This is a genomic window from Brevibacillus panacihumi (genome assembly GCF_003710985.1).
Taxonomy (GTDB): domain Bacteria; phylum Bacillota; class Bacilli; order Brevibacillales; family Brevibacillaceae; genus Brevibacillus; species Brevibacillus panacihumi.
This window is the reverse complement of the sequence record NZ_RHHT01000009.1, coordinates 1-57,671: the sequence shown is the minus strand read 5'-3', so window position 1 is coordinate 57,671 and position 57,671 is coordinate 1. Positions and strand designations below refer to the sequence as shown.

53 protein-coding genes (1 of these 53 running past the window's edge) are annotated in these 57,671 nt (G+C 49.8%); 51 read left to right on the top strand and 2 right to left on the bottom strand.

Features of this window, described 5'->3' with window-relative positions; genetic code table 11:
• The 47 genes from EDM58_RS06260 to EDM58_RS06025 form a co-directional block, all read left to right on the top strand.
• A protein-coding gene (locus tag EDM58_RS06260) for an L-threonylcarbamoyladenylate synthase (protein ID WP_122912583.1) crosses the window boundary here: on the top strand, nt 1–681 show its 3' portion. The gene continues 411 nt to the left of window position 1, outside the view; the window shows 681 of its 1,092 coding nt (coding positions 412–1,092); its start codon lies beyond the left edge, outside the window; it ends in the stop codon at nt 679–681.
• A gap of 55 nt (nt 682–736) precedes the next feature.
• The gene (locus EDM58_RS06255) at nt 737–1,297 is read left to right on the top strand and encodes a manganese efflux pump MntP (RefSeq protein WP_023555184.1); all 561 of its coding nucleotides are present in this window, start codon (nt 737–739) and stop codon (nt 1,295–1,297) included.
• Nucleotides 1,298–1,328: 31 nt separating this feature from the next.
• Nucleotides 1,329–1,784, top strand: coding sequence for a low molecular weight protein arginine phosphatase (locus EDM58_RS06250; protein ID WP_023555185.1), 456 nt, complete (start codon nt 1,329–1,331; stop codon nt 1,782–1,784).
• Nucleotides 1,785–1,932: 148 nt separating this feature from the next.
• Nucleotides 1,933–2,376, top strand: a complete 444-nt coding sequence (gene rpiB / locus EDM58_RS06245) for a ribose 5-phosphate isomerase B (protein WP_023555186.1) — start codon at nt 1,933–1,935, stop codon at nt 2,374–2,376.
• A gap of 12 nt (nt 2,377–2,388) precedes the next feature.
• The gene (locus EDM58_RS06240; protein WP_023555187.1) at nt 2,389–2,958 is read left to right on the top strand and encodes a TIGR01440 family protein; all 570 of its coding nucleotides are present in this window, start codon (nt 2,389–2,391) and stop codon (nt 2,956–2,958) included.
• Nucleotides 2,959–3,011: 53 nt separating this feature from the next.
• Nucleotides 3,012–4,262 carry a serine hydroxymethyltransferase gene (locus EDM58_RS06235; protein ID WP_023555188.1) on the top strand — a complete coding sequence of 417 codons (1,251 nt, stop codon included), beginning with the start codon at nt 3,012–3,014 and terminating at the stop codon, nt 4,260–4,262.
• A gap of 436 nt (nt 4,263–4,698) precedes the next feature.
• Nucleotides 4,699–5,328 (top strand): uracil phosphoribosyltransferase, encoded by a 630-nt coding sequence (gene upp / locus EDM58_RS06225; RefSeq protein ID WP_023555190.1) that lies wholly within the window; start codon nt 4,699–4,701, stop codon nt 5,326–5,328.
• A gap of 21 nt (nt 5,329–5,349) precedes the next feature.
• Nucleotides 5,350–6,501: a non-hydrolyzing UDP-N-acetylglucosamine 2-epimerase gene (wecB, locus tag EDM58_RS06220; protein ID WP_122912581.1), complete on the top strand. Its 1,152-nt coding sequence runs from the start codon at nt 5,350–5,352 to the stop codon at nt 6,499–6,501.
• Nucleotides 6,502–6,938: 437 nt separating this feature from the next.
• Entirely contained in the window at nt 6,939–10,085 is a 3,147-nt protein-coding gene (locus EDM58_RS06215) for a phosphodiester glycosidase family protein (RefSeq protein ID WP_122912580.1), read from the top strand.
• 302 nt (nt 10,086–10,387) lie between these two features.
• The gene (locus EDM58_RS06210; protein ID WP_122912579.1) at nt 10,388–11,581 is read left to right on the top strand and encodes an acetyl-CoA C-acetyltransferase; all 1,194 of its coding nucleotides are present in this window, start codon (nt 10,388–10,390) and stop codon (nt 11,579–11,581) included.
• A gap of 146 nt (nt 11,582–11,727) precedes the next feature.
• Nucleotides 11,728–11,925, top strand: a complete 198-nt coding sequence (locus EDM58_RS06205; RefSeq protein ID WP_122912578.1) for an AtpZ/AtpI family protein — start codon at nt 11,728–11,730, stop codon at nt 11,923–11,925.
• Nucleotides 11,926–11,927: 2 nt separating this feature from the next.
• The gene (locus EDM58_RS06200; protein WP_023555196.1) at nt 11,928–12,296 is read left to right on the top strand and encodes an ATP synthase subunit I; all 369 of its coding nucleotides are present in this window, start codon (nt 11,928–11,930) and stop codon (nt 12,294–12,296) included.
• Between the two features lie 111 nt (nt 12,297–12,407).
• Entirely contained in the window at nt 12,408–13,202 is a 795-nt protein-coding gene (atpB, locus tag EDM58_RS06195; RefSeq protein ID WP_023555197.1) for a F0F1 ATP synthase subunit A, read from the top strand.
• A gap of 44 nt (nt 13,203–13,246) precedes the next feature.
• A complete protein-coding gene (gene atpE / locus EDM58_RS06190) occupies nt 13,247–13,474 on the top strand; it encodes a F0F1 ATP synthase subunit C (RefSeq protein WP_023555198.1) in 228 nt (75 codons plus the stop codon).
• A gap of 122 nt (nt 13,475–13,596) precedes the next feature.
• On the top strand, nt 13,597–14,100 hold the full coding sequence (atpF, locus tag EDM58_RS06185; RefSeq protein WP_023555199.1) for a F0F1 ATP synthase subunit B: 504 nt from the start codon (nt 13,597–13,599) through the stop codon (nt 14,098–14,100).
• On the top strand, nt 14,097–14,624 hold the full coding sequence (locus EDM58_RS06180) for a F0F1 ATP synthase subunit delta (protein WP_122912577.1): 528 nt from the start codon (nt 14,097–14,099) through the stop codon (nt 14,622–14,624). The genes atpF and EDM58_RS06180 overlap by 4 nt, the downstream gene beginning before the upstream one ends.
• 47 nt (nt 14,625–14,671) lie before the next feature.
• A complete protein-coding gene (atpA, locus tag EDM58_RS06175) occupies nt 14,672–16,183 on the top strand; it encodes a F0F1 ATP synthase subunit alpha (protein WP_023555201.1) in 1,512 nt (503 codons plus the stop codon).
• Between the two features lie 74 nt (nt 16,184–16,257).
• Nucleotides 16,258–17,121, top strand: a complete 864-nt coding sequence (gene atpG, locus EDM58_RS06170) for an ATP synthase F1 subunit gamma (RefSeq protein WP_122912576.1) — start codon at nt 16,258–16,260, stop codon at nt 17,119–17,121.
• Nucleotides 17,122–17,169: 48 nt separating this feature from the next.
• Complete coding sequence (gene atpD, locus EDM58_RS06165; protein WP_023555203.1) at nt 17,170–18,579, top strand: F0F1 ATP synthase subunit beta; 1,410 nt, start codon at nt 17,170–17,172, stop codon at nt 18,577–18,579.
• Nucleotides 18,580–18,606: 27 nt separating this feature from the next.
• Complete coding sequence (locus EDM58_RS06160; protein ID WP_122912575.1) at nt 18,607–19,005, top strand: F0F1 ATP synthase subunit epsilon; 399 nt, start codon at nt 18,607–18,609, stop codon at nt 19,003–19,005.
• Nucleotides 19,006–19,214: 209 nt separating this feature from the next.
• Nucleotides 19,215–19,958 carry a DUF6042 family protein gene (locus tag EDM58_RS06155; protein WP_122912574.1) on the top strand — a complete coding sequence of 248 codons (744 nt, stop codon included), beginning with the start codon at nt 19,215–19,217 and terminating at the stop codon, nt 19,956–19,958.
• A 201-nt stretch (nt 19,959–20,159) separates the two neighbouring features.
• A complete protein-coding gene (locus EDM58_RS06150) occupies nt 20,160–20,528 on the top strand; it encodes an NADH-quinone oxidoreductase subunit A (protein WP_031306286.1) in 369 nt (122 codons plus the stop codon).
• Complete coding sequence (locus EDM58_RS06145; RefSeq protein ID WP_122912573.1) at nt 20,519–21,037, top strand: NuoB/complex I 20 kDa subunit family protein; 519 nt, start codon at nt 20,519–20,521, stop codon at nt 21,035–21,037. Before EDM58_RS06150 ends, EDM58_RS06145 begins: the two co-directional genes overlap by 10 nt.
• On the top strand, nt 21,034–22,209 hold the full coding sequence (locus EDM58_RS06140; protein WP_122912572.1) for an NADH-quinone oxidoreductase subunit C: 1,176 nt from the start codon (nt 21,034–21,036) through the stop codon (nt 22,207–22,209). The genes EDM58_RS06145 and EDM58_RS06140 overlap by 4 nt, the downstream gene beginning before the upstream one ends.
• Nucleotides 22,210–22,212: 3 nt before the next feature.
• Nucleotides 22,213–23,361, top strand: coding sequence for an NADH-quinone oxidoreductase subunit D (locus tag EDM58_RS06135; protein ID WP_023555209.1), 1,149 nt, complete (start codon nt 22,213–22,215; stop codon nt 23,359–23,361).
• On the top strand, nt 23,361–24,368 hold the full coding sequence (nuoH, locus tag EDM58_RS06130; protein WP_122912571.1) for an NADH-quinone oxidoreductase subunit NuoH: 1,008 nt from the start codon (nt 23,361–23,363) through the stop codon (nt 24,366–24,368). The genes EDM58_RS06135 and nuoH overlap by 1 nt, the downstream gene beginning before the upstream one ends.
• 95 nt (nt 24,369–24,463) lie before the next feature.
• Nucleotides 24,464–24,877 carry an NADH-quinone oxidoreductase subunit NuoI gene (nuoI, locus tag EDM58_RS06125; protein WP_023555211.1) on the top strand — a complete coding sequence of 138 codons (414 nt, stop codon included), beginning with the start codon at nt 24,464–24,466 and terminating at the stop codon, nt 24,875–24,877.
• Nucleotides 24,878–25,390 (top strand): NADH-quinone oxidoreductase subunit J, encoded by a 513-nt coding sequence (locus EDM58_RS06120; RefSeq protein ID WP_023555212.1) that lies wholly within the window; start codon nt 24,878–24,880, stop codon nt 25,388–25,390.
• Nucleotides 25,387–25,698 (top strand): NADH-quinone oxidoreductase subunit NuoK, encoded by a 312-nt coding sequence (gene nuoK, locus EDM58_RS06115; RefSeq protein ID WP_023555213.1) that lies wholly within the window; start codon nt 25,387–25,389, stop codon nt 25,696–25,698. The genes EDM58_RS06120 and nuoK overlap by 4 nt, the downstream gene beginning before the upstream one ends.
• 27 nt (nt 25,699–25,725) lie before the next feature.
• Nucleotides 25,726–27,648 (top strand): NADH-quinone oxidoreductase subunit L, encoded by a 1,923-nt coding sequence (gene nuoL / locus EDM58_RS06110; protein WP_122912570.1) that lies wholly within the window; start codon nt 25,726–25,728, stop codon nt 27,646–27,648.
• Nucleotides 27,632–29,173 carry a complex I subunit 4 family protein gene (locus EDM58_RS06105; RefSeq protein WP_122912569.1) on the top strand — a complete coding sequence of 514 codons (1,542 nt, stop codon included), beginning with the start codon at nt 27,632–27,634 and terminating at the stop codon, nt 29,171–29,173. Before nuoL ends, EDM58_RS06105 begins: the two co-directional genes overlap by 17 nt.
• A gap of 3 nt (nt 29,174–29,176) precedes the next feature.
• Nucleotides 29,177–30,703, top strand: coding sequence for an NADH-quinone oxidoreductase subunit NuoN (gene nuoN / locus EDM58_RS06100; protein WP_122912568.1), 1,527 nt, complete (start codon nt 29,177–29,179; stop codon nt 30,701–30,703).
• A gap of 88 nt (nt 30,704–30,791) precedes the next feature.
• The gene (locus EDM58_RS06095; protein WP_122912567.1) at nt 30,792–31,022 is read left to right on the top strand and encodes a DUF1146 family protein; all 231 of its coding nucleotides are present in this window, start codon (nt 30,792–30,794) and stop codon (nt 31,020–31,022) included.
• A gap of 97 nt (nt 31,023–31,119) precedes the next feature.
• The gene (locus EDM58_RS06090; protein WP_122912566.1) at nt 31,120–31,872 is read left to right on the top strand and encodes a YwmB family TATA-box binding protein; all 753 of its coding nucleotides are present in this window, start codon (nt 31,120–31,122) and stop codon (nt 31,870–31,872) included.
• A gap of 18 nt (nt 31,873–31,890) precedes the next feature.
• Nucleotides 31,891–33,216: a UDP-N-acetylglucosamine 1-carboxyvinyltransferase gene (gene murA / locus EDM58_RS06085; protein ID WP_122912565.1), complete on the top strand. Its 1,326-nt coding sequence runs from the start codon at nt 31,891–31,893 to the stop codon at nt 33,214–33,216.
• Between the two features lie 178 nt (nt 33,217–33,394).
• Nucleotides 33,395–34,405 carry a stage II sporulation protein D gene (spoIID, locus tag EDM58_RS06080; RefSeq protein ID WP_122912564.1) on the top strand — a complete coding sequence of 337 codons (1,011 nt, stop codon included), beginning with the start codon at nt 33,395–33,397 and terminating at the stop codon, nt 34,403–34,405.
• Nucleotides 34,406–34,498: 93 nt separating this feature from the next.
• Nucleotides 34,499–35,236, top strand: coding sequence for a M23 family metallopeptidase (locus tag EDM58_RS06075; RefSeq protein ID WP_122912563.1), 738 nt, complete (start codon nt 34,499–34,501; stop codon nt 35,234–35,236).
• Between the two features lie 172 nt (nt 35,237–35,408).
• Nucleotides 35,409–35,693, top strand: coding sequence for a sporulation transcriptional regulator SpoIIID (gene spoIIID, locus EDM58_RS06070; protein WP_023555222.1), 285 nt, complete (start codon nt 35,409–35,411; stop codon nt 35,691–35,693).
• An 81-nt stretch (nt 35,694–35,774) separates the two neighbouring features.
• A complete protein-coding gene (mreB, locus tag EDM58_RS06065) occupies nt 35,775–36,791 on the top strand; it encodes a rod shape-determining protein (protein ID WP_023555223.1) in 1,017 nt (338 codons plus the stop codon).
• A 6-nt stretch (nt 36,792–36,797) separates the two neighbouring features.
• Entirely contained in the window at nt 36,798–37,766 is a 969-nt protein-coding gene (locus EDM58_RS06060; RefSeq protein ID WP_122912562.1) for a flagellar hook-basal body protein, read from the top strand.
• A gap of 20 nt (nt 37,767–37,786) precedes the next feature.
• A complete protein-coding gene (locus tag EDM58_RS06055; protein ID WP_122912561.1) occupies nt 37,787–38,641 on the top strand; it encodes a flagellar hook-basal body protein in 855 nt (284 codons plus the stop codon).
• A gap of 28 nt (nt 38,642–38,669) precedes the next feature.
• Nucleotides 38,670–38,921, top strand: coding sequence for a DNA-directed RNA polymerase subunit beta (locus EDM58_RS06050; RefSeq protein ID WP_023555226.1), 252 nt, complete (start codon nt 38,670–38,672; stop codon nt 38,919–38,921).
• Between the two features lie 136 nt (nt 38,922–39,057).
• Nucleotides 39,058–39,582 carry a CDP-alcohol phosphatidyltransferase family protein gene (locus tag EDM58_RS06045; protein WP_035316410.1) on the top strand — a complete coding sequence of 175 codons (525 nt, stop codon included), beginning with the start codon at nt 39,058–39,060 and terminating at the stop codon, nt 39,580–39,582.
• Nucleotides 39,583–39,747: 165 nt separating this feature from the next.
• On the top strand, nt 39,748–40,209 hold the full coding sequence (gene fabZ / locus EDM58_RS06040) for a 3-hydroxyacyl-ACP dehydratase FabZ (protein WP_023555228.1): 462 nt from the start codon (nt 39,748–39,750) through the stop codon (nt 40,207–40,209).
• 91 nt (nt 40,210–40,300) lie between these two features.
• Nucleotides 40,301–41,038 carry a WecB/TagA/CpsF family glycosyltransferase gene (locus EDM58_RS06035; RefSeq protein WP_122912560.1) on the top strand — a complete coding sequence of 246 codons (738 nt, stop codon included), beginning with the start codon at nt 40,301–40,303 and terminating at the stop codon, nt 41,036–41,038.
• A gap of 25 nt (nt 41,039–41,063) precedes the next feature.
• Complete coding sequence (locus tag EDM58_RS06030; protein ID WP_122912559.1) at nt 41,064–42,161, top strand: glycosyltransferase family 4 protein; 1,098 nt, start codon at nt 41,064–41,066, stop codon at nt 42,159–42,161.
• A gap of 179 nt (nt 42,162–42,340) precedes the next feature.
• Complete coding sequence (locus EDM58_RS06025) at nt 42,341–47,440, top strand: Ig-like domain-containing protein (protein WP_122912558.1); 5,100 nt, start codon at nt 42,341–42,343, stop codon at nt 47,438–47,440.
• A gap of 38 nt (nt 47,441–47,478) precedes the next feature.
• Here EDM58_RS06025 and EDM58_RS06020 read toward each other — a convergent pair whose 3' ends face one another.
• Nucleotides 47,479–48,099, bottom strand: coding sequence for a hypothetical protein (locus EDM58_RS06020; protein ID WP_122912557.1), 621 nt, complete (start codon nt 48,097–48,099; stop codon nt 47,479–47,481).
• A gap of 72 nt (nt 48,100–48,171) precedes the next feature.
• On the bottom strand, nt 48,172–48,825 hold the full coding sequence (locus EDM58_RS06015; protein WP_122912556.1) for a YigZ family protein: 654 nt from the start codon (nt 48,823–48,825) through the stop codon (nt 48,172–48,174).
• Nucleotides 48,826–49,053: 228 nt separating this feature from the next.
• Here EDM58_RS06015 and EDM58_RS06010 point away from each other — a divergent pair, with 228 nt between their 5' ends.
• The 4 genes from EDM58_RS06010 to EDM58_RS25500 all read left to right on the top strand — a co-directional run bounded on the left by EDM58_RS06010 (nt 49,054) and on the right by EDM58_RS25500 (nt 57,427).
• Nucleotides 49,054–50,343 carry a TolC family protein gene (locus EDM58_RS06010; protein WP_246000552.1) on the top strand — a complete coding sequence of 430 codons (1,290 nt, stop codon included), beginning with the start codon at nt 49,054–49,056 and terminating at the stop codon, nt 50,341–50,343.
• Between the two features lie 347 nt (nt 50,344–50,690).
• The gene (locus EDM58_RS06005) at nt 50,691–53,933 is read left to right on the top strand and encodes an S-layer homology domain-containing protein (RefSeq protein WP_246000551.1); all 3,243 of its coding nucleotides are present in this window, start codon (nt 50,691–50,693) and stop codon (nt 53,931–53,933) included.
• Between the two features lie 193 nt (nt 53,934–54,126).
• The gene (locus EDM58_RS06000; RefSeq protein ID WP_122912553.1) at nt 54,127–56,688 is read left to right on the top strand and encodes a hypothetical protein; all 2,562 of its coding nucleotides are present in this window, start codon (nt 54,127–54,129) and stop codon (nt 56,686–56,688) included.
• A gap of 499 nt (nt 56,689–57,187) precedes the next feature.
• Complete coding sequence (locus EDM58_RS25500) at nt 57,188–57,427, top strand: hypothetical protein (protein WP_148039307.1); 240 nt, start codon at nt 57,188–57,190, stop codon at nt 57,425–57,427.
• Nucleotides 57,428–57,671 lie beyond the last annotated feature (244 nt).

The window sequence follows — 57,671 nt, the reverse complement described above, 5'->3', positions numbered from 1 at the left end:
CATCCGTTGGCGTTGGCGTTGATTAGAGAAGCCGGCGTACCGATTGCCGCTCCCAGCGCCAATCGTTCCGGCAGGCCCAGTCCGACTACGGCGGATCATGTGATGACAGATCTGAACGGACGGGTGGCAGGAGTGCTGGACGGAGGTCCGACTGGGGTCGGCGTCGAGTCGACGGTGATCGATGTTACGGTAGATCCCCCTGTCATCCTGCGGCCGGGTGGCGTAACAAAAGAGCAGTTGGAAGAAGTGATTGGTCCGGTGGAGCTGGATCCTTCCTTCCAGGTGGGAGCGGTAGAGACGCCCCGTGCGCCCGGTATGAAATATACGCATTATGCTCCCGAAGGAGAAATGTGGCTGGTCGAGGGTACCCCCGGCCATGTCCGAGTACGGCAGGCAGACATGCTGCGTTCCGCCAAAGAGAATGGACTGCGCACAGGTGTGCTTGTGACGGACGCCTCTGCCGCCTATTGGGAGCAAAACGCGGATGCCGACGTGGTCCTGTCTGTGGGCTCTGCTGATCATCTTGACCAGGTTGCCCAGCAATTGTACGCTGTCCTGCGAAAATTTGACGAAGAAAAGGTTCAGTACATCGTCTCCGAGACCTTTCCTCGCGTCGGCTTGGGGATGGCTGTGATGAACCGCCTTGAAAAGGCAGCAGGGGGCCGGATCTTGTCTGTGTAAGCGTCTAAACTCTTCCTTGTCCGCATAAGGTGAAAGGACAGGAGGGGGAGGCGCATTGGACCTGGCCTTGTATCAATGGGGACAATTCCTGACCTTGCTCATGATCGCCTTTGCGCTCGGTATGGATGCCTTTTCGCTGGGGATTGGCGTTGGCATGGTGGGAATTCGCTTGCGGGAAATTGTGCGAGTGAGTATTACAATTGGACTTTTTCACATTGCCATGCCCATATTCGGCATTGCCATTGGAGCGTACTTGTCCGAGCTGGTCGGAGATATTGCTGTCTTCTTTGGGGGAGGGGTGCTAATCCTCCTGGGCGTACATATGCTATGGAACGGGTTTGGCAATGGAGACCAGAAAAGCGTCTTGCGGACGACAGGTTTCGGCTTGCTGCTTTTCGCATTCAGCGTCAGTCTGGATGCCTTGACAGTAGGAGTTTCCTTTGGTCTGATGGAAGTGAACAAAATTCTTGCCATCTCGTTATTTGGACTGATGGGTACAGCCATGTCGTACTGTGGTCTGCTCCTCGGGCGGAGTGTGGGAGGTTGGCTTGGCGATTACAGTGAAATAATAGGTGGTCTTATTTTGATAGGTTTTGGGTTAAAATTTGTGATGTAATGGTATGTCGTGGGCAAAGGAGGAGCGAATCGTGAAAAAAATTCTGTTTGTCTGTACGGGAAATACTTGCCGCAGTCCGATGGCAGAGGCCTTGTTCCGTGCCAAGACACAAGGAGAAGGATTTGAGGTGCGCTCGGCAGGTGTAGCAGCCTACGATGGACAGCCTGCATCTACTCACGCTATTCAGGTCTTGCAGGAACGGGGAATCGATAGCGAGCACACATCCACCCGGCTGAATGGGGAGCTCCTGGCGTGGTCCGATTTGATCCTGACCATGACAGCGAGTCATAAGCAGGCGATACAAACCTATTTCCCCGAAGCGAGGGAGAAAGTGTACACGCTGCGAGAGTTCATCGGTGTGGAAGGCTACGCGGACATTGCTGATCCCTATGGCGGAAGCCTGGAGGATTATCGCCGATGCGCGGTCGAGATCGAGGAGCTGGTGGACATGCTTTCTGATACCATGAAACGTATTCGTGAATCATAAGAATGCCGAGGTTCTGGCTTGGTTCCAGAGCCTTGTTTGCTATGATAGTACGAACATTAAAAGAAAAAAACGGAAGAATGTTAGCTTTTTACTTGGAGAAAAATGATGTATAATAGTTTGCAATCATGATACAAGCGAGGGATGACGGATGAAGGTAGCGATTGCTGCTGATCATGGTGGATATAGACTGAAGGAAGAAATCAGAAAATGGTTGGCTACAACAGACATCGAGGTAGAAGACTTTGGCTGCACCTGTGAAGAGTCGGTGGATTATCCGGACTACGCCCTTCCGGTAGCAAAAAAGGTAGCCGCTGGGGAGTTTGACCGCGGGATTCTGATTTGCGGGACGGGAATCGGCATGTCGATTGCTGCCAACAAAGTCCCAGGAATTCGTTGTGCGTTGGTCCATGATACGTTTTCTGCCAAAGCGACCAGAGAGCATAACGATACCAATATGCTGGCGATGGGGGAGCGGGTGATTGGCCCGGGTCTGGCGTTGGATATCGTGAAGATTTGGCTGGAGACGGATTTTCAGGGCGGACGTCATGAGCGACGCGTTGAAAAAATTAAACAGATCGAAGCAAATCGGTGAGGAGTGAAGGCAGTGGATCTGGCAGCCATTGAAAGACAGGTTCGCGAGGTTGTGGAGGAAGTGGCTGCGCTGGCGGCATTGACTGCCGGGCAGATTCTGGTGATCGGCTGCAGCACCAGTGAGGTGGTTGGCAAGCATATCGGGAAGGCAGGCAGCCAGGAGGTGGCTGCCGCCCTGTATCGAGGGATTCACTCCGTCCAGGAACGGATCGGCTTCGAGGTCGCCTTTCAATGTTGTGAACATTTGAACAGGGCTTTGGTGACTAAGCGAAGCGTGATGGAGCGGCACGGCTGGACCGAGGTCTCTGTCATTCCAGTCCCGAGTGCAGGCGGCTCGATGGCTGCCCATGCCTTTACACAGCTCGAGGATGCGGTCGTTGTCGAGCACATACAGGCGCATGCCGGGATCGATATAGGCGATACCTTGATCGGCATGCATCTTAAGCACGTAGCTGTTCCGGTACGTCCTGCGTTGCGCCAGATCGGAGAAGCCCATCTGACGGCGGCGCGGACTCGTCCCAAGCTGATCGGCGGGGCGAGGGCTGTCTACGAACGCACCATCCCCAACCAAAGTTGTACCTGACCCAAAAAGGGACAAGCCATATAACAAGGAAGTATTGAGGAGGAGATTAACCGATGTTAGATCATCTACGCAAACAGGACCCGCAAATTTTGGAAGCCATTCAATTGGAGCTCGGGAGACAGCGTGACAAAATCGAGCTGATTGCGTCTGAAAACTTTGTCAGCGAGGCTGTCATGGAAGCCATGGGCACCGTACTGACCAACAAGTATGCAGAAGGTTACCCAGGCCGCCGCTATTACGGCGGATGCGAATACGTGGACATCGCGGAGAACATTGCCCGTGACCGTGTAAAAGAACTGTTTGGTGCAGAGCATGCCAACGTACAGCCGCACTCCGGCGCCCAAGCCAACATGGCCGTATACTTCACCATCTTGAAGCCGGGAGATACGGTTCTGGGGATGAATCTGTCCCACGGTGGTCACCTGACACACGGAAGCCCGGTTAACTTCTCCGGTTCGCTGTATAATTTCGTGGAGTACGGTGTAGATCAAAACGATCATCGTATCAACTACGAGGATGTCCGTGCAAAAGCATTGGAGCACAAGCCGAAATTGATCGTAGCTGGTGCGAGCGCCTATCCGCGCACCATTGATTTTGCCAAATTCCGTGAGATCGCTGATGAAGTCGGCGCCTATTTCATGGTAGACATGGCCCATATCGCTGGTCTGGTAGCGGCTGGTCTGCATCCTAACCCAGTGCCTTATGCGCATTTCGTCACTTCTACGACTCACAAAACTCTGCGCGGTCCTCGCGGCGGTCTGATCCTGTGCAAAGAAGAGTTCGCCAAAGCAATCGACAAGTCGGTATTCCCTGGTGTCCAAGGCGGTCCGTTGATGCATGTGATCGCGGCGAAGGCTGTGGCCTTCGGAGAAGCGCTGCAGCCTGACTTCAAGGATTATGCTGCACGCATCGTGAAAAACGCGGCAGCTTTTGCGGAAGCCTTGCAAGCGGAAGGACTGACACTCGTCTCCGGCGGTACCGACAACCATCTCGTACTGATAGATGTAAGCAAGATCGGTCTGACCGGAAAAGTGGCAGAGCATCTGCTGGATGAAGTCAACATCACCACCAATAAAAACACTATTCCTTACGATTCCGAAAGCCCGTTCGTGACCAGCGGCGTGCGCATGGGGACCCCTGCTGTAACCAGCCGCGGATTTGACGAGGAAGCAATGAAAGAAGTAGCTGCTATCATCGCGCTCACTCTGAAAAACCCGGAAGATGCGGCGAAACACGACGAAGCTCGCCAGCGCGTAGCAGCGTTGTGCCAACGCTTCCCGATGTATGCAGGACTGACTATTTAACCATAAAACGAAACGAAAGCTTAAGATGGCTGACCCTCGGTAGTTCAACTGCCGGGGGCCAGCTTTTTTGTATTTGTAAGACCTCTATGAGAAACCCACATCCAGACTCTGGAGGATAAAGGGAAGCTGGCCGAGGAAAAAGGGGAAAATCGAATGCATTTGGGATCTTCACCCAGGCGGAGCGGAAAAGGCGGAACACGCTTTTAGCGACCAACCTTGAACCACTTCTTCGAAGTGGCTGCTTTTGGTCGCGGTTCCGCCTTTGGAGTGCAGCCGACCCTGAGACGCCCCCAGCAAAGATCCCAACCCGCATGAAGCATTTTCCCCTTTTTCCTCCCCCTATGCCATATATCTGTAAGAAGATTACGCAAATTGACGTCAGCAAACTCGTTCGCTATTATGATAAAGATATTGATAGGAAAACGGAGGAACGTACATGAGCCGTGTATATGTGTTTGACCACCCGCTGATTCAGCATAAAGTGACGTATATTCGCGACAAAAACACCGGAACCAAAGAGTTTCGTGAATTGGTGGATGAGGTAGCGACTTTGATGGGATATGAAATTACCCGTGAAATGCCGCTGGAGGAAACAACGATCGAGACACCTGTAGCGACTTGCAAGTCCAACGTCATTGCTGGGAAAAAGGTAGGGCTGGTTCCGATCCTGCGTGCGGGTCTCGGCATGGTGGACGGTCTGTTGAAGCTGATCCCGGCAGCGAAAGTGGGTCATGTGGGGCTTTACCGAGATCCAGAAACCCTGCAGCCAGTTGAGTATTACGTCAAGCTGCCAACGGACGTAGCAGAACGCGAGCTGATCGTCATCGATCCGATGCTGGCGACAGGCGGGTCTGCCGTAGCGGCCATTGAGGCTCTGAAAAAACGCGGTGCGAAAAACTTGAAGCTGATGTGTCTGATTGCGGCTCCGGAAGGAATCAAAATGGTGCAGGATGAGCACCCGGACGTAGACATCTACGTTGCGGCAATTGACGAGCAATTGAATGATCACGGTTATATTGTTCCAGGTTTGGGGGATGCGGGAGACCGCCTGTACGGTACAAAGTAGCAGTAGGAGAGGAAAAATCCGATGAAGACATGTAAAGTAATGACGGTATTTGGCACGCGTCCGGAAGCGATTAAGATGGCTCCACTGGTTCATGAATTAAAAAAACATAGTGAACAGATCGAGTCGGTTGTTTGTGTGACCGCCCAACATCGTCAAATGCTGGACCAGGTCCTGGAGATTTTTGACATTACCCCTGATTATGATTTGAACATCATGAAAGACCGGCAGACGCTGATCGATGTGACGACACGTGCGCTGCAAAGCCTCGATGCGGTGATCAAGGAAGTAAAGCCGGACATCGTACTCGTTCACGGCGATACGTCGACGACGTTTGTCGCCAGTCTGGCTGCTTTTTACAATCAGGTAGCGATCGGCCATGTAGAGGCCGGTTTGCGCACATGGGACAAGTACTCGCCGTTCCCGGAAGAGATGAACCGCCAACTGACGGGTGTGATGGCTGACCTTCACTTCTCGCCAACAGATGGGTCAGCAGACAATCTGAGACGCGAAAACAAGCCGGAGGATGCCATCTACATCACGGGCAACACAGCGATTGATGCGCTGAAAACCACTGTGCGCGAGGATTACACGCACCCTGTCCTCGATCGTTTCGCCGATTATAAATTGGTGCTGATGACCGCTCACCGCAGGGAAAATCTCGGTGAACCCATGCGCCGGATCTTCCGTGCGGTTCGACGCATCGTGGACGAGCATCCGGAGATCGCAGTTGTGTATCCGGTGCATCTGAATCCTGCTGTGCAGGAGGTCGCACAGGAATTGTTAGGCGATCATGAACGAATCTCTCTGATTGATCCGTTGGATGCTTTTGATTTCCACAACTTCGCTCGCCGCGCGCACCTGATCCTTACCGATTCAGGCGGGGTACAGGAAGAAGCGCCTTCATTGGGAGTTCCTGTCCTGGTGCTGCGTGACACGACAGAGCGTCCCGAGGGGATTGCAGCAGGTACATTGAAGTTGGCCGGAACGGACGAAGAGCAAGTGTACCGATTGACGAAAGAACTGCTGACTGACCAACAGGCGTATGACGCGATGGCCCACGCGGCGAATCCATACGGCGATGGGGAAGCGTCTCGCCGAATCGTCGAGGCGATCCTTCATCACTACGGTCTGCGCGCGGAGCGGCCTGCTCCTTTTGTGCCAGGTCAATCATAAAATTGGACAATCTATTCCAAACCGTCTGGTTGACACATCGCCGGGCGGTTTTTTGCGTTCCAAAAAAACGGGAGGCTCAGCGGCCAACCTTGAACCACTTCTTCGAAGTGGCTGCTTTTGGCCGCGGTTCCGCCTTTGGAGTGGAGCCGGCCAGGCCGACCCCCATAGAAGATCCCAACCCGCCTGAAGCGTTTTCCCTTTTTCCTCCCCCACCACTGAAGCTTGTAGTCCACCATACAAAAGGACGCAGGGAAACGTTGCCATGTGATTCAAAAGATTTGTCATCATTTGTAAGGACAGAAAATAGAGATCTACCGAAACTATCAATCTAGCTCATGCGTCTAACTTATAGCTGTCTGCCATCTTATGAGAGCGTCAGCGTGAAGGAAATCGCTGAAAGATAACAACAGTTCGGGAAACGGAGAGGAGTCACCAACATGAGAGCGCGGAAAGTCGTAATGCTGCTCACGGCCAGCACGATGGCCTGGGGAGCTTTTGTTCCGTTTGCGCCATTGGCGGTTCAGGTCGCGCAGGCTAGGGCGGAAACGAATGCTTTGCAAATGGTATGGCAAACGCCGATCGGAGAAGGAACTACATTATTCAAATATACGAAGTCTTTTGATGGTCAACCAGCTACGATTATGGTCACGAAGGTAGACCTGAACAATCCCTACGTAGAGGTAAAACCCGTCTACGGGACAAAAGGGAAGCTGACGGATCGGCAGTCGATCACGCAGATGGCGAGAGAGACGGGAGCCGTGGCTGCGATCAATGCGGACTTTTTCAACATGAGCAAGCGGGGAGCTCCGTTTGGCATCGTGATGAAAGACCAGCAGGTTATCTCGTCGATGGGTTTGATCTCGTACTGGTACAGCCTGGGGATCACCTCAGACAAGACGGCGTTGGTCGAAAAATTCGGCTTCAACGGAAAGGTGACCGCGCCGAATGGAACGGCTTTTCCGCTCCAGGGCATCAATAAGGAAGAGTACAATCCAAGTGACGGACGAAAGAGCCACCAAAATCAATTGAATATGTATACACCTGCATTCGGCCAGTCGAGTCTTGGAGCCATTTCCGGCTACAAGGATGTCGTCGAAGTGCTTTTCATCGACAATGTCGCGACAGAAGTGCGCGTGAATCAACCGGGCTTTTACATACCTTACAACGGCTACGTCCTGTGGGGACACGGGACGGCGGCAGAATTTCTGAAGCAACATTTTCCGGTCGGTTCTACGGCAAAAGTCGATTATCAGACCACCCCACTCAACCACGAGTGGATGCAGGCGGTAGGCGGCAATATCCTTCTGGTGGATCAGGGAAAGGCGCTGACTTCCTTCCAGGCGGACAAGTCCATCACTTCTCTCAACGCCCGTACCGCTGTAGGTGTTTCGCAGGACGGCAAGACCCTGTACATGGTGACGATCGATGGGAACAAAGGGGTTTATCTGGATGAGCTGGCCCGTATTATGGCGGAGCTGGGCTCCTTCCGCGCCGTCAATTTCGATGGCGGCGGATCGACCACCATGGCTGTGCGAATGCTTGGTGAGACGCATGCCAATCTTGCCAACAGACCCAGCGGGGGTACAGAGCGGCGTGTCCCGACAGGTCTGGCGGTGTACAACACTGCGCCTACAGGCGAGCTGAGAGGATTCCAGATCGATGTTCCTACTGATCTGCTGATCGGTCAGACAGTGAACCTGACAGCGTCCAAAGGGTACGACATTCACTACCAGCCATACGCGCTCAACCCTTCGCAGGTTACGTGGGAGAGTGACGCAGGTACGGTAGATGGCCAGCGTTTCACGCCAACAAGGTCCGGTTCGATCACGATTACGGGCAGATCGGGCAACGTCGCGCAGAGCAAAGCGATTCAGGTCGTGTCAGGACAGGACATCCAACAGATCGTTGTCTCGCCCAATCCGGTCACCGTGGCTCCTGGACAAGCGCTTACGCTTGACATCAAATTAAAAACCAAAAAGGGTGCGACACTCGCGGCCTCGCCGCAAAGCGTCAAGGTCAGTGTCGACTCTGATATAGCCACAGTGAATGACCAGCTCCAATTGGTCGCAGGCGATCAGCCGGGCAATGGAACTTTGACGGTTTCCTACGACGGAGCCGTTACGCGTGTGCCGTTTGCAGTCGGACAATTTGAGCAGCCATGGCTTACCTTCGACAATCAGGTGGGCATGTACCATGCTGCGCTTCCTGCCAGCATCAGCTCCGCGGGTTCCTTCTCGGCGGTCAGCGAGCCAGTCTTCCGCACGAAAAAGGCTGCCAAGCTCGTGTACAATTTCTCGGGAGCGCCCAGCTCCGAAATGCGCATTGCTTACGGGGTGCTTGGGTCCAAGCCCGTCACCATTCCGGGTCAGCCAATCGGGCTGGGACTATGGGTCTATGGCGACCAAAGCAGGCATTGGCTGCGGGCGGAGGTCATCGATGCGAACGGAAAACCGGTCTATGTCGATTTGGCCAAAGAGATCGACTGGACAGGCTGGAAGCAAGTGAAAGGGTATTTCCCTGGAGGCGTCGCTTATCCGCTGCAGCTGAAAAGCATTTACGTCGTGGATCAGGCCAACGACGGCATTACGCATGACCAAGGAACGCTCTACTTCGACGAGGCGTCGCTGCTGCTGCCGAATCAGACAGCGCAGCCGAAGGGATCGATTGTCGTGCCGGAATTGCCTGGCAGCCTGTCATTGGGCCACGAGCTGGATTTGAAATACTCTCTCGTCCAGACTGCCGCTTTCCTGGATAGCGCCGTGATCGAGGTTGATTCCATCGTCGATCAGCAGATCCCTGGCTACGTGCCGGCAGACTATTCGTTTACCATCAAGCCTGGAGATGCGAAGTCAGGCGAGGAGCTGAGCAGTTCGACAGTACCGATCCAGTTGACACTGGCACCGAAGAATTGGATCCCGGGAAAAGGAATCGGTCTTTTGTATGTGAACGAAGTCAGCAAGACCCTCGACCCGCTTCTGGGCACTGTCAACGCGCAGGGTGAATGGGTATACGAGGTGAACAGCTTCGGTAAATACGTACCGTACTACCTCGACCAGGCAGGCTCGGCATTTACGGATATTGCCAACCATTACGCCAAGGCTGAGATCACCTATATGGCGAACCAAGGCTACGTCAAAGGCTTGACTGAAACCACCTTTGGTCCTGAAGTCCCGCTAACACGGGCGCAGTTTGTGACGTTGCTGGCGCGTACGTTTGAATGGGATCTGCCTGCGACGCCGAAGCTTGGATTCAAGGACCAGGTTCCGGCATATGCGCAAGGGGCTGTACAAGTCGCGGTCAGCAAAGGGCTGGTCAAAGGCTATACGGACAATACCTTCCGCCCCGATCAGCCTGTCACGCGCGCAGAGGCTGCTGTCATCCTCGACAGACTGTTGAACAAGAAGGGCTCGGGCAAGACGCTTGCGGACGCCAAAAAACTGCCTGCATGGGCTACATCGTCCATCAACAATATGGTAGGACTTGGGCTGATCGATCCGCTCAGCGGAAAATACGAGCCGAACAAGGCGACCACCCGTGCCGTATGCGTCGTTGCGCTCTATCGGATTTTGCATTTGAACAAATAAACAGCCGTACCAGAGAGGGTGTCCCGCAGGTAGATCTGCTGCTTGTCGGGACACCTTGCTCATCACGGACAATACTCCTAGCCCGTTTAGCCTGACTCGGGCTCGATCGGAAAAGCTATCCGCGTGAAACCGATCTGGCTTTGTAACTGGCATATGGTATGCTGAAGTCAGCGAGATTCCATGATTATGAATAGACGTTTTGCCGTTAACTGGGCATACAAGGAAAAGCAGGAATCGCCCAAGAAAGATGGAATCTTATGAAAGCGCAAACAACTTAACAGGTTGCGAGGAGTGAAATCGTGATGGGTCAAAAGGAGATCGTTATTGCAAGTGCGGTTCGCACAGCCATTGGAAGTTTTCAGGGATCGCTTGCAGGGGTCAGTGCTACTCAGTTGGGCGGTATTGTACTGGAAGCAGCATTGGAACGTGCAGGGGTATCCAAGGACGTTGTAGATGAAGTCATCATGGGTAATGTCTTGCAAGCTGGCCTGGGCCAAAACCCGGCGCGCCAAGCTTCTATACGTGCAGGTTTGGCACATGAGGTTCCGTCCATGACGATCAACAAGGTTTGCGGTTCCGGCCTGAAAGCCGTTCATTTGGCGGTGCAGGCGATTGTCAGCGGAGACTCGGATGTCGTACTTGCAGGCGGTATGGAAAACATGAGTCAAGCGCCCTATCTGATGGAAGGTGCGCGCTCAGGCTACCGGATGGGCGACCAAAAGGTAGTGGACTCCATGATTCGCGATGGGTTGTGGTGTGCGTTTAACGACTATCACATGGGGATTACGGCAGAAAACCTTTGCACCAAATACGAAATCAGCCGCGAGGAGCAGGATGAATTCGCGGCATGGAGCCAGGAGAAGGCGCAGAAAGCATTGGAGAGCGGACGCTTCCAGGATGAGATCGTACCGGTTCCGATTCCGCAACGAAAAGGCGATCCAATTCTCTTCGCCGTCGATGAATTCCCGCGTGCGGGCGTAACGGCGGAAGCGCTGGGCAAATTAAAGCCCGCATTCAAGAAGGATGGAACCGTAACAGCAGGCAACGCTTCGGGGATCAATGACGGGGCAGCCGCCCTTTTGATCATGTCCAGAGAAAAAGCCGATGAGCTGGGCGTCAAGCCGTTGGCCCGCATCATTGCCAACGCCAGCGCCGGGGTAGATCCGAGCATTATGGGCTACGGACCTGTGCCAGCGACCGAGCGCGTTCTGGCAAAAGCGGGCCTGACCCTTGAGCAAATGGATCTGATCGAGGCTAACGAGGCCTTTGCAGTACAATCCCTCGCAGTTGGCAAAGCGCTGGGGATAAATCCCGACAAGCTGAATGTGAACGGCGGAGCGATTGCTTTGGGTCATCCGATCGGTGCGAGCGGTGCGAGAATCCTGGTTTCTTTGGTCCACGAATTGCAAAAGCGCGAAGGGGTAAAATATGGATTAGCGACTCTTTGCATCGGTGGCGGACAAGGCGTAGCGACGGTGGTTGAAAAGCTCAAATAAACCCATTTCCGGCAGAAATGTGAACGCTTTGTGTACAGGAAAAGACGCAGATTGACAAAAGGAATAAATCTTCGTTAATATGGATGAGGGCTTCCGGAGAAAGTAGCCCTCTCCGTATGACGGGAGGAGCGTGAAAAGCGGAAAGCATGTGGCGAGCAATTGGTCTTGTCAGTGTGATTGGCGTTGACTTTGCCGTATGTGTTGTAGGCGGTTTTTTGCTCGGCAGATATGTGGATCGATGGTTGGCGACTGATCCTTGGTTTTTACTGGTTGGTCTGATTTCGGGGATTGTTGTTGGTTCGTATACCGTCTATCGACTCATTCTCCCGTATCTTAGGGGGTGACGATGGAAGCGTTTGCTTTAGCGATTAAAAAAGCTTTTCGTTACTCTTTTTATTTATTGGCCGGCTTGGCGATCCTCATGGTTGTGTTGCCAGAGCATAAGGTCTTCCTGCAGAGCTTGCTGCTTGGAGTAGGAGCCGGAATACTGAACGTTATGGTTCTTGCCGGTAAAGTCTGGACAGTCGGTCTGATGGCAGACGATCCAGCCGTACGACCGAAAGGGACAGGAACGTTTTTTCGGTTTATGGTTGCCGGTCTGGCTGCTTATCTCACTTTCTTATTTCCTCACCTATTTACGCTTTCCGGAGTTTTGCTTGGACTCTTTTTCATCCAAGGGCTCATTTACTTAATCGTATTCCGCAATTTCAAATAGATTTGACAAACAAATTTCTGGAAGTACGAGTTCGCAAGAGAGTGTTCGACAGCAGTGCTAAGACAGGATGTTTCGGACAACCTCTATCTATTGATGGAAAGGGGTGAAAAGATGAGTGAACATTATTCGTTGCGATTTGATGTAGGCGGTTGGGTTTTCGACATCCCTACGATGATCATGACGGTGCTTACTGCTATACTGGTGTTTGTGTTTTTGTTTGTCATGACGCGCAAACTAGAATCCGGTGTTCCAGGTGGGAAGCAAAACGCGGTCGAGTGGGTTTTTGACTTCGTCAGAAACGTAAACGCAGGCTACATGGATTACAAAAAAGCCATGATGCTGATGACGCTTGGTTTATCGCTGTTTCTCTACATTTTCATCGGAAACCAGCTAGGTGTTATGGCCAATGTAACCACATTGCACAAAGGTCAGGTAAGCGAAAAAGTTATGGAGATGCTGACAGTGTCTGAAACTCCAGAAGCTGCAGCTGAGAAGCGTGAGAAAATCGAGCACGAGCTCGCTGACCACGGAATTCACGTTGCGTGGTGGAAATCTCCAACTGCTACACCAAGTGTTACATTTGGATTGGCTTTGGTTGTCTTGCTTTACTCTCACTACCTCGGAATTCGGAAGAGTCCGGGCGGGTGGTTTAAACACACTTTTCTCAACCCGATCCACATTCTGGAAGAGTTCATTATCAAACCATTGACATTGCCTCTGCGTCTGTTTGGTAACCTCTTTGCCAAAGAGATCATGATTGCCTTCCTGCTGAGCGGAGGACTTCTAGCCGCTGCGCCATTGTTTGTATGGCTCGGTTACTCTGTCTTCGTAGGTGCGATTCAGGCGTTTATTTTCTTGACTCTTTCAATGGTTTATATTTCGCAACACATCAATGACGAACACTAAGCACTACTCTATTTCAATACAAATTTAGGGAGGTCTTTTTTAACATGGAAACTTTAGGTGTAGCTATTGCTATGGGTCTTATTTTTGGTTTGGCAGCTCTTGGTGGCGCGTTTGGTGCAAGTAACGTAATTTCCCGCACAATTGAAGGTGTAGCTCGTCAACCTGAAGCACGTGGTAACCTGATGGGTATCATGTTCCTGGGTATGGGTCTTGTCGAGGCGATTCCAATTATCGCTGTAGCGGTTGGTTTCATCCTGATGGGCCGCCTGTAAGGTACAGTTGAACAGCATGAAATAGGCGGAGGCTTGACCTTCGCCTCTCTTTTGTAAGGTATTTTCCGGGTGCTTCTACCCGATGCCTATATCTCCTGTTTCTCAGGAAGGAGTGAACGAAAGTGTTAGAGTTTGGGACAGTAACTCTGGAATGGGGCACATTACTATTCCAAGTGATCATTTTCCTCTTGCTTTTGATTGTTGTATCCAAATATGCAACAGGACCAATCGCGAAGGTATTGGAAAAACGCCGTCTCCATGTCGAAAACGAACTGGCGACTGCAGAGCGCAACCGCAAGGAATCGGAAAATCTGCTGGCGGAACAACGCCGCATGCTGGATGAAGCCCGTTCCGAGTCGAAAGCAATCATTGACCGTGCTACCAAGCAAGCGTCTGACGAAGCAGCGAAGATCATTGCTGAGGCACAAGCTGCTACGGAAAGCATGAAAGCAAATGCAAGCGCTGAGCTGGCTCGCGAAGTTGCGAAAGCCAAAGCTGAGCTGCGTGATGAAGTGGCTAGCATTTCTGTACTCTTGGCTTCCAAGATCATCGAGAAAGAACTGGATGAAGCAGCACAAAAAACTACCGTTGACAAGTTTCTCGCACAAGTGGGAGATCGCTTATGAGCAGCGCGGTAGGAAAGCGTTACGCTCGTGCCTTGTTTGATGTGGCGAGCGAACGTGGGAAAATTGATCAGGTGGAAGCAGATCTGGTAGCTATTGTCCAAGCGGTAGAACAAAGCGAGGATCTCTCCAAGATTTTTTTGCACCCGCATATTGCGGTGCCTGCCAAGAAATCACTGATCGATGACCTGTTCAAAAGCCACGTGGAAGAAGAGACTTTCAACTTCCTGAACGTCCTGATTGAAAGCGGACGGGAAATGCAACTGGTTGAGATCTATCGTTCTTTTGTCAAATTGGCAAACGACGCGCGCGGTATTGCGGAAGCAGTCGTAACCAGTGCTAAGCCGCTTACTGCCGAAGAACAGTCAGAGTTGGCAGAGAAATTCGGACATACATTGCATAAAAAGCTTCGTCTGACTGCAGTGGTAGATCCGTCGATCCTGGGAGGCATCATCATCAAGATCGGTGACAGACTCTATGACGGCAGCCTGAAGACCAAGCTCGAAACCTTTGCACAAAAAGCGTAGGGAAGTCAGTACCTCTACTAAGAAGTTGGATGAATGGGGTGAATGTAGTGAGTGCAATCAGACCAGAAGAGATTAGCTCCCTCATCAAAGAGCGGATCGCTAATTTTAAATCTGAAATCGAAGTTGTGGATGTAGGCACAGTCATCCAGGTAGGTGACGGTATCGCCCGCATTCACGGTTTGGAAAAAGCCATGCAAGGGGAGCTTCTCGAGTTCCAAAATGGCGTAATGGGTATGGTACTCAACTTGGAGGAAGACAACGTAGGTGCGGTTATCATGGGACCTTTCCGCGACATTAAGGAAGGCGACACGGTAAAACGTACGGGACGCGTTATGGAGGTTCCTGTAGGTGAAGCAATGCTTGGCCGCGTCGTGAACCCATTGGGTCAACCAATCGACGGACAAGGACCGATCGCCAACGACGGCTACCGTCCTATCGAAAGTCCTGCTCCTGGCGTAATGGCACGTAAATCCGTACATGAGCCACTGCAAACAGGTATCAAAGCGATTGACGCGATGATCCCAGTTGGCCGCGGACAGCGTGAGTTGATCATTGGTGACCGTCAAACGGGTAAAACAGCGGTAGCGCTGGACACCATCATTAACCAAAAAGGCCAAAACATGATTTGTATCTACGTGGCAATCGGTCAAAAGCAATCCACTGTTGCCAACATCGTAGAAACCCTGCGTAAAGCAGGCGCTCTGGAATACACCATCGTCGTATCCGCTACAGCTTCTGACCCAGCTCCGATGCTGTACCTGGCGCCTTATACCGGTGTAACCATGGGTGAGTACTTCATGTACAAAGGACAACACGTTCTCTGCGTATACGATGACCTGTCCAAACAGGCTGCTGCATACCGTGAGATGTCCCTGTTGCTCCGTCGTCCTCCAGGCCGTGAAGCGTATCCTGGTGACGTATTCTACCTGCACTCCCGTCTGTTGGAGCGCGCAGCGAAGCTCTCCGATGATTTGGGTGGCGGATCCATTACGGCTCTTCCATTTATTGAGACACAAGCGGGCGATATCTCCGCATACATTCCAACCAACGTGATCTCCATCACAGACGGTCAGATCTTCCTGGAGACAGACCTGTTCAACGCAGGTCAACGTCCAGCGGTAAACACTGGTCTTTCCGTATCCCGTGTAGGTGGTTCGGCGCAAATCAAGGCGATGAAAAAGGTTGCAGGTCCGCTCAAGCTCGAGCTGGCTCAATACCGTGAGTTGGCCGCATTTGCGCAGTTCGGTTCCGACCTGGATAAGGCGACTCAAGCCCGTTTGACTCGTGGTGAGCGCTTGATGGAAATCATGAAGCAAGGTCAGTTCGATCCTATGCCTGTTGAGAAGCAAGTGGCTTCTATTTATACAGCAACAAGAGGTTTCCTCGACGATATTCCAGTTGCAGACGTAGGCCGCTTTGAGAAAGAGCTTCTGTCTTACCTGGAATCCAACGCACCGCAATTGTTGGAGCATATCCGTACGACAAAAGATCTTCCAGATGAAAAAGAATTTAATGCGGCGATCGAACAGTTCAAAAAAGGCTTTTCGGTAACGCGCTAATCGTTTACCTGATAGACATCAGATGCATGCCGGGCACCTCGCCCGGGCGTGCGTCCTCAAGGTGGTGAGAACGAGTGGCTAAAGGAATACGTGAGGTTCGCAGCAAAATCAAAAGTACGAAAAACATGCGCCAAATCACGAAAGCGATGAAAATGGTGGCGGCAGCGAAGCTCCGCCGCAACCAGGAGAAGGCTGAGGCAGCACGTCCTTATGCTGACAAAATCCAGGAAGTGATCGCAAGCATTGCGAGCGGAACCTCTGGCTCCAAGCATCCCATGCTTCAATCCCGTCCTGTGAAAAAGACTGGTTACATTGTCATCACTTCCGACCGTGGTCTGGCTGGCGGCTACAACGCCAACATGCTTCGCGCCGTGATCAACAAGATTGCCGAAAAGCACAAGTCCAAGGACGAGTACGGCATTTTCGTGATCGGTCGTAAAGGTAGCGACTTTTTCCGCAAACGCAACTATCCAGTATTGGAAGAGGCTACAGGCTTGCCGGCAAGTCCATCCTTTGCCGACATCAAAAAGATTGCCAGTTCGGCGGTTGCGATGTTCGCGAACGAACAAATCGATGAACTGTACCTGTGCTACAACAAGTTCCATAGTGCAATTTCGCAGACACCTACCGTAAAACAATTGCTGCCGTTGGAAGCTCCCGAGAGCAACAACAACCGCGCAATGAATTACGAGTATGAGCCGTCCTCGGAAGAAGTACTGGCGAATCTGCTGCCGAAATATGCGGAAACACTGGTGTACAGTGCGCTGCTGGAAGCGAAGGCTTCCGAAGAAGGTTCTCGTATGACTGCGATGGGCAACGCGACAGACAATGCGACGGATATGATCAACCGTTACACGTTGCAGTACAACCGTGCTCGTCAGGCGGCCATTACACAAGAGATTTCCGAGATCGTCGCAGGTGCCAACGCACAGGCGTAATGGCAGCGAATAGCTCCCAATTTAGCTTTACAGGAGGGAAAAAGTAACATGGCGAATGGACGCGTGGTTCAGGTAATGGGTCCGGTTGTTGACATCGAGTTCGACCGCGGACACCTGCCTGCCATTTACAATGCGATCAAAATCCAACATAAAGCACAAAGTGCTGGAGAGCGCGACATCGATTTGACCGTTGAGGTTGCGACTCACCTGGGTGACAACATGGTTCGTACCGTAGCAATGTCTTCCACCGATGGTTTGGTTCGCGGTATGGAAGCTGTTGATACTGGTGCAGCTATCTCCGTTCCAGTGGGTGCTGTTACCCTCGGACGCGTATTTAACGTATTGGGTGAACCAATCGACCTGCAAGAATTGGACAACGTAGAACGTCGTGACCCCATTCACCGCAAAGCCCCTGAGTTCGTAGACCAAGCGACAAATGTTGAAATCCTGGAAACAGGGATCAAGGTTATTGACTTGCTGGCTCCGTACATCAAGGGTGGTAAAATTGGTCTGTTCGGTGGTGCGGGTGTAGGTAAAACCGTAACCATTCAAGAGCTGATCAACAACATCGCGCAAGAGCACGGCGGTATCTCCGTATTTGCCGGTGTAGGTGAGCGTACCCGTGAAGGGAACGACTTGTACCATGAGATGAAAGACGCAGGCGTTTTGCCGAAGACCGCGATGGTATTCGGTCAAATGAACGAACCGCCTGGCGCTCGTCTTCGTGTAGCATTGACCGGTCTGACTATGGCGGAGTATTTCCGTGATGAAGAAGGCCGTGACGTGTTGCTGTTTATCGACAACATCTTCCGCTTTACTCAAGCGGGTTCTGAAGTATCCGCTCTCTTGGGCCGTATGCCATCTGCGGTAGGTTACCAACCAACCCTGGCTACTGAAATGGGTCAATTGCAAGAGCGTATTACTTCCACCAAAAAAGGTTCCGTAACATCCATTCAAGCGATCTACGTACCAGCGGATGACTATACTGACCCGGCTCCTGCTACTACGTTTGCTCACTTGGACGCGACAACCAACCTGGAGCGTTCCATCGCTGAGCTGGGGATCTTCCCTGCGGTTGACCCGCTGGCGTCGACTTCCCGTGCCCTGTCTCCAGACGTTGTAGGCCAAGAACACTACGACGTAGCGCGCGGCGTACAAAAAATCCTGCAACGCTACAAAGAGCTGCAAGATATCATCGCGATCTTGGGTATGGACGAGTTGAGCGACGAGGACAAACAAGTTGTTGGACGCGCTCGCCGCATTCAACGTTTCCTGTCCCAGTCCTTCCACGTTGCCGAGCAATTTACCGGTAACCCAGGTCAGTATGTACCTTTGAAAGATACGGTTCGCAGCTTCAAGGAAATCCTCGAAGGCAAGCACGACCATCTTCCAGAGGGCGCATTCCTCTATGTAGGTACTATTGAAGAAGCGGTAGAAAAAGCGAAGTCTATGGCGTAAGACACCCTGGAAAGGGGAGATCACTAAGTGAGCAAGATGACAGTTGAAGTCGTAACTCCGGAACGGGTTGTCTACAGCGGTCAGGCCGAAATGGTTATTGCCCGCGGCGTTCAAGGGGATCTTGGTATTTTGCCGAACCATATGCCTATGGTGACCCCGTTGAAAACAGCGCCTGTTCAAATAAAGGTAGAAGGCGATCAGACAATGCGGATGGCAGTTAGCGGCGGCTTCATGGAAGTGCGCGGCGACAAAGTAACCATCCTCGCTGAAACGGCTGAATTGCCAGGTGATATTGACGTCGAGCGTGCCAAGGCAGCTAAAGAGCGTGCCGAAAAACGCTTGGCAGAAAAATATCCGGAAATTGATTTTCAACGTGCTGAACGTGCACTGCAGCGTGCCCTTGCACGTCTGGACGTGACGAAGTAAGCCGGTATCCCCGCGCCATTGTGGTTGCGGGGATTTTTCCTGTAAAGTGGAAACATGCATGAGCAGACCAGCTTTACGGGTATGATATTTGCAGTTGGTAATTCCATCTTGTTTCCGTGTATAATAAACCTAATGCCCTGCCGGTTGACTTTTTTTCATAAGCTACGCGCTGCGGGATGGACGGTTGGGAATAAAGGAGAGTGTAATGGATGCAAACTGTTCGCGATATTCGTCATAACAATGAGGGGATTGTCATTCCAAGCGGCTTTAAGGCAAATGGCTGGGCCGACGTGTTGCCGCATGAAATGAACGTCTTGTTTCAAGCCTTTTGTTATGTCGTGACCAAGTACGAAACCAAGGCTGAGATGGAACAAGCATTGGATGAACTCAAGGCGCTTGAAGGCACTTTTGCCACACCGACAGTTGATATGTTTAAATCCGAGCAGGATTTTGAAGGCTACGTGAAATTGTTGAATAAGCACAAGGCTTTCTTCCAGCGTTCTAACTATGAATACCCCAATTCCCGGGAAGAAGCGATCCAGCTCTTTGCCAAATGGGGATTGTTGCTCGACAAGGGCGATGTATGGGACATTCCGGTATATCCATTCCCGGATGTGACTGCGCTGTTCAAACTGAGTGAGGCCGAACAACTGGCTTTGTCTTACGTGAAGCTCGAAGCGCTGGTTCACCCTATGTTCAGCAAACTCGTCATGCATTTGCATGAGCAGGAAGAGAACTCCTTCAGCTACTCCAAAGCAGATCTGAAGGCGATGCTGAATACGAATGACGAAATGCTGGCTGAAGTGTTGATCAAATTGACGCCATACCTGGAAGAGCCGATTGAAAACATGCTGGATATTCCCGAGGATGAAAAAATGTCCTTCACGGTTGTTTGGGAGCGTGTGTACGAAGATTTTCTGGGTCAGCAATATACCGGAAAAAATTTGCAATAAACTTTTGCAATTGGAATGCCTGGGGATATTTTCCCCGGGTTTTTTCCGTTATATGGAGGAAATGGAAGGCTTTCGTTAGACACCCTCTGGTGGATTTGCTATAATGATAAAGGTATTTTTTGTAACAGAAAGGAAGCATTCTCCTTTCAAAGGTCAGAAAAAACAGTTTATTATCATGAATTGCAGAAGGGAACGTGGGTAATGGACATCTATACCAACAATTATGTCATTGTCGCCATTTTTTTGATTCTTGGTGTGTTGTTGCCCGTGGCTACTGTAAGTATCGTTGGTCCGCTGTTACGCCCGAAAAAACCAACTGCAGAAAAGCAAACAACTTATGAAAGCGGTAACATTCCAGTTGGTGACAGTTGGGTACGTTTCAATGTAAAGTATTACATCTTTGCCCTGATGTTCGTTATTTTTGATGTAGAGACGCTCTTCCTCTACCCGTGGGCAGTCGCGTACAAGGAGCTGGGGCTGTTCGCGCTGGTGGAAATGGCGATCTTTATCACCCTCCTGGTAGTTGGTTTGATTTACGCATGGAGAAAGAAGGTGCTGGAATGGAACTAGATCTGTCAAGCATTGCGCCTGAACTGCAAGAAGAGTTGAATCGAAATGTGATGTTTACAACACTGGAAACGGTAAAGGGTTGGGTGCGAAGCAATTCGCTCTGGCCTTTAACTTTTGGTTTGGCTTGTTGTGCGATTGAAATGATGGGTGCTGGCGGTGCGCGTTATGACCTGGACCGTTTTGGCGTCATTTTCCGTGCCTCTCCGCGCCAGTCGGATGTGATGATCGTGGCCGGTACGGTTACGAAGAAGATGGCGCCATTGCTGCGCAGATTGTACGATCAAATGCCTGAGCCCAAGTGGGTCATTGCGATGGGCTCCTGTGCTACTGCCGGAGGGCCTTATGTGCGCTCCTACAGTGTGGTCAAAGGCGTAGATCAAGTTGTTCCCGTAGATGTCTACATTCCGGGGTGCCCGCCGAATCCAGCCGCTTTAATTTATGGAATAAACAAACTGCAAGAAAAGATTCGCTATGAAGCGAAGACTGGAAAGCAGGTGACCAGTCTATGACGGAAGAGAATCGCAAACCGACGCCGGAGGAAAAAGCGAAGGCGGCTGCTGAAGCGATGGCAAAGGCTAAGGCCGCAAAAGAAGCAAAAGAGGCTGCGGCAAAGGCAGAAGCCGAAGTCGAAGCCCCTGCCGAAGCTTCTGCCGAAACTCCGTCTCCAAGCGCAAGCAAGCCCATCTCGGAAATGACACCGGAAGAAAAGGCAGCGGCGAAAAAAGCGGCGGCAGCCGAGGCGATTGCCAAGGCGAAAGCGGCGAAGGAAGCCGAGTCGCAGGCGGAAGCCCCGGCTCCGGCCGCCAGCAAGCCCATCTCGGAAATGACGCCGGAAGAAAAGGCAGCGGCGAAAAAAGCGGCGGCTGCTGAAGCGCTCGCCAAGGCGAAAGCAGCGAAGGAAGCAAAAGAAGCCGCAGCGCAAGGTTCGGATGCTGGTGCTGCAGGTGGAGATGCCGAGACACAAGCAAAAGCGGCGGCAGCAGCCAAAGCGAAGGCAGCAGCCGCAGCCGCGGCAAAGGCAAAGGCAGCACGCGATGCCGCAGCGCAGGGCGGTGATAGCGGAGACGACGCTGACGCGAAGGCGAAAGCAGCAGCTGCAGCCAAGGCCAAAGCCGCAGCGGCGGCGGCAGCGAAAGCAAAGGCTGCCCAAGCTGGCGGTGCAGGCGCGGCAGAAGCCGATGAGAGTCAGCCAAAAGAGCCGTCTAAGAACCAGCCTTATCTGGATAAATACGTAGCACGCATCAAAGAGGCATTTGGCGCAGAAGTGATTGAAGCTTCTTATATTAATGAATTGGCCAAGGAAGTACCTACCTTGGTGATCCAAAATGAACGCTGGCATGACGTAGCCCTGTTCTTGAAGGAAGATGAACAGTTGGCCTTCGATTATCTTTCCGATTTGCACGGCGTCGATTACGAAGATCGACTTGAGGTCTATTATCACTTTTACTCGTATAAAAACCGTCAAAGTTTGGCAGTAAAAGTCAAAACAGGACGAGAACAGTCAAGCGTCGCATCCGTCATGGATATTTGGAGCGGTGCCAACTGGAACGAACGGGAAACATACGATCTCTTGGGGATTTATTTCCCGGGACATGGCGATTTGCGTCGGATATTGCTGCCTGATGACTGGGTAGGACATCCGCTGCGCAAGGATTACGTGCAATACGACGAGGAGGTGTAGCAGATGAACCAGAACATCCTCACCACACATGCAGAGACCTCTTCCGAAACCGGCATTCGAACCGAAGAGATGCTCTTGAACGTCGGCCCTCAGCATCCCAGTACGCACGGCGTTTTTCGTTTGGTTGTCAAAATCGACGGGGAGACGATCAAGGAAGCCATCCCTGTCATGGGCTACCTCCACAGGGGTACAGAAAAACTGGCGGAGAATCTCACTTACACGCAAATCATCCCGTATACAGACCGGATGGACTACGTCTCGGCGATGACGAACAACTATGTATTGTGCCATGCTGTGGAAACCATGATGGGATTGGAGATTCCCGAGCGTGCCCAGTATCTTCGCCTCATTGCCATGGAATTGAACCGTGTCGCCAGTCACCTGGTCTGGTGGGGCACGTTTTTGCTCGACTTGGGGGCGATGGGACCTTTCCTGTATGCCTTCCGCGATCGGGAGAAAATTCTCGATTTGTTCAATGAACTGTGTGGAGCACGCATGACGTTCAACTACATGCGTATCGGCGGAGTGAAATGGGACGCCCCTGATGGTTGGATCGAAAAGGTCAAGGATTTCGTCGCCTACATGAAGAAAGAGCTTCCCAGCTACCATCAGCTGGTCACCGGGAATGAAATTTTTCTCAGCCGCATTAAGGGCATTGGCAAATTTGATCAAAAAACAGCACTCGACTACTCACTGTCCGGTGTTATGCTGCGCTCTACCGGTGTAAAATGGGATCTGCGCAAAGACGAGCCATACTGCATTTATGACCGTTTTGACTTTGACGTACCGACTGGGACGGATGGAGATTGCACAACACGATACCATTTGCGGATGGAAGAGATCGTGCAGTCCTTGCGCATCCTGGAGCAGGCATTGGAGCAATTCCCGAGCGACGGGGAAGTCATCGGAAAAGTGCCGCGCGTCATTCGTCCGCCTGCTGGTGAGACCTACGTGCGAATCGAATCCCCACGCGGAGAAATCGGCTGCTACATCGCCAGCCAGGGCAAGGATAAGCCGTGGCGATTGAAGTTCCGCCGTCCATCCTTTACCAACCTGCAGATTCTGCCCAAACTGTTGGAGGGAGAAAGCATCTCCAACATGATTGCCATCCTGGGCAGCATCGACATCGTACTCGGGGAGGTTGACTGTTAATGAGCGAACTTTTGCAGCAGGCTCCCTCATTGGGGAATACGCTTTGGTTCATTCTGGCGGCAGTCGTCTTGCTGGTCATTTTGCTCGGCTTCGTCACCTACGCCATCTATTTTGAGCGCAAAGTAATCGGCTGGATGCAGCTGCGGATCGGTCCCAACCGAGTCGGCCCACTTGGCCTTTTGCAGACTGTAGCGGACGTAACCAAGCTCCTTATAAAAGAAGATACACGCCCCAAAAACGCGGACAGAGCCCTGTTTACCCTGGCTCCGATTCTGGCCTATGCACCTGCGTTCGGTGTGCTGGCGGTCATGCCTTTTACGGAGAGCATCCAATTCGCGGATCTGGGCATCGGGCTTCTCTATTACATCGCGTTGTCGGGTATTACTGTTCTCGGTGTGATTACCGCAGGCTGGGCCTCGAATAACAAATACTCGCTGATCGGCGGCTTGCGTTCTGCAGCCCAGATGATCAGCTATGAAGTCCCGCTGGTCATGTCTGTTGTCGGGGTCGTATTGCTGACGGGCAGTATGAATCTGCGAGAGATCGTAGAGGCGCAGAGGGATATGTGGAATATCATTCCGCAGTTTCTCGGGTTTGCCGTCTTTATTATCGCAGCGCAGGCTGAGCTGAACCGAACGCCATTCGACTTGCCGGAAGCAGAGTCTGAACTCGTCTCCGGCTATCACGTGGAATACTCCGGCTTCCGTTTCGCGATGTTCATGCTGGCGGAATACGTCTACATGTTCGGGATGGCAACGTTGATTACGGTCCTCTTTTTGGGCGGCTGGCTGCCGATTATTCCTGCATTGGACTTCATTCCGGGGATCGTCTGGTTCGTCTTGAAATTTTCGGCTTATGTCTTTCTCCAGTTTTGGTTGCGCGCCACGATGCCGCGGATGCGTGCCGATACACTGATGTCATTTGCCTGGAAAGTGCTGTTGCCAGTGGCGCTGGTGAATATCTTGCTTACAGCCGTGATTGTCTCGTACCAGCAAGGGATGTTCTAAGAGGTGAGAGACAAGCGACATCGTCGTACCATATGCAGGCAACGCTCTGCTTGATGGGGCACAGCCAAGTTCTCAAATCCTGAGGGGTGACATACATGCTAGGATTGGCCAAAGGCCTGGGGTATACCTTTAAGAAGCTGACGGAGAAAAAAGTAACCCATTTCTATCCCGATGTACCCTTCCCGATGCCGCCGCGCTTCCGTGGCATCCAGCACTTTTCCCCGGAAAAATGCATCGTCTGCAATCAATGCGCACGTGTATGTCCGACAGAGTGCATCCAGCTGACAGGGAAGCCTCATCCGGACCCGGAGAAGAAAGGGAAGATTATCGACACCTACGATATCAATTTCGAGATTTGCATTTTGTGCGATTTGTGCACAGAGGTTTGTCCGACAGAAGCGATTGTCATGACGAATAATTTCGAGCTGGCAGCCTATAGCAGGGATGAGTTGTACAAGGACCTGAAATGGCTGGACGACAACAATACCAACGTCAGGGAGGAGAACTAAATGAGCGGCGAATTTATAGCCTTTTTTATCCTTTCTCTGCTGACGATTGGCGGCGCTGTGTTTATGATCAGCTTTACCCGTGTAGTTCACATGGTCATTTCACTCGGAATCACCTTTATCAGCATCGCTGGCCATTTTGTTCTGCTTGGCGCTGAGTTCGTCGGTGTATCGCAAATCCTCGTATATTCGGGTGCGATCTCGATTCTGATGCTCTTTGGAATCATGTTGACCAAGCACGATGCCAATGACGAAGGGACAGGGAACACGTGGAAAAATCGTTTTGTCCTCGTGTTTGTGGCCGCTTTGTTCGGTCTGCTTTTCTGGGGCATCCAAAATGCGCCGTGGCAAGCGCCGGCACAACAGGCAGCCGAGCAGTCGATGAACAATGCCAAGGAGATCGGGATTGAAGTATTCACCAAGTACGTGATTCCGTTCGAATTATTGTCTGTGCTGCTGTTGGTTTGTCTGGTCGGAGCGATCATCATGGCGAAAAAGGAGGGGGATCAGCAATGATGGTGAGCATTTCCTCCTATTTGATGGTGGCGTTGATCCTGTTCTGCGTGGGCCTGTACGGAGCTCTGACAAAACGCAATGCCGTGATCGTACTGATTTCGATTGAATTGATGCTGAATGCCGTGAATATCAATCTGGTGGCTTTCTCCAAGTTCGGATTGCATCCCGGGGTGACAGGCCAGATCTTTACCTTGTTTACCATGACCGTTGCTGCAGCGGAAGTGGCGGTCGGCCTGGCGATCCTGATCGCCTTGTACCGGAACAAGGAAACGGTCAACGTAGATGAGATGGACCAGATGAAACGATAAGATGGAGACCTGATAAGGAGGACAAAGATGGATACTCTATTGCATTACGCCTGGCTCATCCCTCTGTTTCCGCTTCTTGCTTTCATCGTGATCGTTTCATTTGGTCGCCAACTGAAAGAAGGGGCAGCCCTGGTCGGCATTTTGCTGACGGGGATCTCATTCGGGATAGCGCTGTTGACGTTTTGGGAGAGATTCCAGGACGGGGCATCTAACTTCAAATTCAACGTAAGCTGGCTGCAGGTCGGAGACATCGTGATCAGCATGGGATTCGAGGTCAATCAACTGAATGCCATGATGCTCGTGATTGTGACGCTGGTGAGCCTGTTGGTGCAAATCTACTCCAAGGGCTACATGCAGGGAGACGAACGCTTCCCTGTTTTCTACCAGTACCTGGCCCTGTTTACCTTTTCCATGCTCGGGCTGGTGCTTTCGCCCAATCTGCTGCAGGTATACATTTTCTGGGAACTGGTTGGAGTTTGCTCCTTTTTGCTGGTGGGGTACTACTTCTTCAAAAAGGAAGCGAAGGCAGCAGCGAAAAAGGCATTCATCGTTACCCGCATCGGAGATCTGGGCCTTTTCATCGCCATCTGTCTGTTGTTCTGGTGGACAGGAAGCTTTGAATATACGCAAATCTTTGACAGTGTCGCTCTCGGCAAGCTCGAGCCCTGGATGATTACGCTGGCAGCGATACTGATCTTCGTCGGAGCCGTGGGAAAATCAGGTCAATTTCCGCTCCATACCTGGTTGCCCGATGCGATGGAAGGTCCGACACCTGTATCAGCGCTGATCCACGCGGCGACGATGGTCGCGGCAGGGGTGTATCTCGTCGCAGCGACATATCCGTTGTTCATCGCTTCGGATACCGCTTTGACGGTAGTTGCGTATGTCGGCGGGTTTACCGCAATTTTTGCTGCATCGATCGGTCTGACCCAGAAGGATATCAAACGGGTCTTGGCCTATTCGACGGTAAGTCAGCTCGGGTATATGATGCTGGCTCTAGGGGTTGCTGGAGCAGCAGGCTATGTAGCGGGCTCTTTCCATCTGATGACCCACGCTTTCTTTAAAGCCTTGCTCTTCCTGGGAGCAGGAAGTGTCATCCATGCGGTACATACGCAGAATGTTTTTGAGATGGGCGGACTGTGGAAGAAGATGCCGATCACTGCTTTGACCTTCTTGATTGGCTGCCTGGCGATCGCTGGAATCTTTCCATTCGCGGGCTTCTGGTCCAAAGAGGCGATCCTTGGCGCTGTCTATGGGGCGCATCGCTTCGATCTTTTGCTCATCGCGCTGCTGGCCGCATTCTTCACGGCTTTCTATATGTTCCGTCTGTTTTTCCTGACCTTCGCGGGGGAAGCGCGGGGAAAACATCAGCCGCATGAATCGCCTGCCGTGATGACCGGCCCTTTGCTGATTCTCGCGCTTCTGGCGATTGTCGCAGGCTTTATCAACACCCCGTACGCACCGCTCTTATCGGATTGGCTGCTTGCCTCCGATACCGGGAATGCGATCAGCCACATCTTTGGAGATGAAGTAGCGCATGCCGCCTCCTGGCTGCAAGTGGTTGCTTTGCTGATTTCCGTACTGGGCATCGTGCTGGCTTACCTGATGTACGTCAAGAAAAAGATCCCGGCGGATACGATCCCGGAGACCTTGCCTTGGCTGTATCAGCTATCCTATCGCAAGTATTACGTAGACGAGATTTATCATGCAGTGATTGTTCGTCCGCTCGGATGGATTGGCTTTATCCTGAATGCGTTTGACAAGTACGTCGTGGATGGACTGGTAGGACTGACAGCCAAAATCACGAACGGAATCGGCGCTCTTCACTCCAAAGCGCAAAATGGACAGATTCAATCTTATGGAACAATGGTGTTGTTTGGCCTACTGGTGCTGATCATCGCCATCAGTTTGACGGTACAAGGGGGTGGGTTCTTTGGATCAGGTCAATAATCTCCTCTTGTCATCGCTTGTCTTTTCACCTGTACTGGCGATCCTGATTCTGGCGTTCATTCCGAACCACCAGGGAGGAGCGATCAAAAAAGTGGGGGTCCTGGGCACCCTGCTCCCGCTGATCTTGTCGCTGTTTTTGTTTGCCTCTTTCAATTACGGGACGGCGAATCTGCAATTTGTTGAGAAGCATGACTGGATCTCCATTCCGATCTCCCAAGATCCGTCCGGGACTGTCTACTCGCTGGAGATCAATTACGAGCTCGGAGTAGACGGAATCTCGATGCCATTGCTCGTACTGACGGCGATTATCGGTGTGCTGGCGGCTGTTGCTTCCTGGCAGATCAAGAAACGGCTAAAAGAGTTTTTCATTCTGTTCCATGTGCTCTTCATCGGGATGTTGGGTGTTTTTGCCGCAGACAACCTCTTTCTGTTCTTCATTTTCTTCGAGATGACTCTCGTGCCGATGTTCTTTTTGGTGGGAATCTGGGGATATGGAGAAAGGGAAAAAGCGGCGAACAAATTCTTGCTCTACAACGGAATCGGCTCCGGCATCATGCTGTTGGCCTTTATCGTCATCTATCTCGTGACGCAGACGATGAATATGGAGCAGATCGCGACCATCTTCTCGACACCACAGCATCCGATTGCCTCGGCTATCTCGCCCGCATTCCGTTATGGACTGTTTTTGGCCTTGTTCATCGCATTTGCTATCAAGCTGCCAGTCTTTCCGTTCCATACCTGGATGCTGAAAGTACACGTGCAAGCGCCGCCGTCCATTGTCATGATCCACTCCGGTATTTTGCTGAAGATGGGGGCATACGGCGTATTGCGGATGGGAATCGGATTCTTCCCTGAGCAGGCGTACCAGTTCTCCACTTGGCTCGCGGTGCTGGGGATTATCAACATCCTGTATGGAGCCGTGCTTGCGTTTGTTCAAAAGGATTTGAAAATGGTCCTGGCTTACTCCAGTATCAGCCATATGGGGATAGTCCTGCTCGGATTGGCTGCGATGAACACGATCGGATTCCAGGGAGCGATGTTCCAGATCGTCTCGCACGGATTTATCTCCGCGCTGCTCTTCTTCCTGATTGGCGTCATCTGGGATCGCACGCAGACCTCCATGATCGATGAATTGGGCGGTTTGGCGAAATCGATGCCATTTGTCAGCGGTATTTTGCTGGCCGGCGGGATGGCTTCGCTGGGTTTGCCGGGGATGTCTGGCTTTATCAGCGAATTCTTTGCCTTTTTGGGCTTGTTCGGCAGTCTTCCTGTCCTGGCGGCTGTGGGGGCGTTGGGCATCGTCTTGACGGCAGTCTACCTGCTGCGGGCGATTCTGCGTACGACATTCGGACCGACACCGGACCGTTTTGCACGTCTCGCAGACGCACAGCCGATGGAAGTAATCCCGATGGTTGTCCTGCTCGGGTTTATCATTCTGATCGGGGTGTATCCGGCTATTTTGGGCAATCCGCTCCAGCAGACCTTGAAAACAATCGTACCCATCGTGACGGGAATAGGAGGGTAATCCATGGAAGTAAAAGACATCTTCTCATATGACTGGACCTACCTTCTGCCCGAATTCATCATATTAGGCTTTGCAACAGGGCTGTCTCTCTTGGATCTGTTCGCGGGCAAGCGCTTGGGCAAGCACGCGATCGGACTGCTTTCCCTGCTGGGGATCGTGCTGGCCGGAGTTTTTGTCTTCGTCAATATCCAAACCATGGATCAACCTTACAGCTACATGGCGGATATGATTCGCATCGACGACTACGGCAATGCCTTCAAGCTATTGTTCCTGGGAGGTACGGCATTCACGATCCTGATCTCGCTGTCCTACATGCGGCAGAGCGAGGTCGCGCATAGAGGCGAGTTTTACTATCTTCTGCTCAGCGGACTCTTGGGCGCGATGGTGATGGCTTCATCCGCCGATCTGATCACAATGTTCGTCGGATTGGAGCTTTTGTCCCTATCCTCTTATGTGATGGTCGGCTTGCGGAAAAAATCGTTGCAATCCAATGAATCGGCGTTCAAATACGTCGTTTCGGGCGGAATTGCAACAGCCGTCACCTTGTTCGGGATGTCGTACGTGTACGGCTTGACGGGATCGACCAATATTTATGAAATCTCGCAACGGTTGGCAGAAGCGGGGATGATGGGCTTTCAGTTTATCATCTACATGGCGTTTGCTTTTCTCGCAGTAGGATTGGCGTTTAAAATATCCGCTGCCCCTTACCACATGTGGGCGCCAGACGTCTATCAGGGAGCGCCAACTCCAATCACGGCATTTTTGGCTGTCGTCTCCAAGGCTGCGGGCTTTGCGCTGGTATTCCGTCTGTTGCTGATCTCTTTCCTGCAGGTGCCGAGCGCAGAAGGTCAGTTCTTTCTCACACAGGGCAGCCTTTTCATCGGCTGGATGGCTGCGGCGTCTATGATACTTGGCAACGTAATGGCGCTCAGACAAGCCAATGTCAAACGGATGATGGCTTACTCGGGGATCGCTCAAGCCGGTTATCTCCTCGTGCCGTTCGTGCCGCCGACAACACTCTTTTTCAGTGAAGTGATTTTCTATCTGTTCGGCTATCTCTTGGTCAGCTTTGGTGTCTTCGCTGTCATTATGGTTGTGTCCCGAGAGCAGCAGACGGAGGATCTAAAAGGATTTGCCGGCTTGTATCATCGTTCCCCGGTGATGGCGATCTCCATGACGATTTTCATGCTGTCCTTGGCGGGTATCCCGATCACAGCCGGATTCTTCGGGAAGTTCTATCTCTTTATGGGTGCGCTCGCGCAGGAAAACTACTGGTTGTCCGCGATTATGATCGTGACCAGCGTGATTTCCTACTACTACTACTTTGGGATCATCCGGCAGATGTACATGCGCGCAGGGGAGAACGAAGCTCCGTTGTCCGTACCGAAAGGAATCTGGGTCTTTATCTTCATCTTGGCGATTGCGACCGTATTCTTCGGCGCTTTCCCAGGATTGGTGACAGACTATATCCAGGCGACGTTCAATCCTTCGTTTGATTTTGGCAATATGTTGCCGACCCGGACACCATAACACTCGTAATAGGAAATCGTTTCAGTTACAATAGAGGGGATGGCCGCAACCAGGCTGTCCCTTTCTTTTTGATGAGGAGGAACCGATTGTGCCGACCGATCTATACGGGTTCTTGAGCATTATCTTGTCTATTACCTTTATTGGATTGAGCTGGTGGGCCTTGCAGTCGATCCGCTTTGAAAAAATATTGAAAAGGCCAAACAGCCCACAGGCGAAGCTGCTGCAGATTTTTTTGTCTATCGTCATCGGCTATGAACTGTCCCGTTTTTTCCTCGATTACCTGGGCTGGTCTATGGTATTCGGCAATCTTTTTACCTGATCTGCGGGTTGTCTTTCAAATCATCTGGTATATCCACCCAATTTCATGTGCAAACTGAGAAGTACAAAGAGAGCATGAAAAAGGGGAGCGAGAACAGATGAAAACGTGGTCGCCTTGGTTGTCACTAGTTGCACTCATCGTCGTAGGAATGGTCTACTGGATACCAGCGTTGGCTAAGGAACAGGTCGCGGATCATGAAGTCGCAGGTCGTTTGCTTGCGGTCATCGAAGAGTCGGGAGCGACTGACCTGGAGGTTCAGATGCGCAGCCGCGTATCGCTTGGAGAGGTAGAGAGTCCGAATGCTTTGAAAGAGTTGGCAAACAAATGGGCGGCAGAGCTGTCAGTCCCTATGGCTGATGTCCCTCTTGCCAGACAAGATCACGTGGTTTCGTATGAAGCTAATCTTTTTCAAAACGGCGTTCATTTGAATGTCGAACTTACAGGGGTTTCCAAAAATGGTACACTCGATACATATCTTGTGTGGCAATTGATTGGAAATCGAAAAACACTACCATATATGGAATCTATACAAGAACATTGGACTAAAGCCTTGTCAAAAGCCGACTTTATTCCGCAATTTAGTACTTGTATTCGCGGAATGTACAATGATAAGATGAGTGTTGATCAACAGGAGGGTAGGATTTTGTCGATTTTTAACGCCCTCCAGGCAAAAGAAAGAGAACGTTTAAAAGATGAGACGGTTGTTAGCATCTCCGGTTATACCGATTGGTGGGACTCGTCCATCATGCTAAACGGTGACAAGATGAATCTGCAGGTGGCGACTCATCTCGATCGTCAGGCAGGTACGCGAATTACCGTAGGTACACCAATCATCACAGTGGAATATTAGCACGCGGAGGGGTACACATTGGATAAAATGATTGTCCGCGGTGGTAAGGCATTGGTCGGAAACGTCAAAGTTTCCGGAGCCAAAAATGCCGTACTCCCTATCATTGCAGCATCGATCCTGGCTGAGAAGGGGACGAGCGTCATCTCGGATGTCCCGGCTCTTGACGATGTCAGAACGATATGCGACCTCTTGAAATCGATGGGAATTTCCCTTACATATGATCATGAAGTGCTGACGATTGACGCTTCGCCGCTGTCAAGTGTAGAAGCCTCTTATGAGCTGGTTCGCAAAATGCGCGCTTCGTTTTTGGTCATGGGGCCTTTGCTGGCGAGAAAAGGACGAGCTCGTGTCGCCTTGCCAGGAGGTTGTGCCATTGGAACACGACCGATTGATCAACATCTCAAGGGATTCGAGGCGATGGGAGCCAAGATCGAGATCGGGCAAGGGTTCATAGATGCCAGCGTAGAGGGGCGATTGAAGGGAGCGAAAATTTACCTGGATATCGCCAGTGTTGGGGCAACCGAAAATATCATGATGGCAGCCGCTTTGGCTGAAGGGACAACGGTCATCGAGAATGCGGCCGAGGAGCCGGAAATCGTGGATCTGGCAAACTATCTCAACAGGATGGGAGCCAAGATTCGCGGGGCTGGTACAGGCTCGATTCGCATCGAGGGCGTGGAGTCGTTGGTGGGCTGCACCCATTGCGTCATTCCAGACCGGATTGAAGCAGGCACCTTCATGGTAGCGGCTGCGATTACGGGCGGTGACGTCTTTGTGGAAGGCGCGATTTGCGACCATTTGAAATCAGTTACCGCCAAGCTGCGCGAGATGGGTGTCGAGGTGGATGAACAGGAAAATGGCATTCGCGTAACCCGCAAAGGAAAACTGAAGGCAGTCGATCTGAAGACGCTGCCATACCCTGGCTTTCCGACGGACATGCAGTCGCAGATGATGGCTCTCCTGCTCGTATCGGAAGGGACCAGCATCGTGACCGAGACAGTCTTCGAGAATCGCTTCATGCACGTCGAAGAATTCCGCCGGATGAATGCGAACATCAAGATCGAAGGCCGCAGCGCGATCGTCGAAGGCGGAAGCAAATTGACGGGCAGCAAGGTTGCAGCTACGGATTTGCGCGCTGGTGCCGCACTCGTCCTCGCAGGACTGGTCTCCGAAGGCGAGACGGAAGTGACAGCATTGCACCATATCGACCGCGGCTACGTCCATTTTGTGGAGAAGCTGCAAGCCTTGGGCGCTGATGTGGAACGTTATGTCCATCAGGAACAAAAGCAGGAAGCAACCGCTCCTGAACCAATTAAAATCAATTTTTCCCCTAATTTTGCCTAAGCCGTTTCATTCAGGCGAATAGTAGGGGCAAGCGAAAGCTCTCTCTTAGCAGAGAGCTTTTTTTTGCTTTCAGACAACCCGCTCTAACATTCTCCCTTCTCTCTCACTCTCTCGTTCTATCGCTTGCGGAAGGGACATAGACTGGAAGTGTCAGCACGAAACGAGGAGGATAGGGAGCATGAAACGTTATCTCGTCATGTGGTTAGTCGTTTTGCCAGTCTTGCTCGTATTCATGCCAGCTGCTCTGGTCTATCTTTTTTCTTCTGGCTTTCAGGAGGGAACGGAAGGAGTGGCGGTCGTCTCGCAACCGCAGAACCAGGCTGTGGTGGAGCCGGGTTTGGAAGTGAAGGTATACCGTTCCGAGAAAAAGACGGTGGAGACCCTCCCGCTCGAAACCTACATCACAGGCGTCGTGGCAGCCGAGATGCCCGCAGAGTTTGAACTGGAGGCGCTCAAGGCACAGGCGATGGCAGCAAGGACGTATATTGTCCGCAGGCTGAGCGAAGGGAAATGGCAGGATGTCCCCGAGGGGGCGCATGTGATGGATACGGTCAGTCACCAGGTGTATATGGACGAGGAGCAGCGCAAGCAAAGATGGGGCGAGCAATTTGCGTGGAAAAACAAGAGAATCGAACAAGCGGTGCAAGCGACTGCCGGGATCGTCCTGACGTATCAGGGCAAGCCGATTGATGCGACCTTCTTTTCGACGAGCAATGGCTTTACGGAAAATTCAGGAGAGTATTGGGAGCAGTCCATCCCGTATTTGAAGAGCGTAGCCAGCCCCTGGGATATCGATTCTCCCCGCTATCAGGAGACAGTCGTCTATTCGACCGCAGAGCTGGAAAAAAGCCTGGGCGTAAAATTGGCTCAGGAGGCATCCACCAAAGGCTCCTGGTACCGGATCATCTCTACTACAACGGGAAATCGGGTTGGACGGATCCACATCGGCGGCAAGGATTTTACCGGCCGCGAAATCCGGGAGAAGCTGAATCTCAATTCTTCTTCTTTTACCATGGAGTTGCGTGGAAACCAGGTGTATATCACTACCAAAGGCTACGGTCATGGGGTAGGCATGAGTCAATGGGGCGCCAACGGCATGGCCAAGACAGGGAAGAATGCGGAGCAGATCGTGAAGTACTACTATCAAGGAATAGACTTGCAGAATTTCAAGCAAATCATTCCGGTCTAGCAGAGCAAAACGGATAATTTTTTAATTTTCCCTTCTCTCTCAGGTTTATACGCCAAAATTCTGGCGATACTGAGGGATGAGGTGATGAATAAAATGGAAGATCAAAAAAATCAAAATCAACCGATTCCATTCCGAAAGTCCAGTTTTTGGAAGAAAATGTTAGGGAAGAAATGGGCGTTTCCAGCGATCTACATCGGCGCCGCAGCTATCATTCTCGCTTTTGTGATGTGGTATCAGGGTAACGTCATCCAGACCGTCTCCGAGATGACCAATCCGAGTGACGGAGTAGTGGTGACCAATCCAGCGGAAGGTACCACGACTCCTGAAGCTGGAAAAGAAGGCGACGATGCGGTGCCGGTAGCTGGTAGCGTCGAGCCGCTCGCATGGCCGGTAGGCGCAGGAGTTCAGTACGAACAAGGCATGAGCTTCTATGATGAAGAAGCAACTGCAGATGTGCAGGAAAAAGCGTTGATCAAGTATGAAAGCTCCTACTTCCCGCACACCGGGATTGATCTCAAGGCAGTAGACGGCAAAAGCTTCGATGTCGTCGCGGCTCTGGCAGGCAAGGTAACCAAAGTGGAGAATGATCCACTGGTCGGCCGCCTCGTAGAGATTGAGCATGAGGGCAACATTGTCAGTGTATACCAAAGCCTGGAAAACGTCTCTGTCAAACCGGGCGATGAAGTGACACAAGGTCAGGTGCTCGGCAATGCTGGACGCAGCGAGTATGAGAAAGATGCGGGAGTGCATCTCCACTTTGAAGTACGCGTCGATGGAAAATCGGTCAATCCGGAAAAATACCTGATTCAACCTGAAGCAAAAAATCAATAATGACGCAAAGCACCTGTAAAAGCCCGTCTTTTGCAGGTGTTTTTTTACGTTTGTACAAACTGTGAAAAAAAGTTGCGGCCGTGCTGGCTTGTCAGGCTTGGAAACGTAGAATATGTGTCCGCACCCACCCATATATTGTATCAGACAATGTAGATACAAGGAGGCGAGTGACGTGCACGACTACATCAAAGAACGGACCATCAAAATCGGCCGATATATTGTAGAGACGCGCAATACGGTTCGGATGATCGCCAAAGAATTCGGGGTGTCCAAAAGTACAGTGCACAAGGACCTGACAGAGCGGCTGCCTGAGATAAATCCAGAATTGGCCAACCAGGTAAAGGAAATTTTGGAATACCACAAAGCGATTCGCCATCTCCGCGGAGGAGAAGCGACCAAAATCAAGTACAAGCGCCGCAGCAAAAAAGTTATGGTGGAACAGGAGGAGAGTGTGTAAGAAATAATTTCCTTGTCCTCTCACGTGGAAGAGCCTATGATATGATGTAGGAATGTAACTGGTAACAGGGAGGACCTTTCAATGTTTGGCAAAGATATCGGGATCGACTTGGGGACGGCCAATGTCTTGGTGTTCGTAAAAGGCAAGGGAATAGTCCTGGATGAACCATCTGTCGTAGCAATCGACAATCATACCAAAAAAGTGTTGGCTGTAGGAAATGAAGCTCATCGCATGGTAGGCCGTACTCCTGGGAACATCGTAGCGATTCGGCCATTGCGTGAAGGGGTCATTGCAGATTTTGAGATCACGGAAGCAATGTTGAAGCATTTTCTGACCAAAATCGGTGGGAAAAGCATGTTTGCTCGCCCGCGCATTTTGATTTGCTGTCCGACAAACATTACTTCCGTGGAGCAAAAAGCGATTCGTGAAGCGGCTGAACGAAGCGGCGGGGCCAGAGAAGTGTTTATTGAAGAGGAGCCAAAAGTGGCAGCCGTAGGGGCTGGCATGGAAATCTTTCAGCCGTCCGGAAATATGGTCGTAGATATCGGTGGCGGTACGACAGATGTAGCGGTACTCTCCATGGGCGACATCGTCACGTCTTCCTCCATCAAAATCGCCGGCGATACATTTGATGTGGCAATCATGCGATACATAAAGAATAAGTACAAATTACTGATCGGGGAACGTACGGCTGAAGATATAAAAGTTCAGATTGGCACCGTATTCGGCGGACGCCAGGACGAAATGGACATCCGCGGACGCGACATGGTGAGCGGCTTGCCGCAAACCATTACGATTCGCTCCGAGGAAGTCCAAGAAGCCCTGGCTGAGTCGGTGAGTGCAATTGTACAAGCATCAAAATCTGTTTTAGAACGAACACCTCCAGAACTTTCTGCCGATATAATTGATAAGGGTGTATTCCTGACTGGCGGTGGCGCACTTTTGCACGGCATTGACCAGATGCTGGCAGAAGAACTGAAGGTTCCTGTGCTGGTAGCTGATGAGCCGATGATGTGCGTAGCCAAGGGAACGGGTATGATGTTGGATTACTTGGACAAAGTACCTACCCAGCGGAATAAGAAATTGTTCAGGGGGTAAGATCTCGTGATCAGAGGCTTGTATACGTCTGCATCAGGCATGTTGGCCTTGCAGAATCGACAGGAAACACTGGCGGCGAACCTAGCAAATATCAACACACCTGGCTACAAGCAGGATGTGGGGGTGATGCGCGCTTTTCCGGAGCAGCTCATCGCCCGAATTCGCGATCAGCAGGGGCCGGATATCCAAGGAATGCCTCAAATGACGGGACAAGCAGCAGTCATTGGCCGTCTGCATACTGGCGTGTACATGTCGGAGGCATTGCCCATGTTTGGACAAGGTGACATCGCCGAGACGCATAATCCCTATGATGTTGCCTTGATGGACAACCTGCAGCCGGATGAGGACGGAAATGAGCGTCGCCTCTTTTTCAGTGTAGCCCGGATGGAGGATCTGGATCAGCCGGCTGATCCGGAGCAGATCCGCTATACGCGAAGTGGCAATTGGAACGTCAATGCTGATGGATACCTGGTCACTCCGGATGGCTATTATGTGCTTGGTAACGACAATCAAGCCATTCGCATCAACGATCCCGATGGAGCCTATGTAGGAGCTCGCTTGCAAATAAGCACCCAGGGTGAATTGATGTACGAAGACCCTACAGCACCACCTGAAGATCCTCCCGTCATGCTGGATCAACGTTTGGGCTTGGCTGTGATCACAAATCCGCAAATGCTGGTTCGCGAAGGCACAGGAGTGTATCGCTATGAAGGCGATTTGGCCCCGACAGCGCTGGAGGACGCAGAGTTGGAAGACCTGACGGCTCTAGGTGCTGGCGAGTATGATACAACCAGAATAGCCGGACGATACGGATTAAAACAGGGATGGATCGAGCGGGCCAATGTAGATGCAGCTCAAACCATGACGGATATGATGACTGTACTGCGTGCCTATGAAGCGAATCAGCGTGTTATGACCACGATAGATGGTACATTGGAAAAGGCTGCGAATGAGATCGGCAAGGTAAACGGGTAAATTAGGAGGTAAGGACGAAGATGCAGTCGCTTAACATTTCTTCTTCAGCTCTGCGTGGCATCCAATTGGCTCTGGACAATTCCGCAAACAACATGTCGAATATGGATACGGTTGGATACAAGCGTCGAGTAGCTTCGTTTTCCGAACTGCTCGTTGATTCGATGACCGAACAGCCCGCTACTGATCGGGAGAACCGCAACTCACCAGTCGGTTTGCGCATTGGCAGCGGAGCTAGGCTTGGGATGACCAAGCTGGATATGGGACAAGGCAGCATGAAACAGACTGATGTTCCGACTGACTTGATGATTCAAGGCGAAGGATACTTCAGATTAGGTTCGCAAGAGTTAGACGCAAATGGTGCTCGCGTAGAGGAATTCCGCTTTACGCGCAATGGTTCTTTCCACTTGGAAGAGAGCGCGTATTTTGGCGGATTTGTACTGGTGGGATCCAACGGTCATGTGTTGCTGAATGAATCGGATACACCCATCGTTCTCCCTACAGATGAAGTAAGAGAGCTCGTTGTCTCGGATGATGGATTTTTGACTGTTAATGGAGAACCCACATTTGAAAGAGTCGGGGTCTGGAAAGTACATAATCCGGATATGCTGAAGCAAGTCGGAGATAATCTTTTTTCCATCGGAGAGAATGTGAATATCGATCCTGGGGCACCTCTTGCTCTCGAGGAGATTTACGAATCTGCTTGGACTGATAATCTTGCTTCAGTCCGTCAAGGAGCATTAGAGGCTTCCAACGTAAATATGCAAGAGGAAATGACGCAGTTAATCAACATTCAGCGTGCCTATCAGCTCAACTCACGGGCTATCGGCATCAGTGATCAGATGATGAGCATTGCGACATCGATACGGACCAGATAATTCCGCTCAGCAGATGGAGGATACGACAATGAACCAAGGAAAGGGACAGCGGTTCCCGCGAGATACCCAAGAGGTTACTCAAAAAGAACGTGTCAGGAGCGGCAAGAGCTTGCCTTTGACGTTGGCCAAAGTCTTGTTGGTCCCGATCCTGCTCTTTTTCTCTCTGGTCATCGGTTTAATGATTGGATACGGTTCGCTTGGGGACAAGCCAGCCGCAGAGGTTTTCGACTTAGGGACCTACAAGCATATGTACGATCTGCTTTTTTCAGATACGCAGTAGAGGATGTATTTTAAGCGGCCCGGACCATTGGTTTGGGCCCTGCGATTTTTCTTGTGGACTTGTTGTTCAGATTGTCCGCAGAGTATAATGGATCGAGTGGTTGAAAAAGGAAGTGCAGTTTTTCTGATACGGAGGGATATCCGTGAATCTTCCTAATGCGCTTACGATCTTTCGCATCGTTCTCATCCCTTTGTACCTCTACGTGTTTTTTTCGGGACTGCCCTACCACCTGGAGATTGCACTGGGAATACTGTTGGTAGCAGGCCTGACAGATATCGCGGATGGGTATATCGCGAGGAAGCACAAGCTCGTGACCACGTTTGGGGTCATGATGGACCCTCTGGCGGATAAATTGATGATGCTGGCTGTCATTGCCTCGTTTTTTCTCACGGAGCGGATCAGCGTATGGGCGACGCTGTTTTTCTTTGCCCGGGATGTGGCGATGATCGGCGTGGCTGCTGTCTACCATTTCAGAGGGAAAAAGACGGTGCCAGCCAATGCCTACGGAAAGCTGACCACTGTATTGCTGTATCTGGTCATCCCCTTGGTGATGTACCGCTACCCTTACAGTGAAGCCATTTTATGGTCGGTCATTGCGTTCTCTTTTTTAGCAAGCGCGATCTACCTGGGGAAGTTTCGATTATTGAACAAACCTGATTGATCAGTTGGAAAAAGAGCACTTCCTCAGGAAGGGAAGGAAGTGCTCCTTTTATCTCAACCCCGGACTCCCCAACTTCGGAGGCGGGTGGTTGAAAATAGTTTCAGTCAGCGGCATGTTCTTCATGCATGGACAAGTCTAGATAAGTATGGAAATGGAGCGGTGTTCATGGAAATCAAAGCACCTTTGGATAGCGTACAGATTCAGGCTATTATTCCGCATCGGTACCCGTTTTTGCTGGTGGACAAGATTGTTGAGCTGGATTTGGGCAAACGAGCTGTCGGATTGAAAAATGTTACAATCAATGAGCCGTTTTTCCAGGGACATTTTCCAGGGTATCCGGTAATGCCCGGCGTGCTGATCGTCGAAGCATTGGCACAGGTAGGGGCTGTAGCGATGCTGAGCATGGAGGAACATCAAGGAAAAATCGGCCTATTCGCCGGCATTGACGGATTCCGTTTCAAGGATCAGGTAAAGCCGGGCGATACGTTGATCCTCGAAGTGGAATTGACACGCGTACGCGGCACGATTGGCAAAGGACACGGTCGTGCGCTAGTAAACGACAAAGTGGTTGCAGAAGGCGATCTGATGTTTGCACTGACTGCTGGTGCTGACCAGGCACATTCTTGATCTATCTTGAATGTGCTTTTCTTTTCAGTTAGAATGGCATCTGGGAACATTCTTGATTCGTTGACCGTCTAATGTACTGAAGGTGAAATCATTGACCAGTCCGGTTGCAAATATTCTCGGCGTATCGTTTACGACTCGCGGCTTTGACGAAACCGTAGCTCACCTGACACAACGGATTGACAGCGGAGAACAGACACATGTAGTGACCGCCAATCCGGAAATTGTGATGCTTGCGAAAGGCCACTCAGCCTTTCGATCGATAGTAGACCAAGCCTATGTGGTGCCAGATGGGATTGGGATTGTCTACGCCGCAAAATGGACGAATCAGCCGATCTATGAACGTGTCACCGGGGTGGAGCTTGTGGAAGCCCTGATGGCCGAGGCTCATAAAAAACAGTGGAATGTGTATTTGTTGGGTGCGACTCCGGAAGTAATCAGGCTGGCAGCGGAAAAACTGTCCAACCGCTATCCGCAGGCGCGCATTGTCGGGTATAGAGACGGTTATTTTCGGCAAGACGAAGAAGAACAAATCGTCCGGGAGATCGCAAGCAAGAAGCCGGAGCTGCTTTTTGTCGCGATGGGTTCACCCAGACAAGATGAATGGCTCGCCCGGTATCGCGATCAGTTGAACGCTTCGCTGATGATGGGTGTGGGCGGCACCTTCGATGTGATTTCAGGAAAAGTAAAACGTGCCCCCCTTTTTTGGCAAAAGTTGAATCTGGAATGGTTGTACAGACTAATGGCAACGCCATCTCGTTGGAAACGGCAGCTGGCGATACCGAGATTTGTTTGGACCGTCTTCAGGGAAAAGTGGAGAAACCGCTCATAGAGCACCCGTAGAGAGGAGACAGCCGATGTCTACATCAATCTTCGGATTTTTGACTTCGCTGATCATTGCATTTATAGCTACACCTTATGTGAAAAAACTGGCTGTAAAAGTAGGAGCTGTGGATGCGCCCAACCAGCGCAAGGTCCACACACGGATCATGCCGCGCATGGGTGGATTGGCCATATACCTCGGTTATATGGTTGCCTTCTTCCTGTTCGTTCCGTTCGCGGAGAAAACGGAGATGCTGGGAATTTTTATCGGCAGCACGATCGTCATGCTGGTCGGGATGCTCGATGACAAATATCAGCTTTCCCCAAAATGGAAGCTGCTCGGTCAGCTTCTGGCGACGGTCATCGTCGTCGTCCCCTTTGGATTAAAGATCGGCGTGGTTAATCTGCCGTATTCCGGCAGTCTGGATTTTGGCAGCGGCTGGCTTTTGTGGCTGGCTGTCCCGATCACGATGTTCTGGATCGTCGGTGTGACCAATGCGGTCAACCTGATCGATGGGCTGGATGGCTTGTCGGCAGGGGTCTCGGCAATTGCGACAGCTACCATGGCGATCGTGGCCTTGCTGATGGACGAGTACAACGTCGCGATTTACTGCTGCGTTCTGCTTGGCGCGATCCTCGGATTTCTGTACTTTAATTTTCATCCGGCTCGCCTGTTTATGGGCGATACGGGTTCCCTGTTTTTAGGCTTCAACCTGGCGGCATTATCCATCATGGGCTTTAAGGAAGCGCTGTTCGTTTCCTTCATTATCCCGATCGTGGTGCTGGGAGTTCCGCTCTGGGATACCTTCTTCGCCATCGTACGGCGAATCGTAAACAAAAAGCCGATCTCCAGTCCGGACAAAGGCCATCTGCACCACTGCCTGTTGAACATGGGTCTATCCCATCGCTCCACCGTACTGGTGATCTATACAATCAGCCTCTTCTTTGGAACGATGGCGATCCTCTTGACGAAGACGACGAAATGGACAACGCTCATCGTCATGGTCGCGCTGTTGATCGCGATCCACCTGGGGACGGAAATCGTCGGTCTGGTCAGCCGCAGACATCGTCCGTTGATCAATATTTACCGTCGGTTGAAAGTAAAGATGTCGGAGCGGCGAAGCCATTCGTAAAATAGTGTTATTTTCAGACAACCCTTGAACAGATTGTGACAAGATCACGTCCTGTTCGAGGGTTTTTTCCTTTTTTCGACCGTTCTTTCAGATAGTTTGCTCTTAAGTTTTCGTCAAAATATACCGATAAAGGAAAGACGAGACTATGTTTAAAAGATTGCAAAGAAGAGGTGAAACGAGTGGCTAGAAACTTGCTTGGTAGTAAAACCTGGATTTCGGCAGTACTTGCTTTCCTGATGGTGTTCACAACACTGCTGCCGTTTGGTGCGGGTGTTGCTCAAGCTGCAGGGGGACTCCAGTTTATCGGCATCAGCAACAATACGTCGGCCAGCAACCCCCATATTCATTACTCATCCTCCATCGACATCTCAGGTACATATCCACTGAACGTTGTCGGGGATGACCTTCGTTATCAGGTATCCTCGTTAAGCGGATCGCAACCGTCCGATACGAGCAGTATCAAGCCGTCCATCGACCCGGCAACACGCACATTTACCTTTCGGAATATCGCGCTGATTCCGGGAGTGAACGTGATTTCGTTTTCTTTTAAGAATGGCGACTCCAATACGGATCTCTCCAAAATCTACGTCCAGTACAACAATACACCCATGTTTTCTGACTTGAGACTGGACTCTGTGTTCATGGAATCGGATCCGACCATTGTAGAAGTAAACACGTCCCGCAATACGACACTTCGCCTGTCCGGGAAAGCACAAAATGCGGATACGGTCGTAGTCAAAAACAACACAACAGGGAGAACGTTCACGGACTCGATCCGCAGTGCGGGCAACTTCTCTGTTGAGCTGGAAACCCAAATTGGTTTGAACCAGATTGACATCCACGCATACAGCAGCAATAAAGAAGTGGCATTGGTAAACAGAAGTGTTTTGGTAATCCCCAGAAGCAATGCTGAGGGAGGATCAGACCAGTTTTACAGTGTGAAGATGGGCGGTACAGACATCACACAGATCCCTCCTGCAAGCACAGAATTAATTCAAAAGGCCGGAAGCAGCATTACGATCACTGGTGAACTTTTGATCAAATTGCAATCTGGCGCTACCATTCTCGACTCTAGCGGTGCAAAGGATACGACGGCGCCTGATGCACCAGTTAATCTTAAAGCCGTTACTTTACAACCAGATCCGCCTACTACGCCACCTACGGTAACAAAAATAACAGGGACGGCGGAAGCCGATTCTACGATTATTGTAAAAAATGCATCGGGCACTCTAACGATTCAAGGAAATGCAAAGGCTGACGCGAACGGGGAATTTGAGGTTACGGTTGTGGGACAACCAAGTGCCTCATCGCTAACCGTATTTGCCAAAGACGCAGCAGGAAATACCAGTACCGGAACAGGGGTAACTGTCATTGATGGGATTCCTCCTAATGCTCCGGATGTAAATGAGCCGGTTTCGAATCAACAAACGGCCCTTACAGGAACAGCGGAAATTGGCTCTACCGTATACGTGAGAAGAGGGTCAACTGAACTTGGAAGCGCGTATGTAGGAAGTGGTACTTTTACCGTAACTCTGCCGTCTCCTGAAGCAGTAGGGACTACCTTGACTGTAGTTGCTGTTGATTCTGCCGGGAATGAAAGCCCTGCAAAAGCAGTCACGATTATCGATCCGGCTGATGCGACAGCACCTGATACAGTAGCTCCAGATCAACCAGTGACAGATCGCGTATATACGAATACTTCAAAAATTACGGGGCTAGCAGAAGCGGGTACAACGATTACAGTTACCAGCGGAGCAACCGTACGAACAGCAACAACAGGGGATGACGGGAAATTTAGTGTGACATTCCCAACTCAAACAGCAAACACGGTATTAACTGTTACGGCTACAGATGCTGCTGGTAACGCAAGCAGTGCAGAGAACGTTCTTGTAGGATATGCACTTGATACGACCCCTCCGAATAAGCCAACGGGTGTTCCAAGTCAGATCACCACGATGGACAATGTCGTTCAAGGAAGCGGGGCAGAAGCATTTTCCACGATTAAAGTGAAAAGAGGTTCTGTCGTCCTGGGAAGCGGAGTGGCAGATGGCGCCGGTAGCTTTTCTATAGGAATTTCGTCTGCATCTGTTGGAGATATTCTGTCTCTCACGGCAACAGATAATGCAGGGAATGAAAGCGAAGCAGCAACAATCGAAGTAAAAGCGGCGAGATCGTTTGTCTTCAAGATCAATAACCTGACAAACCCGTCTGATATTGTTACGATTGATCAAGACAACGACGTTGAATTTGATCCGGTTACGGATACAGGCCTCTCCTCGGAGTACAAGCTGTATGACGTAAGTGCGAAAGTGAACTACGCAGATTTGAAGAAAGACAATTTGTACGAAATGCAAATTAGCTACAAGACGCAAAGACGAGATTCCAGCAATCTGTCCAACATCGTCAATGACGTCATCGTTGCGAACCACAGCTATCGCTTTATTTTTAAAACAAGTGATGGAGCAAGGTTTGGAAATGTAACGAATATCTCCGATCCGGATCCACAGGTGCAAATTCCGGTGAGAACGGACGGCAGCGTGAATATCGTCAATGTTCTGCCAGCCAAGGTGAAGATTGAAGCTTATAATATGCCTACAACAGGCAATTTCAAAGTGTTTTACAACAACCAGGAAAAATCAGCCGGAACCGATTACTTGCTGACAAAGGGAACAGATTCAGTAACCATCGAATTTGTCAAGCTGCCAGCGAATGAGACGACGGTAAAAGTAAAATATGACGATCAGGAAATCTCTTTCAAACTGAAGCCTCAAGTCGTTCCATCGCTTCTGTTGTACTATACGGTATCGAATGAATCCAAAGTAATTGACAGCTCTTTGGAAATTACCGATCCCAATGTATCCCGACTGGTGATGGACGGGGACAAATTTAAAGCCCAAATCTACAACTACAAATTAACGAACACCAACATGACGGTAACGTTGAATGGTGTAGAAATTCCGAGTGCATACCGGATCACAGACTCGAATCCTAATGACAACGTAGTGCCATTCGAAATCGAAAAAGGCAAATTTACCAAAAACGGTGAATGGAATCTCAATCAAGGTAACAACGCGCTCGTCTTTACACTCAAAGACGACCCGAGCGTAAAATTCAACTACAACATCATCTACAACACAGAGAAGACACCGAAGATTGAAGATGTCACGCTTAAAGTCGTGCAGGGCAAAGGCCAGACAGAACTGGCGAAAAAATCTTCCGATGCAGCCTATCGGACTTCCGCTTTCTTCCTGAGTGAATTCTCCTGGAAAGCGACCAATGTAGAACCAGGTGCCATTGCTACTATTACGAAGGACGGCAATGTCATCGCGAGGTACAAGCTGAAGGATACTTCGGGGAACTGGGATTTCGTTAATGATGCGGCGTACAATAAAACACGCGACGCAGCCATCAAAGGAAATACCCGTGATCTGGGTGCCATTTTCGACTCCACAACCTTCTCTAAAGGAAATAATATTCGCAACAAGTTCACGTTCACAGCTGAAATGGACACGGACGAATATGGAGAAGAACTGGTGGAGGAACTCAGTGACGACATGGGCCTTACAGGGGAAGAACTGGAGAACAGATTGAAATTGTTCCCGCTGACTCTGGCAAAAGGCGGCACAACGAATTATCAAATCGAGATTATTCAAGGCTCCATCGCTACTCGTCACAACATCAGCATTACGCAGGATGCCCAGGCTTGGACGGTAATCTCTCCTACCAAGCTGGATAATGCACAGTATATTACGGTGAACAGCAACTCTGTTCCGGTGAAGATCTTTGCAGAAAAAGCAACGAAAGTAATGTTTGGGAAAACAGAGGCAGTTGCCTATAATACCGATTTCCCGGATTACGAGTATGATTCGGAAACAGGCAAGCTGATACCACAGACATACTATGTGTTTGAATCCAATGTAACGCTGAAGCCAGGATTGAACACGATCAAATTCACGGTTCAGTTCGGCAGCAACAGCTACAACGACGAGATCAAAATCTTCAACCTGAACTCTGCAGTAGGTGGCGCTGAGAGCCGGGATGTGTTTGGCAAAAAGCTTTCTTTCAGTGTATTTGAAAAAGCATTTGAACTGAAATTCCCGTCTGGCACCGTCCTGCTGGCACCACAAAGCAATAAGGCAGGTTCGGAAGTAAATGCCCCTCAGACTGATATTTTCACCAACGTTCCGATCTATTTCGGGATCGCGGATCGTACGAATGGTCAAGTCGGCATTGATGACCACGGTCTGAAACGGGAAATGGAAGATTTGCTTCGCATCTCCTCTGATTTCAACTATGCAAGCCCGCTCTACTTTGTAGACGCCGGGAATGCCAAACATGGCAGCTTGGACGAAGACGAAGACCGAGCACCAGGGGGCCGCGACCCATACTTTGACGGCACGGTAAACAACGTAAAGATGGAGCCGTTTATCGAGCGTTGGAGATACAACCTCGTACCGAGCAAAGTCGGAACGGTTTCGATCAAGTATGATCCTTCCATTGTCAATGCAGCGAACAATATCCTCACCGTTTTCTACAATAACGGTGATGAGTGGATCAATCTTGGCGGTGTCGTGAACACATCCAAAAAGACGGTCACTGTTCCATTTAAAGGCTTCGGCTATTACATGGTCATGAAAACGCGCGAAACCTTCTCTGATGTAATCAACCATCCATTTGCGCGTGACGCGATTGAGACCTTGTACGCCAAAGGAATCATGAATGATGCACCAGGAAGCGGTTTCGGTACCGAGTTGAAAATCACTCGCGGCGAGTTCGCAACGATGCTCGTAAAAGCGCTGGATCTGCCAATCAATGCCGGGCCATATAGCGGCAACAGCGAAAGAAACCCGACCGAACCTTCTTTCAATGACGTCCATCCGGATTTTGACGATTGGAATTACGAGTACAAGTATATTGAAACGGCAGCTCGTGCAGGGATTGTGCGCGGAAAGAGCACACGCGGCTTCTTCCCGGATGATCCACTGACACGTGAAGAAGCGACAATCATGATTGCGCGTGCGCTCAATCTGAAGCTGGGCAATGCAGATGCAGCCATGCTGGCTCTGGGCAAGTCCTTTACAGACGGACAACAAACCGGCTACTATGCTGCTCCATCCGTACTGGCAGTAACCAAAGCCAAAATCATGAATGGGGAAGTCAATGATCCATCGGCTAAAAAGCCAACCTATCGCTTCAATCCAAAAGGGGATTTGACCCGTGCAGAGATGGCGATCATCACGATTCGGATCATGACTCAACTGAAAAAATTGCCGAAGTAAAAAAACAAATCAAAAGAGCTGAAGCGACGATAACCGCTTCAGCTCTTTTCTTTTCCGTACTTGTCCACTTGTTCACGCAGCAGATAGATTTCCCTTTCATGCTCCCAGACTTTTGTCTCTATGAATGCAAGATGTTTTCTCTTCCCGCTCTGTTCCTCCCGCATCTCACGGACTTCCTCATAGAGCTTATCCAGCCGCTCGTTTGTATTGGTAATAGCCTGAAATAGTTCCGCACACATGTCCTCCACGTGGCGTGTAAGGGTTTCTTGGCGTTCCATGCGCTGTTCCAACTGTTCAAAACGCTTGTCATGTTCATCAAGACGCTGCTCAATGCGATCTAATCGCTGTTCGATTCGGTCAAACCGTTGGTCAATCTGTTCAAAACGCTGCTCGATCCATTCAAACCGTTGGTCAATCTGTTCAAATCGCTGCTCGATCCGTTCAAATCGTTGGTCAATCTGTTCAAAACGCTGCTCGATCCGTTCAAACCGTTGGTCAATCTGTTCAAAACGCTGCTCGATCCGTTCAAACCATTGGTCTATCCGTTGAAATCGCTGTTCGTTTTGTTCGAACTGCTTTACCATGTGTCCAAACAAATCGTCCAGGCGGGACAGAACTTGGCCTGATAAGCTATTTTCATCACCCGTTGAATGCCCCATATAGAAGCCTCCTTTTATGTACGGCTTTTATATGAATATCGTAAGCGAAGAAAGTAGGTGCAGCAAGTAAATCTATTCTTCGTCTCCTACCGCATCGACGGGCACTTCGACATACTCCTTTTCACCCAAGTCGACCTGCGCCTGACCGTTCGTCAAATCGATCATTCCTGCTACGAAAGCATCCTGTTCACCCTCGGGAATCAGCACGTGGGCGGTTACTTTATCGGTAAAATCCGTCCCGATTACCCGATGCTCCCCGAGACGCAGTTCATTTTCAACTTTGCCCCACCAGGTGTAATCGACTTGCACAGAGATCTTTTGATGCAAGGTATGGACGACGATGCGTGCCGCTTTGAGCGCTGTGACGGTCCCTGCTGTATAGGCGCGGACCAATCCCCCGGCCCCCAGCTTGATGCCGCCAAAATAACGGGTCACGACTACGACTGTATCCTTCACGCCATTTTTCTTGATGCATTCCAGAATCGGCTTTCCTGCGGTTCCGCTCGGTTCGCCATCGTCGCTGGAACGCTGGATCTGATCGTTCTCACCAATGACGAACGCCGAGCAGTTGTGGGTTGCATCCCAGTGCTTTTTCTTGATCATCGCGATGAAAGCCGATGCTTCTTCTTCTGTCGTCACCCTCTGGGCATACCCGATAAATCGAGAACGTTCTATTATAATGTCATCTTCTCCGTAGCCTGCTACTGTCTTGTACTGATGCAGCATCTTCTTTCACCTCTAGAAAAGGATAGCATGCAAAAAGAAAGTTCGCGATTCCTGAAATGTTTTTGACACAAAATCGTATTAGTATTACGAAGGAGAGTATGCGAAAATGAAAGAAAAAGGGCCCATGTGCAAATAGTGGCAATGGATTCATTTTTCGTGTACGAAACATTTTCTTGTGTTATATTGTTCGTGGGACAAACTGTAATATTTTGATCAGAAGGAGTGTACATGATGAACTTTCCATACTCGTCTAAGAAGTGGCAGAAGATCAGTATGGCAGCAGTCTTGACTACTGTACTCGGTGTCGGTTCCTTGACCGCCTACGCGAATACGGGCACAGACGGCGCCAAAGCGACTGAGACATCGACACAAGCCGAGCAATCAGCCGATACGGCCAAACCTGCTAATGCAGAAGAGCCAAAAGCTGCAGCGAAGGAAGTTACGGCCGAAAGCAAGGCAACAACTACTGCAGAACAAACCAACACTACGACCAAACCAGCAGCGACTGTTGGGTTGGAGAATCTGACGCTGGAAAAAGCGATTGAACAAGCGCTTGAAAGCAATGCCCAGCTGGAGTCAGCGCGTCTGAACGTAAAAAATGCAGATCTTAACTCCATGCTGGCATACAAAACACCAGCCCAAATGCCGGATGAAATGATTGGTACTCTGGATGCAGCCAAAGCGAAATACGTAAACAATGCAACCATTGAGATGAACCGCAAGCTCAATGCATTGAACCTGAAGGCCACAGAGAGCAAAATCAAGCTGGGCGCACAACAAGCCTACTATGATTTGCTCTATGCACAAGACGACTACAACCTGAAAAAGCAAAGCCTGGCTCGTGCCGAGGCTCAATTGAAGGTAGCGAAAGCGGCTTTTGAAGTTGGAACCAAGGCGAAAACGGATGTACTCCAGGCGGAGATGGGCTTGGCCGGTGCACAGGCTGCCTTGACGACGGCACAGAACAATCTTGAGATCGAGCGCATGGATTTGAATGATTTCCTCGGCGTGGATCTGGACAAAAAGTGGAACATCATCGTCTCCCACAAACAAACTGCTCCGGTTACGCAAACACTGCAACAGGCAGAAGCCGAGGCATTGCAAAAACGCGTGGAGATGACACAGGTAAAAGAAGAGCTGAAACTGGCAGAACTGAACGTGGAGCTTATTGAGAAATACTCCGTTATGGCTACTTATCAAGGCCGTATTGCCAAAAATAATGTAGAAACGGCGAAGCTGGCGATTGAACAAAAAGAGCGCGAGATCTCCAAGGAAGTAGCCCAGGCCTACTACAACCTGAAAGCTGCGTACCAGGCTATCGAATTCCAGAAGAAGGCCCAGGAAGCGGCAGCGGAAAGCTACCGCCTGACCAACCTGCGCTTTGAAAACGGGCTTGCGACGACCCTGGAAGTGATTCAGGCAGAAGAAGAGCTGTCCGATCGCGAGAACCAATACCAACGCGCAATCCGTACTTACAATCTGGCGGTAGTCAACTTCCAGACAGCTTTGGGCAACTAAGGGAATCCCTACAAAAATTTGATCACAATTGGAAAAAGGTTGAGGAGTGACAGACTGCCGCACGTAACCTATAATACGATTTGTGGCGGATGTCACTCGTACATAATCCAAGTGAATACGACCACCAAAAAAGTTTTAAACTTTTTTTCAAAGGCGCCGCAACTTTTGCTGAGCTGAGGCGTTTAATAGGATGTCACACGAAACACGGGGAATTGTGTAAAAAAGATTCACGAATTCTAGCTACTGTGTTACACTAGTGATTGTTGCATTTTACACAATACTGTATATACTAGAGAATTTTAACACGGAAAAAGCGATGCTGTCCTGCGGAAGGAGGTGACACGCGCTTGCAGGATTCGGGCTTTAAAAAGAAAGATAGATTAACAACGAATATTCCCCAAGAACAATTTGTTTATACTAGAGGAGGAGAACACAAGGTTATGAAAAAGGTTGTTAACAGTGTACTGGCTAGTGCTCTAGCACTTACAGTTGCTCCTATGGCTTTCGCTGAAGAAGCAACTCAAGCTCCAGCAATGGATGCTAACATGGAAAAAACGGTAAAACGTTTGGAAGCACTTGGACTGGTTGCTGGTTATGGAAACGGCGATTACGGCGTAGACAAAACCATCACTCGTGCTGAGTTCGCTACTCTGATCGTTCGCGCTCGCGGACTGGAGCAAGGTGCGAAACTGGCTCAATTCCAATCCACTTTCACTGACGTTCGCACTACTGACTGGTTCTCCGGTTTCGTAAACGTAGCGTCTGGTCAAGACATCGTTAAAGGTTTCCCAGACAAATCCTTCAAACCGCAAAACCAAGTTACTTATGCAGAAGCAGTTACTATGATCGTTCGCGCTCTGGGTTATGAGCCAGCGGTTAGAGGCGACTTCTGGCCAAACAACTTCATCGCAAAAGCTTCCGAGCTGAACATTGCGAAAAACATCGCAGCTCCAAACAATGCCGCAACTCGTGGCGAAGTTTTCAAAATGCTGGACAACGCACTCCGCGTAAAACTGTTGGATCAAATCGAATTCGGTACTGACATCCGTTTCGAATACTCCAAAGAAACTCTTCTGACTAAATACCTGAAAGTAACCGTTCGCGATATGGACTGGGTGAACGATGAGAAACTGGATGGCGAAGATCTGCCATTCGTATCCAACGTTCCTGTAGTTGGTCTGGGCACTCTGAAAGCCAACGAAGTTCAACTTTCCGGTAAAGCAGCTGGTCTGGGAAGCAACACTACTTACAAAGTAGCTGACGGCATCAACCCTAACGAGTTCGATGGCCAACACGTACAAGTTTGGATCAAAGATGATGCTCCAAGCACAATCGTTTGGATGGAAGGTTCCGCAGATGAAGATGTCATCATGGATCGCCTTGGCGAATTCTACCTCGACGGAACTGCCATGAAAGACGACGGAAGCAAACTGTCCAAAGACAGCGACATCAAGAAGCTGAAATTGGAACTGGATGGCTCCGGCAAAACATACAAATTCAGTGAAGATGTAAAAGTTACTTACAACTTCCACCCTTACGATGCTCTGGATGCGTTGCAAGACATCATTAGCGACAACAAAGGCTTCGCTTTCTCCGCTAAACTTGTCTTGAACAACAAAAACGAAATCAGTTACATCCATGTAATTGATGACCAATCCATGAACAAATCCGTAAAAGAAGTAAAATACGGATCCAAAATGATCGAGAAAATCGATGCAGACAAGAAGAAAATTTACAACCTGGATGACAAAACATTCGGCGATCTGGAAGACCTGGAAGAAGGCGAAGATTTCCTCGTATTCCTGAACAACAAACCAGCTAAGCTGTCTGAGTTGCAAGCTAACGACGTATACAACGTCTACTATGCAAACGGCGACGAAGACAAATTGCTCGTGTTCGCTACTCGCAACGTTGTAGAGGGTAAAGTAAGCAAAATCACTATGAAGAGTGCTACTGACAACCGTCTGGTAGTTGACGGCAAAACATACCGTTTCCGTCTGGGCCACTCCACTTACTCTGACAACGGAAACAAAGACATCGAAGATATCACTGAGAAAAACCAAGACACCATCAAAGATCTTGATGGCGAAGAAGTAAAACTGTACCTGGATGCATCCGGCCGTATTCGTCACATCGAAACTGCTGATGCCATCACAGATCGTCGCTTCAAAGCAACTGTTACAAAACAAGCTCTGTACAGCGGTGGAGACTTCAACTTCCAAGTAGTTTCCGAAACTGGTAAGAAAATTGACATCACCATCGATCCAAAAGACATCAAAGGTACTGATGGCAAACAATACCCAGAAGATGATGTTCAAGCTGACTTCACACCAGATAAAGAAAACCCACTTCTGTTGGAAGTAACCTTGGATGCTAAAGGTGAAGCTGACAAAGTAAAAGTTCTGCCTACCAAACTGTATAAGTCCTCTGGAACAGCTTGGTTGGATGCTGCTGACGAAGACGAAGATATGCTGAGACACAATGGTAAAGGTTACGAAGTTACCAGCGATACTGCAATCTTCGACCTGACTAGCGAAATTGAAGGTAAAAACCGCAAAACCCTGAAAAAACCAGGTATTGCGAAATTCAGCAAAATCGCTGACCAGAAAAACACTTCCGTTCTGTACACTCTGAACGAAGACGAACTGGAAGTAGACGCTATCTTCGTAATTGAAGGTAAATCTGCTAGCAGCGATATGAAATATGGTCAAATCGTGGAGTATGGCCGTGAAAGTGGCAAATACACCATGAAAGTGGTAACTGCTGTTGACAAAGAGGTTAAAGAAGTTGAATACACCCTCGATGACAAATCCAGCGAACTGACTGACAAAGGCATCAAATCCGGTGACTTTATCGCATTCAGCCTGAACGGCAGCGATGAAGTAGTTGTTGACGAAGTTGTTGAAGTAGTTGACGCTGCTGACGACATCGAGTCCCTGAAATTGCTGGATGAAGATGATTACAGCGATGCTGAAATCTACGACATCAGCACTGCTATCGCAACCAAAATCGATGGCAACAAAATCACTTATGTAGCAAGAGACGAAGATGGCAAGAAGCTTGGTGAAAGAACCTATACTGTCCGCTCCAACACTGTTTACTTCAATGCTTATGACATCGAACCAGGTGACAAAGTAGAAGAGGGCGACTACATCGTTCTGTTCAGCACAGAAGACGTTAAAACCCGTTACGACTATGTACTCTTCATCAACAGCAAGAAACAAGTTGAGAAAGAAGATTTCGATACTGAAGACTTCTTGGCTCAAGCTAAATATGACAAAGATGGTAACGGTGGAAATCCAGGACCAGATCCAGTAGAACCAGAATTGGATGTTGAATCCTTGGCATGGTCCGGTGTTGATAAACTGGGCGGTCTGATGAAAGAGTTCTCCGTAACTGGTACTGCAGTTAAAGGTGCAGAAGTAGAAGTTACAATTGGTAAACAATCCAAAACTGTTACTGCAGATGACAAAGGTAAATTCACTGTAGAAGGCATCTTGGGTAAAGCTGATGTAACTGAAGCTGTTATCACAGTAACTGTAGGTAAAGAGTCTAAAGAGTACGAAGTAACGATTAAACTCGAAGACTAATTTCCTATCAACTGGATATTAGAGAATTGTTACGATTGATAAGGGGCAGAGGGTTTACCCCTCTGCTCTCATTCAATCGAGCACTTTCTTAGAAACAAGATACAGTACGGAGGAACACACTCACCTAAAGTACATACATCATGAGTGTTTCTCATAAAAAAAATTCCTATTTTTCAATCTGGAGGGGTAGTACGTGAATAAAAAGCTGGTCCTTTCTGTTCTCTCGACCGCAGTAGTAGCTAGCATGGCTTCCGCTGCTATGGCAAAACCACAACCTGGTTTCTATGTAGGTGGAGATGTTGACAAGTACTACAGCATCGATGCGTTCCTCGGTGATCATTTTGATGACGCTTTGGACGCTATCATCAGTGAACTCGGAGATACAGTATTTGTAGATGCGGATGCAAATGCAGCTCCATTCGTGGAAGCACTGGATGCAAATACTGCTGAAGAGCTCGCAGCTATCATGAAGCCAGCTACTGTAGCTACTTTCAACGGCAATGTTTACACTAACGTTGAAGATCCAACTGCAGAGCCTTATAACCCTGCAACTGATAAAGACCTCGAGCCAGGAACTCCTGTTGGCGACTTGGTTGTTGAAAGCGTAAGTGCTATTAACAGTAGCAGTGTAAAAGTTTCCTTTGCTAATGCTGTTGAAGCCATCGCAAAAGAGAATGTTACAGTGGTAAACAAAGTAACAGCAGATAAGCAATACATCAAAGCAGTTACTTTGAGTGAAGATAAAAAATCCGCTACTGTAGAATTTTATGAGCCACTCACCAAGGGAACCTATACTGCAACTGTAAAAGTTGGAGAAAAATCAGCTTCTAAAGACTTTGATTTTGTTAAAGGTGAAGTTGCATCCATTCAAGTAGAGACTCTTCAAACTGTACCTGCTGGTGAGGCAACAGCAATTGCTTTCAAGGCATTTGACGAAAACGGTCTCGAAATCACTGAAGATGTGAAAGCAGATGTTGAATTTGAGTCTTCTGTTAATGTTAATTCTGGTAACATTACTTTAGCTGATAAAGCAACTGCTTTTGTATTCGTGAAGTATACTAAAGCTGACGGAAGCATTGTAAAAAGCGACAGAATCACTGTTAAAGGTGAAAACCGTAAAGCAGTAGAGGTTCTCAATTGGACTCTTGCTACGACTGCTCCTGATTGGACAGATAAAGAGTACAAACAGAACACATTAGTGAAAAAGGGTGGTACAGCTCTTACCTTCCAACTGCAATTCAAAGATCAATTTGGTAAAGCTAAAGCAGCAAGTGATTTGACCGGTAGTACTGTTCAATATGAATCTCTTGACAAAACAATTGCATTGGTAGACAGAGCATCCGGACAAGTGACTGCATTGAAAGCTGGAACTGTTCCAGTAAAAATTAGTGTAGTAAAAGACAATCAAGTATACTTCACAAAAACTGTAGAAATTACAGTAGGATCTGAAGCTACCTTTAAGGAAATCTCTTTGGAAGCAAATGAAGTAACAGTCTCTTCTTCTTTGGGAACTTCAAAAGCTGTAACACTCAAGTTTAAAGACCAATTCCAAGACGCGATCAATGTAACTGGTGATGTAACAGCAACTGTGAAATCTGGTAAAGACCTCGTTACTTTGGATGGTACTAAAAATGGAGACGTGTACACTAAATCTGTAAATGGTGTTAACAGCATTAATTTCACTGTAACTCCTGTTGCAGGAAAAGAAGGAACAGCTGTTATTGAATTGGCTGTAAAAGACACTCAAATTAAAGCAACTCTGACCGTTCATGTAGAAAAAGCTGGTGCAGTTGAGAACTTTACTGCTGACGGATTTAAAGAACAGCTGGATAAAAACGGAGACGCAACAGACTCTAAAAAACTCCCTGAGAAAATGACAGTTGTTGTTTATGGCGTTGATGCAAACGGTGGTAAAGCACAGCAAATCACAGAAGACATTAACTTCACTGTAAAAGATGCAGCTGGTAAAGTTGTAGAAAAAGGTGAAGGTGTGGCCGATGGCAAGGTTATTGTCGACTCAAAAGCTGTAAACGATGATGGGGATGCTCTATACGCAGCAGGTAAAACATATACTCTTTCGGTAAATGTTGGACCAGATGCTTCAAAAGCTTACCCAGTATTGACAAAAACTTTTACAGTAACAGACACAACTGAAGCACCTAAAGTTGAGCTGACAAAAAATAAACTCGAAATTAAAGCTGCTGATGGTCAAAATCTTCTTGAAGCTGTAAATGCAGCAAAAGTATTTAATGTTACCTTTACAGGGGCAGACTCTACTAAAGCTGTAATTAAAGATTTTGAATTCCTGTCTGATAACACAAAAGTTTTAACTGGAGTAAAAGCTTCTGCGGCTACATTAAAAGCTGATGGAGATGTAAGTCTTTCCATTTCTTCCGTAACTGTAGATATGGATGGAGATGGAGATAAATTTGCTCCTGAAACAGTCCTATTTACAGACCTCTTGAATGTTACGCTAACAGGGTTTGATGATGCAGCTGCAGAAGCGGAAAAAGCAGCTGCTATCGAAGCGGCAAATGAAGCAATCGCTGATCTTCCTGAACCTTCAAAAATAAAAGAAGGTGCAGATGAATCTGCAGGGGAAGTAGAAAAAGCTGATGCTGAAGCTGCTGTTGCCGCTGCAGAAGCAAAGGTTGACGCTGCTAAAGCTAAGGGTGCAACAGCAGGTGAAGGAAATACGTTTGATATTGACACTACAGCTCTCAAAGCTGTAAAGGATGCAATTGCTGCCCTTTAATAAAATCACGAAACGTTACTTCATAAACTCATCTGAGTGAAAGAAGTGGTGAAAAGTCCCTCATGATGTAGACAACAGTCTTCATCTATGAGGGCTTTTCTCTAACTGCCTTGTCAAATTGATTGGCGCAACTCCAATCCGTGAGAACAGCCTATATCTCACGTGCCTGATCCTCCTGCACAGAAATCAATCTAACCCGATGATTCCAGTGAAGTCAGGTGAAGTCGTACTTGCATGAAGCAAGGCGGGGCTCCTTAAAAGCTGGCTATGGTCAGGCGACGAATCCATGTTGACCCAATACGAGTTAGCTGTTTCCAGGTAAAGCGCTAGGGGTTTGGTAACAGTCGATGTGCTTGAGATTGCATAGCCGAAACAGGAACAATTCAGGCTGTTAAACCTGTTTTTCACGTATTGTATAGTGGAGATCTAAGGTCAGCAAAACAAGGGATAGACCAGGCGGAACGTTTGAAGTCTTGCCGGAAGAGGTGGGGTAGCACCAGTGAGACCGGTAAGATGGCGGCGGGTTCGTAGTAGTGATGATGGCTTGCCGTTTGAACCTGTAGTGGTAACACAGGCAGGGAGGGGAAAACTGGCCGGAGCGAAGGAACCCAGTCAGTGGAAAAGAAGGGTTTCATCCCTTCGAGGGAAGAACGACCAGGTAGAGCTGCATGAAATGAATCATGCTGTCCTATTTGGATTTGATTCCACCTATTCACTGATGGGACGCCGTGTGCGATGAAAGTCGCCCGCACGGTGTAGGCTCGTTATAAATACCGGGATAGAGAGGTATAAGACGAGAATAGCCAACCAATCAATGACATAACACCTCCAGCAGACCCAGATCCCTCTAAAATTACAGTACATGGTCTAGGGGGAATGATGGACTATATAAAAGTGTCTAGTGGAGCAGTTGAAGAGGGTGCATTGGTAGAAATTTGGAATCATGAAACGGATAGAGATCCTGTGTTTTTGGCAAGTAAGAA

Bases quoted from the DNA above. Each gene is read 5' to 3' on its own strand.
- rpiB (WP_023555186.1), top strand. From the start codon at position 1,933: ATGAAGGTAGCGATTGCTGCTGATCATGGTGGATATAGACTGAAGGAA.
- EDM58_RS06235 (WP_023555188.1), top strand. From the start codon at position 3,012: ATGTTAGATCATCTACGCAAACAGGACCCGCAAATTTTGGAAGCCATT.
- upp (WP_023555190.1), top strand. From the start codon at position 4,699: ATGAGCCGTGTATATGTGTTTGACCACCCGCTGATTCAGCATAAAGTG.
- wecB (WP_122912581.1), top strand. From the start codon at position 5,350: ATGAAGACATGTAAAGTAATGACGGTATTTGGCACGCGTCCGGAAGCG.
- EDM58_RS06215 (WP_122912580.1), top strand. From the start codon at position 6,939: ATGAGAGCGCGGAAAGTCGTAATGCTGCTCACGGCCAGCACGATGGCC.
- EDM58_RS06210 (WP_122912579.1), top strand. From the start codon at position 10,388: ATGGGTCAAAAGGAGATCGTTATTGCAAGTGCGGTTCGCACAGCCATT.
- EDM58_RS06205 (WP_122912578.1), top strand. From the start codon at position 11,728: ATGTGGCGAGCAATTGGTCTTGTCAGTGTGATTGGCGTTGACTTTGCC.
- EDM58_RS06200 (WP_023555196.1), top strand. From the start codon at position 11,928: ATGGAAGCGTTTGCTTTAGCGATTAAAAAAGCTTTTCGTTACTCTTTT.
- atpB (WP_023555197.1), top strand. From the start codon at position 12,408: ATGAGTGAACATTATTCGTTGCGATTTGATGTAGGCGGTTGGGTTTTC.
- atpE (WP_023555198.1), top strand. From the start codon at position 13,247: ATGGAAACTTTAGGTGTAGCTATTGCTATGGGTCTTATTTTTGGTTTG.
- EDM58_RS06180 (WP_122912577.1), top strand. From the start codon at position 14,097: ATGAGCAGCGCGGTAGGAAAGCGTTACGCTCGTGCCTTGTTTGATGTG.
- atpD (WP_023555203.1), top strand. From the start codon at position 17,170: ATGGCGAATGGACGCGTGGTTCAGGTAATGGGTCCGGTTGTTGACATC.
- EDM58_RS06155 (WP_122912574.1), top strand. From the start codon at position 19,215: ATGCAAACTGTTCGCGATATTCGTCATAACAATGAGGGGATTGTCATT.
- EDM58_RS06150 (WP_031306286.1), top strand. From the start codon at position 20,160: ATGGACATCTATACCAACAATTATGTCATTGTCGCCATTTTTTTGATT.
- EDM58_RS06145 (WP_122912573.1), top strand. From the start codon at position 20,519: ATGGAACTAGATCTGTCAAGCATTGCGCCTGAACTGCAAGAAGAGTTG.
- EDM58_RS06140 (WP_122912572.1), top strand. From the start codon at position 21,034: ATGACGGAAGAGAATCGCAAACCGACGCCGGAGGAAAAAGCGAAGGCG.
- EDM58_RS06135 (WP_023555209.1), top strand. From the start codon at position 22,213: ATGAACCAGAACATCCTCACCACACATGCAGAGACCTCTTCCGAAACC.
- nuoH (WP_122912571.1), top strand. From the start codon at position 23,361: ATGAGCGAACTTTTGCAGCAGGCTCCCTCATTGGGGAATACGCTTTGG.
- nuoI (WP_023555211.1), top strand. From the start codon at position 24,464: ATGCTAGGATTGGCCAAAGGCCTGGGGTATACCTTTAAGAAGCTGACG.
- EDM58_RS06120 (WP_023555212.1), top strand. From the start codon at position 24,878: ATGAGCGGCGAATTTATAGCCTTTTTTATCCTTTCTCTGCTGACGATT.
- nuoK (WP_023555213.1), top strand. From the start codon at position 25,387: ATGATGGTGAGCATTTCCTCCTATTTGATGGTGGCGTTGATCCTGTTC.
- nuoL (WP_122912570.1), top strand. From the start codon at position 25,726: ATGGATACTCTATTGCATTACGCCTGGCTCATCCCTCTGTTTCCGCTT.
- nuoN (WP_122912568.1), top strand. From the start codon at position 29,177: ATGGAAGTAAAAGACATCTTCTCATATGACTGGACCTACCTTCTGCCC.
- EDM58_RS06090 (WP_122912566.1), top strand. From the start codon at position 31,120: ATGAAAACGTGGTCGCCTTGGTTGTCACTAGTTGCACTCATCGTCGTA.
- spoIID (WP_122912564.1), top strand. From the start codon at position 33,395: ATGAAACGTTATCTCGTCATGTGGTTAGTCGTTTTGCCAGTCTTGCTC.
- EDM58_RS06075 (WP_122912563.1), top strand. From the start codon at position 34,499: ATGGAAGATCAAAAAAATCAAAATCAACCGATTCCATTCCGAAAGTCC.
- mreB (WP_023555223.1), top strand. From the start codon at position 35,775: ATGTTTGGCAAAGATATCGGGATCGACTTGGGGACGGCCAATGTCTTG.
- EDM58_RS06055 (WP_122912561.1), top strand. From the start codon at position 37,787: ATGCAGTCGCTTAACATTTCTTCTTCAGCTCTGCGTGGCATCCAATTG.
- EDM58_RS06050 (WP_023555226.1), top strand. From the start codon at position 38,670: ATGAACCAAGGAAAGGGACAGCGGTTCCCGCGAGATACCCAAGAGGTT.
- fabZ (WP_023555228.1), top strand. From the start codon at position 39,748: ATGGAAATCAAAGCACCTTTGGATAGCGTACAGATTCAGGCTATTATT.
- EDM58_RS06030 (WP_122912559.1), top strand. From the start codon at position 41,064: ATGTCTACATCAATCTTCGGATTTTTGACTTCGCTGATCATTGCATTT.
- EDM58_RS06020 (WP_122912557.1), bottom strand. From the start codon at position 48,099: ATGGGGCATTCAACGGGTGATGAAAATAGCTTATCAGGCCAAGTTCTG.
- EDM58_RS06015 (WP_122912556.1), bottom strand. From the start codon at position 48,825: ATGCTGCATCAGTACAAGACAGTAGCAGGCTACGGAGAAGATGACATT.
- EDM58_RS06010 (WP_246000552.1), top strand. From the start codon at position 49,054: ATGATGAACTTTCCATACTCGTCTAAGAAGTGGCAGAAGATCAGTATG.